This is a genomic window from Rothia sp. P7181, assembly GCF_048513015.1.
In the GTDB taxonomy this organism is placed as follows: Bacteria; Actinomycetota; Actinomycetes; order Actinomycetales; family Micrococcaceae; genus Rothia.
The window spans coordinates 115,343-173,013 of sequence record NZ_JBLXXZ010000003.1; the positions used below are offsets into that span (position 1 = coordinate 115,343).

49 protein-coding genes, 4 tRNA genes and 1 riboswitch (2 of these 54 running past the window's edge) are annotated in these 57,671 nt (G+C 47.8%); of the genes, 40 read left to right on the plus strand and 13 right to left on the minus strand.

The features are described from left to right. Positions 1-2,168: the 5' portion of a DNA gyrase/topoisomerase IV subunit A gene (locus ACN08Z_RS02600; RefSeq protein ID WP_419103047.1), read on the minus strand. It extends 436 nt beyond the left edge of the window; the window shows 2,168 of its 2,604 coding nt (coding positions 1-2,168); its start codon is at positions 2,166-2,168; its stop codon lies beyond the left edge, outside the window. Between the two features lie 206 nt (positions 2,169-2,374). Between ACN08Z_RS02600 and ACN08Z_RS02605 the strand changes: the two genes are divergently transcribed. Further along, on the plus strand, positions 2,375-2,953 hold the full coding sequence (locus ACN08Z_RS02605; RefSeq protein ID WP_419103048.1) for a DUF5998 family protein: 579 nt from the start codon (positions 2,375-2,377) through the stop codon (positions 2,951-2,953). 5 nt (positions 2,954-2,958) lie between these two features. Next, positions 2,959-4,185, plus strand: coding sequence for an alkaline phosphatase family protein (locus ACN08Z_RS02610; RefSeq protein WP_419103049.1), 1,227 nt, complete (start codon positions 2,959-2,961; stop codon positions 4,183-4,185). A gap of 48 nt (positions 4,186-4,233) precedes the next feature. On the opposite strand, the gene ACN08Z_RS02615 is transcribed toward ACN08Z_RS02610, so the two are convergent. The 3 genes from ACN08Z_RS02615 to sepH form a co-directional block, all read right to left on the minus strand. Then, a complete protein-coding gene (locus tag ACN08Z_RS02615; RefSeq protein ID WP_419103050.1) occupies positions 4,234-5,406 on the minus strand; it encodes a hypothetical protein in 1,173 nt (390 codons plus the stop codon). 188 nt (positions 5,407-5,594) lie between these two features. Continuing rightward, positions 5,595-6,377 (minus strand): hypothetical protein, encoded by a 783-nt coding sequence (locus ACN08Z_RS02620; RefSeq protein ID WP_419103051.1) that lies wholly within the window; start codon positions 6,375-6,377, stop codon positions 5,595-5,597. A 32-nt stretch (positions 6,378-6,409) separates the two neighbouring features. Continuing rightward, a complete protein-coding gene (gene sepH / locus ACN08Z_RS02625) occupies positions 6,410-7,612 on the minus strand; it encodes a septation protein SepH (RefSeq protein ID WP_419103052.1) in 1,203 nt (400 codons plus the stop codon). Between the two features lie 420 nt (positions 7,613-8,032). Here sepH and ACN08Z_RS02630 point away from each other — a divergent pair, with 420 nt between their 5' ends. Then, positions 8,033-8,332: a DUF4193 domain-containing protein gene (locus tag ACN08Z_RS02630; RefSeq protein WP_419101941.1), complete on the plus strand. Its 300-nt coding sequence runs from the start codon at positions 8,033-8,035 to the stop codon at positions 8,330-8,332. 73 nt (positions 8,333-8,405) lie between these two features. On the opposite strand, the gene ACN08Z_RS02635 is transcribed toward ACN08Z_RS02630, so the two are convergent. Continuing rightward, a complete protein-coding gene (locus tag ACN08Z_RS02635; protein ID WP_419103053.1) occupies positions 8,406-8,891 on the minus strand; it encodes a DUF3093 domain-containing protein in 486 nt (161 codons plus the stop codon). 180 nt (positions 8,892-9,071) lie between these two features. Here ACN08Z_RS02635 and dut point away from each other — a divergent pair, with 180 nt between their 5' ends. Genes dut through ACN08Z_RS02655 form a run of 4 tightly spaced genes read left to right on the plus strand, consistent with a single transcriptional unit; the run spans position 9,072 to position 11,627 of the window. After that, positions 9,072-9,518, plus strand: coding sequence for a dUTP diphosphatase (gene dut, locus ACN08Z_RS02640; RefSeq protein ID WP_419103054.1), 447 nt, complete (start codon positions 9,072-9,074; stop codon positions 9,516-9,518). Positions 9,519-9,567: 49 nt separating this feature from the next. Further along, complete coding sequence (locus ACN08Z_RS02645; protein ID WP_419103055.1) at positions 9,568-10,356, plus strand: DUF3710 domain-containing protein; 789 nt, start codon at positions 9,568-9,570, stop codon at positions 10,354-10,356. 3 nt (positions 10,357-10,359) lie between these two features. Next, on the plus strand, positions 10,360-10,929 hold the full coding sequence (locus ACN08Z_RS02650) for an asparaginase (RefSeq protein ID WP_419103056.1): 570 nt from the start codon (positions 10,360-10,362) through the stop codon (positions 10,927-10,929). Next, a complete protein-coding gene (locus tag ACN08Z_RS02655; RefSeq protein WP_419103057.1) occupies positions 10,926-11,627 on the plus strand; it encodes a DUF3159 domain-containing protein in 702 nt (233 codons plus the stop codon). Before ACN08Z_RS02650 ends, ACN08Z_RS02655 begins: the two co-directional genes overlap by 4 nt. 85 nt (positions 11,628-11,712) lie before the next feature. Here the strand turns inward: ACN08Z_RS02655 and ACN08Z_RS02660 are convergent, their stop codons facing one another. Then, the gene (locus tag ACN08Z_RS02660; protein ID WP_419103058.1) at positions 11,713-12,366 is read right to left on the minus strand and encodes a potassium channel family protein; all 654 of its coding nucleotides are present in this window, start codon (positions 12,364-12,366) and stop codon (positions 11,713-11,715) included. A 4-nt stretch (positions 12,367-12,370) separates the two neighbouring features. Further along, complete coding sequence (locus ACN08Z_RS02665; RefSeq protein ID WP_419103059.1) at positions 12,371-13,060, minus strand: potassium channel family protein; 690 nt, start codon at positions 13,058-13,060, stop codon at positions 12,371-12,373. A gap of 151 nt (positions 13,061-13,211) precedes the next feature. Between ACN08Z_RS02665 and ACN08Z_RS02670 the strand changes: the two genes are divergently transcribed. The 5 genes from ACN08Z_RS02670 (at position 13,212) to dxs (ending at position 23,044) form a co-directional block, all read left to right on the plus strand. Further along, on the plus strand, positions 13,212-15,179 hold the full coding sequence (locus ACN08Z_RS02670; RefSeq protein WP_419103060.1) for an APC family permease: 1,968 nt from the start codon (positions 13,212-13,214) through the stop codon (positions 15,177-15,179). Positions 15,180-15,257: 78 nt separating this feature from the next. Further along, the gene (locus ACN08Z_RS02675) at positions 15,258-16,706 is read left to right on the plus strand and encodes a class I SAM-dependent RNA methyltransferase (RefSeq protein WP_419103061.1); all 1,449 of its coding nucleotides are present in this window, start codon (positions 15,258-15,260) and stop codon (positions 16,704-16,706) included. Between the two features lie 359 nt (positions 16,707-17,065). Continuing rightward, positions 17,066-19,750: an aconitate hydratase AcnA gene (gene acnA / locus ACN08Z_RS02680; RefSeq protein ID WP_419103062.1), complete on the plus strand. Its 2,685-nt coding sequence runs from the start codon at positions 17,066-17,068 to the stop codon at positions 19,748-19,750. 197 nt (positions 19,751-19,947) lie between these two features. Beyond that, on the plus strand, positions 19,948-20,883 hold the full coding sequence (locus ACN08Z_RS02685; RefSeq protein ID WP_419103063.1) for a DNA-methyltransferase: 936 nt from the start codon (positions 19,948-19,950) through the stop codon (positions 20,881-20,883). Positions 20,884-21,064: 181 nt separating this feature from the next. Further along, on the plus strand, positions 21,065-23,044 hold the full coding sequence (gene dxs, locus ACN08Z_RS02690; RefSeq protein ID WP_419103064.1) for a 1-deoxy-D-xylulose-5-phosphate synthase: 1,980 nt from the start codon (positions 21,065-21,067) through the stop codon (positions 23,042-23,044). A 301-nt stretch (positions 23,045-23,345) separates the two neighbouring features. Here dxs and ACN08Z_RS02695 read toward each other — a convergent pair whose 3' ends face one another. From ACN08Z_RS02695 to msrB, 3 genes are all read right to left on the minus strand, one after another. Then, a complete protein-coding gene (locus ACN08Z_RS02695) occupies positions 23,346-23,771 on the minus strand; it encodes a Rieske (2Fe-2S) protein (protein WP_419103065.1) in 426 nt (141 codons plus the stop codon). 33 nt (positions 23,772-23,804) lie between these two features. Then, positions 23,805-25,070 (minus strand): HRDC domain-containing protein, encoded by a 1,266-nt coding sequence (locus tag ACN08Z_RS02700; RefSeq protein ID WP_419103066.1) that lies wholly within the window; start codon positions 25,068-25,070, stop codon positions 23,805-23,807. Positions 25,071-25,133: 63 nt separating this feature from the next. Continuing rightward, entirely contained in the window at positions 25,134-25,553 is a 420-nt protein-coding gene (msrB, locus tag ACN08Z_RS02705) for a peptide-methionine (R)-S-oxide reductase MsrB (protein WP_419103067.1), read from the minus strand. 215 nt (positions 25,554-25,768) lie between these two features. Here msrB and ACN08Z_RS02710 point away from each other — a divergent pair, with 215 nt between their 5' ends. After that, a complete protein-coding gene (locus ACN08Z_RS02710; RefSeq protein WP_419103068.1) occupies positions 25,769-27,055 on the plus strand; it encodes an alpha/beta hydrolase family protein in 1,287 nt (428 codons plus the stop codon). Between the two features lie 82 nt (positions 27,056-27,137). Here the strand turns inward: ACN08Z_RS02710 and ybaK are convergent, their stop codons facing one another. Next, positions 27,138-27,635 (minus strand): Cys-tRNA(Pro) deacylase, encoded by a 498-nt coding sequence (ybaK, locus tag ACN08Z_RS02715; RefSeq protein ID WP_419103069.1) that lies wholly within the window; start codon positions 27,633-27,635, stop codon positions 27,138-27,140. A 205-nt stretch (positions 27,636-27,840) separates the two neighbouring features. Here ybaK and zapE point away from each other — a divergent pair, with 205 nt between their 5' ends. The 25 genes from zapE (at position 27,841) to lgt (ending at position 48,247) form a co-directional block, all read left to right on the plus strand. Then, complete coding sequence (zapE, locus tag ACN08Z_RS02720) at positions 27,841-28,881, plus strand: cell division protein ZapE (protein WP_419103070.1); 1,041 nt, start codon at positions 27,841-27,843, stop codon at positions 28,879-28,881. Between the two features lie 209 nt (positions 28,882-29,090). Then, positions 29,091-29,163: transfer RNA gene (locus tag ACN08Z_RS02725), tRNA-Gly, on the plus strand. 47 nt (positions 29,164-29,210) lie between these two features. Further along, a tRNA-Cys gene (locus ACN08Z_RS02730) sits at positions 29,211-29,281 on the plus strand. A 25-nt stretch (positions 29,282-29,306) separates the two neighbouring features. Further along, positions 29,307-29,378: transfer RNA gene (locus ACN08Z_RS02735), tRNA-Val, on the plus strand. 119 nt (positions 29,379-29,497) lie between these two features. Then, positions 29,498-29,573 (plus strand) — tRNA-Gly (locus ACN08Z_RS02740). 192 nt (positions 29,574-29,765) lie between these two features. Beyond that, positions 29,766-30,644 (plus strand): cytochrome, encoded by an 879-nt coding sequence (locus ACN08Z_RS02745; protein WP_419103071.1) that lies wholly within the window; start codon positions 29,766-29,768, stop codon positions 30,642-30,644. A gap of 11 nt (positions 30,645-30,655) precedes the next feature. After that, entirely contained in the window at positions 30,656-31,255 is a 600-nt protein-coding gene (gene def / locus ACN08Z_RS02750; RefSeq protein WP_419103072.1) for a peptide deformylase, read from the plus strand. A 9-nt stretch (positions 31,256-31,264) separates the two neighbouring features. Beyond that, the gene (gene fmt / locus ACN08Z_RS02755; RefSeq protein ID WP_419103073.1) at positions 31,265-32,191 is read left to right on the plus strand and encodes a methionyl-tRNA formyltransferase; all 927 of its coding nucleotides are present in this window, start codon (positions 31,265-31,267) and stop codon (positions 32,189-32,191) included. Then, on the plus strand, positions 32,188-33,825 hold the full coding sequence (locus ACN08Z_RS02760) for an RsmB/NOP family class I SAM-dependent RNA methyltransferase (RefSeq protein ID WP_419103074.1): 1,638 nt from the start codon (positions 32,188-32,190) through the stop codon (positions 33,823-33,825). Before fmt ends, ACN08Z_RS02760 begins: the two co-directional genes overlap by 4 nt. A gap of 107 nt (positions 33,826-33,932) precedes the next feature. Continuing rightward, positions 33,933-35,321: an adenosylmethionine--8-amino-7-oxononanoate transaminase gene (bioA, locus tag ACN08Z_RS02765; protein WP_419103075.1), complete on the plus strand. Its 1,389-nt coding sequence runs from the start codon at positions 33,933-33,935 to the stop codon at positions 35,319-35,321. Positions 35,322-35,326: 5 nt separating this feature from the next. Next, entirely contained in the window at positions 35,327-36,115 is a 789-nt protein-coding gene (gene bioD / locus ACN08Z_RS02770; RefSeq protein WP_419103076.1) for a dethiobiotin synthase, read from the plus strand. Positions 36,116-36,170: 55 nt separating this feature from the next. Further along, positions 36,171-36,827: a ribulose-phosphate 3-epimerase gene (gene rpe, locus ACN08Z_RS02775; RefSeq protein WP_419103077.1), complete on the plus strand. Its 657-nt coding sequence runs from the start codon at positions 36,171-36,173 to the stop codon at positions 36,825-36,827. A gap of 192 nt (positions 36,828-37,019) precedes the next feature. Further along, on the plus strand, positions 37,020-37,877 hold the full coding sequence (locus tag ACN08Z_RS02780) for a hypothetical protein (protein WP_419103078.1): 858 nt from the start codon (positions 37,020-37,022) through the stop codon (positions 37,875-37,877). A 96-nt stretch (positions 37,878-37,973) separates the two neighbouring features. Continuing rightward, a riboswitch (FMN riboswitch) is annotated at positions 37,974-38,111 on the plus strand. Positions 38,112-38,252: 141 nt separating this feature from the next. Then, positions 38,253-38,954, plus strand: coding sequence for a nicotinamide riboside transporter PnuC (gene pnuC / locus ACN08Z_RS02785; protein ID WP_419103079.1), 702 nt, complete (start codon positions 38,253-38,255; stop codon positions 38,952-38,954). Positions 38,955-39,166: 212 nt separating this feature from the next. Beyond that, on the plus strand, positions 39,167-39,430 hold the full coding sequence (locus ACN08Z_RS02790; RefSeq protein ID WP_419103080.1) for a phosphoribosyl-ATP diphosphatase: 264 nt from the start codon (positions 39,167-39,169) through the stop codon (positions 39,428-39,430). A gap of 22 nt (positions 39,431-39,452) precedes the next feature. Continuing rightward, complete coding sequence (hisG, locus tag ACN08Z_RS02795) at positions 39,453-40,298, plus strand: ATP phosphoribosyltransferase (RefSeq protein ID WP_419103081.1); 846 nt, start codon at positions 39,453-39,455, stop codon at positions 40,296-40,298. Positions 40,299-40,388: 90 nt separating this feature from the next. Then, positions 40,389-41,150, plus strand: coding sequence for an imidazole glycerol phosphate synthase subunit HisF (hisF, locus tag ACN08Z_RS02800; RefSeq protein WP_419103082.1), 762 nt, complete (start codon positions 40,389-40,391; stop codon positions 41,148-41,150). 25 nt (positions 41,151-41,175) lie between these two features. After that, positions 41,176-41,568 carry a phosphoribosyl-AMP cyclohydrolase gene (gene hisI, locus ACN08Z_RS02805; protein ID WP_419103083.1) on the plus strand — a complete coding sequence of 131 codons (393 nt, stop codon included), beginning with the start codon at positions 41,176-41,178 and terminating at the stop codon, positions 41,566-41,568. A gap of 98 nt (positions 41,569-41,666) precedes the next feature. Continuing rightward, on the plus strand, positions 41,667-43,256 hold the full coding sequence (locus ACN08Z_RS02810; RefSeq protein WP_419103098.1) for an anthranilate synthase component I: 1,590 nt from the start codon (positions 41,667-41,669) through the stop codon (positions 43,254-43,256). Between the two features lie 10 nt (positions 43,257-43,266). After that, positions 43,267-43,845, plus strand: a complete 579-nt coding sequence (locus tag ACN08Z_RS02815; RefSeq protein ID WP_419103084.1) for a Trp biosynthesis-associated membrane protein — start codon at positions 43,267-43,269, stop codon at positions 43,843-43,845. A 124-nt stretch (positions 43,846-43,969) separates the two neighbouring features. After that, entirely contained in the window at positions 43,970-44,221 is a 252-nt protein-coding gene (locus tag ACN08Z_RS02820) for an HGxxPAAW family protein (protein ID WP_419103085.1), read from the plus strand. Between the two features lie 110 nt (positions 44,222-44,331). After that, on the plus strand, positions 44,332-45,162 hold the full coding sequence (trpC, locus tag ACN08Z_RS02825; protein ID WP_419103086.1) for an indole-3-glycerol phosphate synthase TrpC: 831 nt from the start codon (positions 44,332-44,334) through the stop codon (positions 45,160-45,162). Positions 45,163-45,208: 46 nt separating this feature from the next. Beyond that, complete coding sequence (gene trpB / locus ACN08Z_RS02830) at positions 45,209-46,543, plus strand: tryptophan synthase subunit beta (protein ID WP_419103087.1); 1,335 nt, start codon at positions 45,209-45,211, stop codon at positions 46,541-46,543. Then, positions 46,543-47,400, plus strand: coding sequence for a tryptophan synthase subunit alpha (trpA, locus tag ACN08Z_RS02835; protein ID WP_419103088.1), 858 nt, complete (start codon positions 46,543-46,545; stop codon positions 47,398-47,400). The genes trpB and trpA overlap by 1 nt, the downstream gene beginning before the upstream one ends. Next, positions 47,393-48,247: a prolipoprotein diacylglyceryl transferase gene (gene lgt, locus ACN08Z_RS02840; RefSeq protein WP_419103089.1), complete on the plus strand. Its 855-nt coding sequence runs from the start codon at positions 47,393-47,395 to the stop codon at positions 48,245-48,247. Before trpA ends, lgt begins: the two co-directional genes overlap by 8 nt. Positions 48,248-48,346: 99 nt before the next feature. Here the strand turns inward: lgt and ACN08Z_RS02845 are convergent, their stop codons facing one another. Together ACN08Z_RS02845 and ACN08Z_RS02850 are read right to left on the minus strand one after the other, a co-directional pair. Next, positions 48,347-48,991, minus strand: a complete 645-nt coding sequence (locus ACN08Z_RS02845; RefSeq protein ID WP_419103090.1) for an ABC transporter ATP-binding protein — start codon at positions 48,989-48,991, stop codon at positions 48,347-48,349. Between the two features lie 14 nt (positions 48,992-49,005). Then, on the minus strand, positions 49,006-51,018 hold the full coding sequence (locus tag ACN08Z_RS02850; protein ID WP_419103091.1) for a hypothetical protein: 2,013 nt from the start codon (positions 51,016-51,018) through the stop codon (positions 49,006-49,008). 581 nt (positions 51,019-51,599) lie between these two features. Here ACN08Z_RS02850 and gltB point away from each other — a divergent pair. Together gltB and ACN08Z_RS02860 are read left to right on the plus strand one after the other, a co-directional pair. Beyond that, a complete protein-coding gene (gltB, locus tag ACN08Z_RS02855; protein WP_419103092.1) occupies positions 51,600-56,276 on the plus strand; it encodes a glutamate synthase large subunit in 4,677 nt (1,558 codons plus the stop codon). Beyond that, positions 56,269-57,671: the 5' portion of a glutamate synthase subunit beta gene (locus tag ACN08Z_RS02860; RefSeq protein WP_419103093.1), read on the plus strand. It continues 58 nt past the right edge of the window; 1,403 of the gene's 1,461 nt are visible here — the first part of the coding sequence; the start codon lies at positions 56,269-56,271; the stop codon falls past the right edge of the window. The genes gltB and ACN08Z_RS02860 overlap by 8 nt, the downstream gene beginning before the upstream one ends.

The window sequence follows — 57,671 nt, forward strand, 5'->3', positions numbered from 1 at the left end:
ATAACACGGTCTTTTTCAGCGAGTTTAATGCCGGCAATACCACTACCACCTTTGCCCTGAGGACGTACCTTATCTGCAGTGAAACACAATAACTTTGCCTGCTCTGTCACGAATGTTAGAACGTCGCTGTCGTGCGCACATACTGACACCGAAACAACCTGATCTTTAGGTTTAAGGGCGATAATATCCCAGCTATCAGCATTGAGCGGGTAATCAGGATTAACTCGTTTAACAACACCTTGAGCGGTGCCTAAAGCAATAATCTGATGAAGCGGAGCCAACCCAACAATCTTTTCAGAACGCCCTAACGAAACAATCTCGTCTAAAGGAACGCCACTAGAAAGTATTGGTGTACCTTGAGAATTCTCAAGGACGACAAGGTCCATAACGTTTAACCGAACCATACGCCCTAAGGAAGTTACCGCTGCTATCTCAGAACGTGCGCTGGTTGCAACTGCTGACACTAACGCATCATGTTTGAGACGTTTTGTTGAATCTTCAAGTGCTACAAGACCATCAGGATACGGCGTACTTCTGCCAATACGCCCCGTTGTAGACAGAAGAACCCAACACGGGTCATTCGCAATTTCTAATGCTAAGCTGCCGCGTGTAACTTTCTGGTCAGAAGAATTTTTGGCCTGAGCGAGTTCATCAGCTAGACGATCTTTTGAAGTAAGAACGGTGCGTCGGTCTGTTCCATAGGTATCTGCTACCTCTTGTAACTCATCAGAAACAACCGTATGTAACCGTTTTTCGTGAGCTAAAATATCCTCTAAATCGGCAATAGAATGAAGTAGCTCATCACGTTCTTTCTCCAAGTCAAGCCGTGAATACTTTGTAAGCTGGCGGAGACGAACCTCCAAAATATAATGTGCCTGAACCTCACTTAAATCAAAGACCGTCATGAGGCGGGCTTTAGCCTGAGAGCTCTCATCCGAAGAACGAATAATCTGAATGACCTCATCAATATCAATAATCGCGATGAGAAGACCCTCAACTAAATGAAGACGTTTTTTCTTCTGTTCTAGACGGAACACGGTACGCCTGCGAACGACCTCAATACGATGATTAACGTAGACACGCAAAAGATCTAAAAGACCAAGGGTCTGAGGCTGTCCTTGTACAAGAGCAACATTATTAATGCCAAAAGAATCTTCTAAAGGCGTGTATTTGTATAACGAAGCTAGAACAGCTTGAGGATTAAAACCATTTTTAATCTCAATGACCATACGCAAACCATTTTTACGATCTGTCAGGTCTGCCACATCAGATATGCCTAGAAGCTTCTTCTTCTGAACACCATCTTTAATTTTCTCAATAACTTTTTCAGGGCCTACCATATACGGCAACTCGGTAATCACAATGCCTTGTTTCCGAGCAGACACCTGTTCAATGGTAGCTTTAGCACGAGTTTTAAAAATACCGCGACCATGAGCGTAGGCATCTTTAATGCCGTCAAGCCCAACAATTGTTCCGCCGGTAGGAAGATCTGGGCCTGGAATAAACTTCATGATTTGGGTGAGAGTAGCGTCAGGATTCTCAATTAAATACCGTGCCCCAGCAATAACTTCACGAAGATTATGCGGAGGCATATTTGTAGCCATACCTACCGCAATACCCGAAGAACCATTGACTAACAGATTAGGGAAAGCGGCCGGCAAAACAGAAGGCTGCATCAACTGGTTGTCATAATTGGGAACAAAATCGACAACATCCTCATCTAAATCTGCGGTGAGCGCCAAAGCAGAAGACGCCATACGCGCTTCGGTATATCGAGAGGCCGCAGGCCCATCATCTAAAGACCCAAAGTTTCCATGACCATCAACAAGAGGCATCCTCATAGCAAAAGGCTGAGCTAAACGCACCATTGCATCATAGATGGCACCATCACCATGAGGGTGAAGCTTGCCCATCACTTCACCAACAACACGAGCACTTTTCACATGACCTTTAGCAGGGGTCAAACCCATCTGCTGCATCATATACAAGATGCGTCGCTGTACCGGTTTGAGACCGTCTCTAGCATCAGGTAAAGCTCGGGAATAAATCACCGAATATGAGTACTCCAAAAAGCTGGTTTCCATTTCGGAGGATACATCAATATCGACAATATTTTCTACGATATCTTCAGGGTAATCATCCTGCAGAGTTGTGCCACGGCGGGCCATATAAACCTCTTCAATAGCTGACGGGGTAGGGTCTTAAACATTCTACCGTTCGGTTCTGAGAATGCTCTCCTTTGAAAGAACCAACACAACAGCAAATGCGCTCATGAGGATATCAAAGCCAAGAATGTCATAACAATGACCAACGAACTAGAACCTGTACGGTTTACAATAAATAAATATCTTATACACCTTGGAGGGATACCCATATGAGCAGTCCTCGTCTTAGATTGTTGGAAGAGTCCATTACCAGATTAGGATTTTACCCAGAACTGACAACAGACGCGGTAATAGATGGGTTAATAGGGCAAGAACCTCAATCCCACCTCGTTCATCTTGAAACCCACTTTGAACACGGTACCGTTCACCGCCACATTACAGTACTAGCGCTCACGCAACGCTATTTGCTGGTAGTACACCTCGATGATCACGAACACCACCAACCAGATGAAACTGCAACACACCTCAGCGTTGAGAGCTTTTCTTTAGAACATCTAAAATCCGTATCCGTGAACTACGTGTATATCGACTCCTCCGATTACCAACGAGGAACCCTCCCTTCTGAAGTGTCCCTTAACATTGCGTGGACAGGTTCCCAACGTCTTGACCTGCAACCAGCAGACTGCCCTGACCCGCAATGCCATGCTAACCACGGATATACTGGCCTAGCGATGTGCGAAGACATCTCTTTACGTATTAGCTCAACAGCTGACGGAGAAGAATCTGTGAGACAAGCGTGCAACTTTGTGCAAGCCTTAAGAAAAGCACAGCTAGAAGCAGGGAGATAACCTTAATGTTCACAGACTATTGCGGAACACCCCTGCCAGCACCCGCACCATACGGTAGTGGTACTATTGCTGATCTTTTCGAATCAGCCGGAACACTCGTAAAACAGCGCACCATCACACCTGACCCTCACCCTCTATGGGGGGAGGGCGCTCATGACGCCATCGGGTTAGCACAACGTTTAGAACAAGCTGGAATCAACCCCGACAAATTCCGTAGTGTGTGCGTTGTCATGGTAGACGGGCTCGGTGAAGACCTCCTCCAAAAATATGCCTCTTATGCCCCATTCCTTAAAAATTCCATTTCTTTAGGAACACTGCACTCTGCAATACCTTCGACCACGGCAGCATCCCTCACCTCTTTCGGCACCGCTTTACCACCAGGGATACACGGTGTTGCTGGATACGAAGTGCGCAACCCTGAAAATGACGCTGTCGTCAATCATCTTTCAGGCTGGGATTCATCCATCGACCCTCACCAATGGCAACCTTACCCTACCGTCTTTGAACGCTATGAAAACTATTGCAACGTCGCAACCGTATCCTTGAGCCGATACCAAAAATCAGGGCTAAGCCAATTTGGCTTACGAGGAGGAGAATTCTTCCACGCTCAAGCACCAACTGGAAGAATCACTCTTGGAACGAGTCTTCTGTCATCAAGGAAACCATCCCTTGTCTATATGTATTGGGGAGAAATCGACCAAGCTGGACACCGCTTCGGAACAGGATCCACCCAATGGATTCACCAACTAGAAGAATTGAATCTTTCTCTCAGAAAATTAGCAGAAAGAGTGCCCGCACAAACACTATTACTCTTATCTGCAGATCATGGGATGCTCGATATCGATCGTGAGCACCGATACGACTACTCTGCCGATGAACATCTCATTGAAAATGTCAGACTCACTGCAGGTGAACCACGTATGGTTCAGCTATACCTGAAAGACAATTCCAAGGAAGCAAAAGAAAAAACTCTCAACGATTGGGCTAAACGCTGGGGAGAGCAAGCATGGATTATCGACACCGAAGAAGCTTGCGAACAGGGACTTTTTGGTATTGAAGTGCGAGATCAAGCACGCGCTCGTATCGGTGATATTTTGATTGCTTGCCGTGAGCCTATTGCTCTCTACGATAAACGTCGAGCTAAACCGCAAGCTTTCGATATGGTTGGTCAGCACGGTTCTTTAACCGAAACAGAGACGACTATTCCGCTACGCGTATTACCTACAACATAAACTAAGGGAGGAGAACACCTCAGGTGTTCTCCTCCCTTAGTGAAACGGTTAGCCTTCTTGTACGGGAGCTGTCGTTGGCACGTCATGTGCTTCTTGAGGGCCTGCTGGAGTCGCAGGAGCAGTATTGCGTGCTTCACCTTGTGTTGCTGGCGGAACAGATGGACCAGAAGGAATTGGCTGAGGCTGAGCCGGCAAGGACGAGGCTGGCGGTGCCACAGTTGGTCCTTGTACGGTAGCTTCTGTTGGTTCCTGCGTGGGATCAGCTTCTTGTGTCGTTGGCTCTGGTGCAGAGCTACTCTCTACCGGTTCTTCAGAGGGGGTAGGTTCTGCTGTTGTGCTCTGAACAGTGGGCTCAGGTTCTTGAACAACAGGTGGTTGTGGTGCGATAACAGGTGGTGGTGCTTGTTCAACAGGAACTTCTGGTACGGGTGGATCTACATACTCAATAGTTCCTGGAGCTACAGGGGCAGGTGTCGGATTAAGATATTTAACTTCAGGCTCTTTGACAGTGTGAGTGGGAGCTGGGGCAGGAGAGAATGTTGCCCGAGGTGATTCTGTAGCGGTAGGACTTGTTGTAGCGCTTTCTTTGACGGTGTGAGCGTCGGTCGGGGTGATGTTATCTGAGCTGTGGTTAAAAGCGTAGACGGTGGCGATACCTGCAAGGAGAAGAGCACCCACGCCTAAAGCACCGAATACGATACCTTTACGGGAAGTTGCTTCGACTGTAGATTCTGCTGCGTGGGTAAGAACATCACGCTCATTGAGTGATCCTGTTGTGAGAGCGCGCTGTTGTGCTGCTTTTTGTGCAGTAAGCCCCGCAATAGCTGCCTGACGGGCACGGTATTCTGCTTCTTTTTGTTTACGAGCCTTTTCCTCTGCGTGTTGCTCGTTCCGTTCCCTGATTTTCTCGGCAAGGCTTTTTTTCTCAAAAACTGTGCCGTTTCTGAGCAGTTGGTGTGAGAGAGAATCGTCCTCAGCGCCTTGTTCTACTGCGTGGAGTGAATCCTCTGTGACATAGATATAGCCTGGCTGGGCGATAGTTGTGATAGGTTCCGTTTGAACTGATACATCGTCTGAACCTTGAGCCTGATGATTTTCTACATCAGATTCGTTCTGCTCAGGTTTGTGTACTTCTAACGGCGCAGTATCTTCCGATGTGTGGTCTATATGTTCAGAATCATCGGAGGCCGCTGAATCAGCGCGATGTTTAGGGTGGGTCATATACGTACCTATCTGCGTGGTTCTCTCTACGTGCTAGTGATTGAGACAAAGTCTAAAGACTTTACCGCTCATAGTACATTCTACGGATAACAGAGTGAAAATAGGAGTCTTTGTGTCCTGAGAACGTATGTTCTCTTACGAACAATCACGAGTAATGGCGAACCTGAACAACGAGAAGAGAGGAATGCCTATCCTTGTCCTGGGGCAGGATTTTGAATAGGTGCAGGCACAACATTGTTTGTCGGCGGGGCTGGTTGTACAGGCTGTGCTGGAGCAACCGGCGCTGGAGCAACAGGTTGAGCAGGCGCCACGGGTGCCGCGGGCGCTGGCTGTACAGGCTGTGCTGGAGCAACCGGCGCTGGAGCAACGGGCTGAGCAGGCACTACAGGCGCTGGCTGTACAGGCTGTGCTGGAGCAACAGGTTGAGCAGGCGCCACGGGTGCCGCGGGCGCTGGCTGTACAGGTTGAGCTGGAGCAACCGGCGCTGGAGCAACAGGCTGAGCAGGTATGACAGGGTCAGTCTCTACCTCGGGGACTTCTTCTACTGTCTCTGGAACAGCCGGCACAATAGGCTCAGCCGGAACAAATTCTTCAGTTACTTGGGGGACCTGCACTTCAGGTGCCGGTGAGAACGTTGGCGTCGGTGACAGAGATGGGCTAGAAGAAGATACAGGGGTTGGTGTTGCGGACGGTGTTGAGCTTGGGGTAGGAGTAGCGCTGACACTTGGTGAATCCGTCACCGCATGCGTTGCTTCTTCTGAGATAGGAGAGATAGGTGGGTCTGCTACGGGGAAGAACGTAAAAGCCGCCACAGATAGTCCCAAAAGAGAGACACCTAAAAGCCCAAGAAACATCGTTCTTGTATGTTTCTTGTGGGGGAGTTCAGTAACTTTAGGACCTGTCGGTAAATCAGGGATATGATCGGGTTCTTCAACATCCGAAAGATGCTTAGGGGAATAAGAATGACTCATAGGGGTATACCTAATATATTAACTGGCGACTGTTAACGACGCTGATTACCAAAAATAATGTCGTCCCAGCTTGGCACAGAAGTGCGTTTTGAACGAGACGAAGAACTTTCAGCCTTGGCAGGGGTTTCTGGACTTTCTGTACGAGAAGAATCTGCAGAAACCTCATCTGCAGAATCTTGCTGTTGCTCAATATCAGCCGAATCAGAGCTCATCGCTGATACATCTTGTGATTCAATATTTTTCTGAACAGATTGCTGCTCTGTGGTAGCTACCTCATCGTTAGCTTGTGGTTGATCCTGCACATTCTGAGGCACTGAATCAGTAGAAGAGACAACAGAATCTGCTACTACAGTGACCTTTTGAGCGCTACTATTACGGGCACGCTCCAATAATTCTGCAAGTTTACGTTCACTTGCAGATGCGAAGTCACGAGTTCCAGCACCTTCAACAGACTGTGGTTTTTCTGAAAGAGGAGCTACTTTTGGAGTTGATGCTGAAATCTCAGAAAGCTCTGCTACAGAATCCGTTGACGTCTGGACAGGCTCCTCTACCGAGGCAGGGGTATCTTCCTCATGTTGATGAGCATGAGACATCATCCCCGGAACAGGTGCATCTTCTTGATCTGCTCGTTCCATCAAAAAATAAGCCGCTTCATTGGAGGCATAGACACTCTGATTCGCAGGATTATACGTCCATCGTGCAGGGAAAACGACGGTCTGGGGAATACGCTGCTGAGCCTGTTCACTGAGCTCAATATCAGCGCTAATGCTCCACTGCCCAGATTCTTGCTGATAGGTGCTCCACTGAGCGTCTTCTAGAGGAAGATTGAACTTTTCGCCAACACGCTCCATGAGCTCATCTAATGAGAGAGCGGGAGCGTCGGAACGACCATGTGAAAGAACCGCCGGAGAAATACGCACCGCGCGTGCTGCAGCAATAATATGAGCACGTTCTGCAAGAATAGGCCACTCATAGCGGCGCACACGTTCTGCTTCCCAACCAGATTCCTCAACGATTTGTTCAACACTCGCTCCCTGACGGAAACGTGCCTGAATATCACGAGGACCAAAAACACCGTTGCCAGGGCGACCACGAAGAGGCTGAATACGACGAGCTTTAGCGATGCTCGTGCGTAGATTCTGATCAATAGGAAGAATATAACGTTCCCCTTGCGCAGATTCTAAAACGAGATGCTCACCGTCATCATGGATACCAGATAGTCGCAGCTCAAGCATGTTATCTCCTTGTTGGCAATAAAGTTCAAGAAAAGATTACCCCGAGACGCCCATAACGTGCAGGAAACAACCACTCAAAAAACTAAAAAATACGTTTTTAATATGGAGGTGTCACCTCAAAGGCCACCATAAGGTGTAAAAAAAGTCACATATTCTCAAGGGCGTATCCATGAAACCCGCGAAAAATAAGGGTTCTTCTCAGAAAATAATCATCAATAGAAAAAATAGATAGCTTCCACAGTAAAAAATAGCTGTTTCTTACTAGACAACAGCCAATATTTAGTGAAAAATGCTACGCGTTACCGGAAACTAAAGCATCACGTCTTTACTCACGTAAGGTAACACTGTCCCACAGACTGCAGAAACTTCCCTAACGTACGATGGAAGGTATGCCTAAACACACGGAGCGTGAAAAACACTTTGGCTACAGACTACGACACACCTCGTAAACAGGACGAAGAAAATAACGAAGAATCATTTGAAGAGCTCAATAACCACCGCTCAGAAATGCAATCAGGTGCTGTTGACGAAGACGAAAACGCAGCAGCTGAAAGTTTTGAGCTACCCGGTGCTGACTTGTCTAATGAAGAACTCAACGTCGTTGTTCTTCCTGCACAAGATGACGAATTCACCTGCGGTTCTTGCTTCCTCGTGCGTCACCGTTCACAAATCGCTCACGAAGACGGCGGAATGCAATACTGCATCGATTGCGAAGGCTAACACCAGCCAATACATGTGGGGAGGGGTGAGAAACCAAAAATGGTTTCTCACCCCTCCCCACATGCACACATAGTTATTCTTCAAGCGATGAATCCTCAGGGACTTCTTTACCCTCATTGAGAATCTCAACAATACGTTCAGGATGACGGCTAGAAGCTAACCAATAAGGAGTTGGATCGGCTGGATCAACAATATGAATCCGAACTTTTGGCTCAATCCAACCACGAAAACACATAAAAGCACGACCATCTAATGCAGGCCCCGCAACGACTCTCGCCGCATCACCATAAAAAGACTCGGCGTAGCCCACATATTCCCTCTCAATCTGTGCTCTACCAACACGCAACACTCGAGAAGTAATCTCAATCGTTGGCGAAGAAGCAAAGAGAACACCACTGACCAGAAGCATCATGAGAATACCCACGACAATACCGATAGGGATATTAATCGGAGCAGCAACAAGATAACTTGCACAACCCACCCCAATAGCTACTAACCAAGTACCAAAACCGGGGGAGAGACGCTCATAGTAAAGAACATCAGGGGAATCAGGAGACATACATAAACCTTTGAAAGATAGCGAACAAGCATAAGCCGTAGAACTATCTTAGCGATATTCAACCGCTGATACTGAGTTCTACTAGGCGATGTGAACTAAGATTCAAGAACTCTATAGAGAAAAGACTAAGACATCACACGAAGTACTCGAATGGGCATAATTCTAGTACAGTGAACTACTGTGACTGAATCTATCGATATACCCCTCAAAATGCTCGATGAAGGTATTCCTGCTCCAAGCTACGCACACGATGGTGACGCTGGCGCAGACCTTCGCTCAACCATTGATGCTGTCCTCGCACCCGGCGAACGCAAAATGATACCTACAGGTGTGTCTTTGGCACTACCTGACGGATATGTTGCACTTGTGCACCCCCGCTCAGGTCTTGCAGCACGACACGGCATCACCATCGTCAACGCACCCGGAACCGTAGACTCTGGATACCGTGGAGAAATTATCGTCTGCTTACTCAATACAGACCAACACGAAGCCTTTACCATCAACCGTGGCGACAGAATTGCTCAAATGGTGATTCAACGCTTTGAAAAAGCTCATTTTATGATGGTCAACGAATTGCCTTCCTCCGAACGAGCTGAAGCAGGGTTCGGTTCAACAGGTGTTCGCTAGAATAATTGAGAAAACATCATAGAACTGCTGTATACGTAAGGTAAAAGATATGTTTGGGTTTGGAAAAAAGAAAAAACGTGAAGACTCAGCTCAACAGAACCTAGAACAGGGCACAGAGCAAGAAGAACAACCAACAACAGAAGAGGCTACTGAGCCAGTAGAAGAAACGGCTGAAGAAAACCTCAACACCCCCTATGACTATGACCGTTCTTCTGGGCCATGGGACGTCTCCGAACAGCAAGAAACAGAAGGCTACATGGACTTTGGTGCAATGCGCATCAAAATGGTCAACGGGCTAAACATGCGTTTAGACATCGAACAAAAAAGTCAACAGCTCGTAGCGGTAACACTCACTAAAGGTCAAGGAAGCTTGCAAGTACAAGCTTTTGCTGCACCTAAATCACGTGGAATCTGGGACGATATCCGTCAAGAAATTGCACACTCAGTACGTGAACAGGGCGGAAGCGTTCAAATCCTTGACGGGTCTTTAGGGCGGCAGCTCGTCTCTCGTATTTCTGCGCAAACAGCAGACGGACGTAAAGGTTTTAGAGTAGCTCGCTTCGCCGGTGTAGATGGGCCTCGCTGGTTCCTTCGTGGTGTATTTGCCGGAGATGCTGCAGTTAAACCAGAAGCCGTAGCGGAAATGGAAGAAGTGTTCCGGTCAATTGTTGTTGTTCGTGGGCAAGACCCTCGTCCTCCTCGCGAACTATTGCCGATGACAGTTCCTGCCTCTATTCAAGAAGCACAGCAACAAGCACAACAACAGTCCACACCTCAGGGGAAAGAAGAACCCCTTAAAATGCCTCGTCGCGGACCAGAAATCACAGAAATAGGGTAGAAAATGGTGCCTACTGCGGCAGAGAATACTAGCCATGAGCAAGTTCTACGAAAACGCTTAGAACGTTACCCTGAGCGTTTTCGTGCACGTGTGGGTGGACGCGTTGTTCACGTAACACTATCTGCCCCAACCGATCCACCGAGATACACTGCAGTACTTGAAGTGCGCCGTTCTAAGCCGCTCGCACCCTCTAACTATCATCAGCTAACGGGTATTCCCATTATTGAGGTCCTTGAAGAAGACTCTGATGACGAAACTCAAGAAGTAATCGCCGACGATGACTCTTCTGAAGAAACTCTTAGCGATGAAGAACATAACATTCCTCAATATCGTGTGAGCAGCTACCCCAAAACACCTGCCCCACTATATCCAGAGTTTCCGCCCCTTGCTGAAGGTGACTATCTCGAACTCATCTGGCACGGTCAACGCAACGTTCCAGGGATTGTTGCAGGTACCTATATTCGCTGTAGTGGGATGCTCTCTCAACGAGTGACGCCTCATCGGATGTATAACCCACGCTATGAGATTGTTCCATCACATGTTGCCTATGAAGAGAAACATAAAACACCATGAACCAAGAACAGCCCTCAGACTTTCAAGACCAAACCACTGAAACGACTCAGGGAAAACCTGTAAGTATCAGTACCGCATTAGAGCAAGCCGGTACCCACTTACGGCGTAAAGACAACGGACACGTAGATATTCTTCACGCAGTGGGTGGCGTTCGAGGCATAGTTGAAGCAACCCTTCCAGGGGTAGCTTTTTTGATTCTTTTTACCACCACCAAAGAACTTTTTATTGCTTTAGCCTTTTCTTTAGGTGTGGCTGGTATCTTTGCGTTGCTTCGCCTGAGACAGCGGGGCACCTTGATTCAATCGTTATCTGGTTTCATCGGGGTTCTCATCTGCGCTGTTATATCGTATCGTTCAGGTAGTGCCACAGAGTTTTATGCCCCAGGACTGTACATTAATCTGGTGTATGGTCTTCTTGTGGGCGGATCTGTGGTGGTTCGTTGGCCTATTCTGGGACTTTTCTACAGCTATATTCGTGGTGAGCAAGGTCATTGGCGTCAACGTCCAGAACGTCTACGGGCTTATAATCGGGCAACTCTAATACTCTGCGCGATGTTTTTTGCGCGTCTTGCTGTGCAAGTTCCTCTGTACCAGATAGGCGATGTGACGGCTTTAGGTATTGCCCGTCTTCTGATGGGGATACCACTATACGCGGTGGTCTTATGGGCAAGCTGGATTATTTCTAAGCCTCAGCAATAAAGTGATTTCTTGTGATCATCACCGTCTTTGAGAGAATAAAAACTCGTGTACATCTACATCGTATAGTTGTACACGAGTTTTCTTTTTAGCTAAAGAGGGCTTTAATATCTTCTTCTCCGTCGGCAGTGGTGATGAAGAATAGTTCGTCTTCGCCTTCGATGGGTTCATCGGGGCTAGGGGGACGAGGTACACCATCACGTAGTATGGCGGTTAGCGTGGTATCTTCTGGCCAGTGAATCTGAGATACCGTGTGCCCAATGATGGGGTGGTCTGAAGGGACTGTATATTCTACGAGCATTGCACCACCGGCTTGAAGCTGGAGCAACCGGACAACGTCACCGACTTCTACTGCTTCTTCAACTAGCGCTGTCATGAGCCGTGGAGTTGAGACTGCAACATCAACACCCCATGATTCGTCGAAGAGCCATTCATTTTTGGGATTATTGACTCGTGCGATAGTGCGTGGCACACCATATTCTGAACGTGCTAGTAGGGAGACAACAAGGTTTGATTTGTCGTCGCCGGTGGCTGCAACAATAACGTCAGCGGTTTCGGGTTTGGCTCGACGAAAGACAGAAAGTTCACAGGCGTCACCGATAATCCATTGTGCATTGCGTAATTCGGAGCGCCCAATGACTTCGGGTTTTTTATCAATAATACGAACATTGTGTCCGTGTGCGGTGAGCTCTTTTGCAATGGAAGATCCGACGGAACCTGCACCAATAATGAGAACGTGCATTGTGTTATCTCCTGTCGTTTTCGTCGGTTGATTCTGCCGGTGGGGCAGCAAGAACTCGAGATATTTCACCAATATCTTCAGTGCGCATCATCGCGTGGACGACATCTCCATGCTGATAGCTAGAGTCTGCACGCGGGAGGATACCTTCCCCGAAACGGGTGATATAGGCAATGCGAACCTGTGCGGCAGCTTCAATATCTGTAAATGGGCGTCCTGCCCATTCTTCGTGGAGCTGTAGTTCTGCAAGAATAAGTCGACCTGAGGCTTCTCTGAAATCTCCTGTCATGGTTTGTTCTGGCAGGATACGTCGCAGCACTTGGTCTGTGGACCATCGCACTGCGGCGACGGTAGGGATTCCGAGTCGTTGGAAGAACTCTGCACGGTTCGGGTCATTAATACGGGCAACGACGTGGGAGACACGAAAAGTTTCTCGAGCGACTCGGGACGCAAGAATGTTCGAGTTATCCCCAGAGGAGACTGCAGCGAACGCATAGGCCTCTTCAATGCCAGCACGTTTGAGGGTTTCTCTGTCGAAACCTACTCCAGTAATTTTTTTACCAGAAAAGTCTTTACGTAATCGGCGGAAGGCTTGTTCGTCTTGGTCAATAACGGCAACAGTATGACCTGAATCTTCGAGGGTATGCGCAAGCATGACACCGACTCGACCTGCTCCCATAATCACAAAATGCGGCATATTTGTCTCCTCTAAAAGCCCTCGGCCATTTGCGTGCAACCTATAGCCTATTCTAGTTTTTGTGATGACGCTAAGCCTCTGAGGATGATTTTAGTGTTTTTTGGGCGGGGTAGCTGTTTTTTAATCTCTGAAATGGCTACTCTTAGAGGCTGTGAACAAAGTATGGGGACACATCAAACGTTCTATTTGGGGACGACCAACGCACCGAGCAAATGTGCGTTTTCTTGCGTTGCCTAAACGCCGTGCTTTTTCACTTTTTGGGGCAGATAGTGTTTCGTCGGTTGCTTACGCTCCAGACGAGATTATTCTTATGCTTTCTTTAACTGGTGCTGCGGGGCTTGTTTTTTCACCTCTTGTCGCTATTGGTATTGCTTTGACGTTGCTGATTGTGGTGGGAACATACCGTTATAACGTTAACCAGATTTCTGAGCATGGTGAATACGAGCTTGTCTTACACCGTTTAGGGCCGACTCCTGCTTTGGCACACGGCGCGTCTTCTATGGTGGATTATGTGCTGACTGTGGCTGTCGCAATATCCGCTGCTACTCACTATCTTTTGACGATTTTTCCTCATCTCGTGCCACACCAACACTATCTTGCAGCGTCGTTGGTTATTGCCGTGACTTGGTTGTGTATTCGAGGGCTTCGTTTTACAAGTAAAGCTTCAATGGTTCCAACCTACGCATTTTTGGGGATTCTTGCTTTTACCGGTGTGGTAGGCATCTACCAGTATTACACCGGTACGTTAGCGATGGCAGAAAGTAGCACCTATTATGTGATTCCTCGTGGTGGTTTAGAAAGCGTTGTGAGCGGTTTAGGGCTCGTTTTGTTATTGGCACGTGCCTTTTCCTCCGGTGCTGTTGCGTTGACTGGTGTGTCAACGATTAATAGTTCTGCGCAGTTTTTTGCGGCTCCCCAGAAACGTAACGTTGCTACTGTTTTGATGATTTCAGGGTTTGTCTCTTCAGCTCTTTTGCTGTTGGTGATGTTCCTTGTGCATGCTATTGGTGCGGTGGTTGTTCAAGAACCCGAAAAATATTTAATGGTTCAAGGACGTCTCGTTGGCGAGGGCTTCCGACAAAAACCGTTGTTGTATCAGGTCGCTGAAACGATTTTTTCGGGCTCTTTAGCACCTGTTCTTTTAGGGTATGCAACGGTGGGTATTTTGCTGACTGCCGCATGTACTGCTTTCGCTGGTTTTCCTTTGCTGACTTCTTCTATCGCCGAGAATAAGTATCTGCCGGTTCAAATGAGAGCGCTTCATTCTGCTCGTCTTCACGCGAATTCGGTACTTGTTTTGGGTGCTTTATCTGTGCTTTTGGTGTTTATTTTTGGTGCAGATATTAATGCGTTGATTCAGATGTATATTGTGGGGGTTTTTACTTCCATGTGTTTGACTCAGAGCGCTATTTTGAGGCATCGCTGGCAGCAGTTGCGTATTACTTTAGAGCGTTTTAAGCGGCGTAAGTTGATTCGTGATGTGTTGGTGACTTCTTTTGGTTTGGTCGTCACGGCAGTGTCGATGCTTGTGGTGCTTTTGACGAAACTGACTCAGGGCGCTTGGGTGAGCCTCATTCTTATTCTTTTGACGATGGGAATGATGACGTTGATTCGTCATCATTATGATTATGTAGATAAGGATTTAATGTTGTCTCAGGATGAAGAGTCATTAGAGCAGGCTCGTGCACTTCCTTCACGAGTGCACGCTGTGGTGTATATTCCTCGTTTGCGTAAGCCTGCTGCACGTGCTTTGGCGTATGCGCGTGCTTCTCGCGCTTCAACGATTAGCGCTGTTGCTATTAACGTCGCTGAGCAGAGCACGAAGGAGTTATTGAAGAAATGGGATACACTGGGTGTTCCTGTTCCGCTTACTATTTTAGATTCTCCATATCGTGATAGGGTCACTCCGTTGATTGAGTACATTCGGCAAAAGAAAGCTCAGTCTCCTCGCGATATTGTGGTGGTGTATTTACCGGAGTACGTGATTACTCGGTGGTGGGAGCGTTCTATTCATCGAAGAACGGTGCATAAACTTGCTCAACGTCTACGTCATGAGTCTGGTGTTGTTATCGCTCATGTTCCGTGGTCTGTCGGTCAAGAACAAGGAATCATTCAATAATGCTTGAGGCTAGGCACCTTTTATAGGGACAATACTTTAAAGTTGTTGGTGCTGGCTATTCATAAGACTAAGGACGCTATGAGCACAGTAGATTTTCATGTGGGTGCGATTTTTCGTGTACGACCGGAGCGAGTTGCTCACGGTGGGTTCTTTGTGGCGCGTCATCATGGGCGGGTTATTTTTGTTCGTCATGGTGTAGTCGGTGAGGAAGCAACGGTTCGGATCACGGGTATTGGACCGAAGGAGCGTTTTTTCTTTGCCGATGTTATCGCGGTTGAGTCGCCGGCGCCTGCCCGTCGTGATGGTGTGTGGGAGCCTGCAGATGCTCTAGTTGCTGCCCAAGAGGGCAGATTGCCGGTGGGCGGTATGGAGTATGCGCATTTATTACCTGCCGTACAGAGAGAATATAAACGTGAGATTGTTCGAGAACAGTTGATTCGCTTAGGTGCAATGGACGCTCAAAATCCTGTCCTTGAGAGCCTAATTGTGCAGGAGTTACCTGGGGGAGAGTACGGTACTCGTACGCGTATTCATTATTCGGTTACTGAGCAGGGGCGTATTGGGATGAGTCCTTATCGTTCTGCTGAGGTAGTAGCGGTGCAAGGATGCCCGCTAGAGGATGCTGCCATGGGGCAGTTACGTCTTCATGAGTTAGAGATTCCTGATGTTGCTCGGGTTGATGTTGCGGTGTCTTCAACGGATGAGCGGACGGTTCATTTTACTTTGCGTGATGGTGTATCTGTTGCCTCGGTGAAAGATGATCTTCTTGCGCAGTGCCAGATGTTGTGGTCAGATCTTTCTGGGGTGAAGCCTTCTATTCTTTGTTCTGCTGTTAACCGTTCTGGGGGGCCTTCGCAACCTGTGATTTTATATGGCCAAGAGACTTTGCATGAGTCGTTTGAGCTGTCGGGTCGTACTTATAAGTGGGAAGTTTCTTCTCGCGGTTTTTGGCAGAATCATCGTTGGGCGGCTCAGACTTTAGGTGCTGCTGTGTTAGAGGCTTTGCCGAGTTCTCTTAAAGGCGGCACGATTTACGATATTTATGCTGGCGCTGGTTTGTTTACCGCTCTTGCTGCTGATGTCGTGGGTGCTAAGGGAACTGTTTTGAGTGTTGAGGGGTCTGCGATAACTCATAAGAACGCTCGATATAATTTTGCTGTTCCAGATGGTTTTTCTCGTACTGATCGTTCTGCTAAAACTCATATTGAGGTGCGTCGTGGTGACGCTCGGAAGGTTTTGGAATCTACGGTACGTCAGGTGAAAGCGGGGGAGTTTAAGGCTCCTGATGTTGTTATTCTTGATCCATCTCGTGAAGGTGCTGGTCGTGGTGTCATCCGTCAGATTGATATCTTGGCCCCTGCGCGCGTTATATATATTGCGTGTGATCCTGCGTCTTTGGGGCGTGATACAGGGTATTTACGCGCTTTGGGTTGGCAGATGGTTCAGCTGAGTGCCTTTGACATGTATCCGAATACTCATCATGTGGAGTCTATTGCAGTCTTCGAAAAGGCACATAAGGGTGAATAGTATCACATTTTGTGTATTTCTTTGATATTTTTATTCTAAAAGTCGCTCTATTAAATAATCAGAAGCTTTCGCACCCCTCGAAAACCGCTAGTTTTCAGGGGTGCGATTTTTTGTCTTGAAAAATATTTTTTGAAAAAAGACGTTCTATTTAGTCACGTTTCTTTTGCGAAAAACAACTTTGAGTGTGACACGGTACACTAGTCAATGATAAGAGTTAGTGTCAATGTGTCTCTAAGAATCGCATCACACCAGCACGCAAACCACAGGTAGCGTCCACACACGCACTATCTGAAGGTAGAGAACGAACATAGAGACCACACCACACAAACTTTCCATAACAGTGTCGAGAGGAGTCCCACATGAGCACTGTGGATAGCTTTAGTTCCAAAGGCGCACTAGAAGTCAAAGGAACAACCTACGAAATCTATCGGCTCAACGCCGTCAAAGGTGCAGAAAAACTTCCATACTCACTGAAAGTTTTACTCGAAAACCTCCTGCGCACCGAAGACGGTGCAAACATCACAGCAGAGCACATCCAAGCTCTCGCCCAATGGAACCCCAACGCAGAACCTAACACCGAAATCCAATTCACTCCTGCACGAGTCATCATGCAAGACTTCACCGGTGTTCCCTGCGTTGTAGACCTTGCCACCATGCGAGAAGCCGTTAAAGACCTCGGCGGCGACCCCAGCAAAATCAACCCACTAGCACCAGCAGAACTGGTAATCGACCACTCCGTACAAATTGACAACTTCGGAACATCCGAAGCTATCACCCGCAACATGGACATCGAATACCAGCGCAACAGCGAACGCTACAAATTCCTCCGCTGGGGACAAGGCGCCTTTGACGACTTCAAAGTTGTCCCACCAGGAATGGGCATCGTCCACCAAGTCAACATTGAATATCTGGCACGTACCGTCATGGCACGAGAAGTCAACGGCACCCTACGCGCATACCCCGACACCCTCGTCGGAACCGACTCGCACACCACCATGGTCAACGGTCTTGGCGTGCTCGGATGGGGCGTCGGCGGTATCGAAGCAGAAGCCGCCATGCTCGGACAGCCCGTATCCATGCTGATTCCACGCGTCGTCGGATTCAAACTCACCGGCTCCATCCCCTCCGGCGCAACCGCAACAGACGTGGTACTCACCATCACACAAATGCTTAGAGAACACGGCGTCGTCGGAAAATTCGTAGAATTCTACGGTGAAGGCGTCAGCCAAGTTCCACTAGCTAACCGTGCAACTATCGGAAACATGAGCCCAGAATTTGGCTCCACCGCAGCAATGTTCCCCATCGACGAGGTAACACTAGACTACCTACGTCTAACCGGACGCACTGAAGAACACATCGCATTGGTCGAAGCCTACACCAAAGAACAAGGACTCTGGCACGACCCACGTCAAGAAGTTCAATACTCCGAGTACCTCGAACTCGATCTTTCTACGGTCGTACCCTCTATTGCCGGCCCCAAACGTCCACAAGACCGTATCGAACTCTCTTCCGCACGCGAACAATTCAGCAAAGACATCCACAACTACACCCAACCTGGCAAAGAACACCAAGAAGTTGAAGTGTCCATGGCTGACGGGCGTCACTTCACCCTTAAAAACGGTGCCGTCTGCATAGCCTCCATCACCTCTTGCACTAATACATCTAACCCCTCAGTGATGATGGCAGCCGGTGTCCTTGCACGTAACGCGGCAGCAAAAGGCCTCACCGCCAAACCTTGGGTCAAAACCTCTATCGCCCCAGGCTCTAAAGTTGTGACCGACTACTACGAAAAAGCTGGACTACTACCGGACTTAGAAGCACTAGGCTTCTATGTTGTCGGTTACGGCTGCGCCACCTGTATCGGAAACTCCGGTCCACTCGAACCAGAAATCTCCGAAGCCATCCAAGAGAACGACCTCTCTGTCACCGCCGTACTCTCCGGCAACCGAAACTTTGAAGGCCGTATCTCTCCAGATGTGAAAATGAATTACCTCGCTTCACCGCCGCTGGTTATTGCCTACGCGCTGGCAGGAAGCATGGAATTCGACTTCGAGAACGACCCACTCGGCCAAGACCACGACGGAAATCCCGTCTACCTCAAAGACATCTGGCCACACCCTGCCGAAGTCGAAAAAATCATTGCAGAAGCAGTCGATACCGAGATGTACACCAAAGAATACGGAACCATCTTTGACGGCGACGAACGCTGGCAATCTCTTGAAACACCCACCGGAAACACCTTCGACTGGGACGAAGACTCCACCTATGTGCGCAAACCCCCATATTTTGAGGGTATGAGCATGGACATCGAACCGGCTCAAGATATTATTGGTGCTCGCGTGCTCCTCAAATTGGGGGACTCCGTCACCACTGACCATATTTCTCCTGCTGGTTCTTTCGCCGCTGATACTCCTGCCGGGCAATACCTCATCAAAAATGGAGTAGAACGTAAAGACTTCAACTCTTATGGTTCTCGTCGCGGTAACCATGAGGTAATGATTCGAGGAACCTTCGCTAATATTCGTATCAAGAATCAGCTACTGGACGGCGTTGAAGGTGGATTCACCCGAGACTTCACTCGTGATGGTGTGCAAAGTACCGTTTATGATGCTGCACAGAACTACCAGCAAGCAGGTATTCCATTGGTTGTCTTAGGCGGTAAAGAATACGGTACCGGTTCTTCTCGTGACTGGGCGGCTAAAGGTACAACTCTTCTAGGAGTTAAAGCTGTGATTGCTGAATCCTTCGAGCGTATTCACCGTTCAAACCTTATTGGTATGGGCGTTCTTCCGTTGCAATTCCCTGACGGAGAATCACATGAGTCACTGGGCTTGGACGGAACAGAAACTTTCACAATTTCTGGTGTTGAAGCACTCAATGACGGAGTAACTCCACGAACTCTGACTGTTACGGCTACTGCTGAAGACGGTACCGATACCGTCTTCGACGCTGTTTTGCGTATTGATACCCCCGGTGAAGCAGACTATTACCGCCACGGTGGTATTTTGCAATATGTGCTACGTAACCTTGTGAGAGAAAGCTAAAGAACCTGATTCTTTTATCGCATTCTTGAGTGTTGCGTTTCTATAAGAGAAATCGCCAGCTCATGGTTTCTGTATCTCTCGGTATGAGATGGTGCTAAACCGTGAGCTGGCGATTTTTATTCCAAATTATATATTTTTTAGATGAGCATTTGAGAGGAAAGAAAACGTCCTGCTCAAAACCTGTTAAGATAGTTTTTATGCTAAAACAACCCATCTGGAGCGCGGACTCACCGAATCTGGTGATACACGGGGATAACCTTAAAGTCATTGAACATCTGCCAGATGAGTCGTTTCAGCTCATCTACATCGACCCTCCCTTTAACACTGGAAAAGTTCAGAAGCGTCAGAGCCTGAAAACTGTGCGTTCTGAGGGCGGCAATAGAGTGGGGTATCAGGGGCAACGGTATCAAACCATTAAAGGAGATATCGCCAGTTACGATGACTCTTTTGCAGACTTTTGGTCTTTTCTTGAGCCTCGTCTGCAAGAAGCTTGGCGTCTACTTAAACCAGAGGGAACTCTTTACCTGCACCTTGATTATCGAGAAGTTCACTATGCAAAAGTTCTTTTAGACGGACTATTTGGCAGAGAATGTTTTTTGAACGAGATTATTTGGGCTTATGACTACGGTGCTCGGACTAAACGACGTTGGCCCACAAAACATGACAATATTTTGGTGTACGTCAAAGACCCTAAAAAATATTATTTTAATAACCAAGAAGTTGACCGTGAACCCTACATGGCCCCAGGGCTGGTCACTCCCGAAAAAGTTGCCAAAGGTAAATTACCTACTGACGTGTGGTGGCATACGATTGTTTCTCCCTCAGGGAGAGAAAAAACCGGTTACCCCACTCAAAAACCTTTAGGCGTTCTACGTCGGATTATTCAAGCCAGTAGCGCGGAGCACGACTGGGTTCTTGACTTCTTTGGGGGAAGCGGAACGACTGGTGCCGCCGCATGGGAACTGAACCGTCGTTTTGTTCTCATCGACCAGAATAAACAAGCAATTGACGTAATGCAGAAACGTTTTGAAAACTCTCCACCTGCTGAACCGTCATCGCAAGAGGCTGTGCCTGCTCCTGTGCGTTTTACGGTATTTCGGCAACGGCCAGTTCGCTTAGTAGACCGAGCATAGAAGAACGGTGCTTGAGCATGGTAAGCAAATAACGAACTATTTGGTGGCTTTAGTGTTCATAAATCGATGTAGCCTTACCACAACGGGTATCCTTGTATAATTATTGTTTCTATTTCGGGCCTCGTCTAAGGCACTGTGAACTAGTGCAGATACGACCTATCGGTGTTTAAAGGAGAGCAAGATGGGACTACTAGAGAATATCTCTTCCCCTGAAGATTTGCGGAGCCTATCACAGGATCAGATGAATACACTGGCTCAAGAAATTCGTGAATTCTTAATTAAACACGTTGCCCAAACTGGTGGACATCTTGGACCTAATCTTGGTGTCGTCGAATTGACACTTGGCATTCATCGGGTCTTCAACTCTCCTGAAGACTCCATTATTTTTGATACAGGGCACCAATCTTATGTTCATAAGCTCGTTACAGGACGTCAAGACTTTCAGACTTTACGCCAAAAAGGCGGTTTAGCCGGATACCCCGACCGTTCCGAATCTATTCACGATATTGTTGAGTCTTCTCATGCCTCATCTTCTTTGAGCTGGGCAGACGGTATTTCTCGGGCTCACGCACTCCAAGGAAAATCAGAACACTATACAGTAGCTCTTATTGGCGATGGTGCTCTCACCGGTGGTATGGCGTGGGAAGCCGTGAATAATATTGCGGCCGATAAAAACCGCCGTGTAGTCATCATTGTCAACGACAACGGACGTTCTTACGCGCCTACTGTTGGTGGCTTCGCTAACCATATGGCAGAGCTACAGCAAGAATTTCAAAAACATCTAGATTCTGTTCGACTAGATCGCCGCTATGACCGTACTCTCGATAAAATGCGTCGCGGGCTGCAATCTACAGGCCCTCTAGGTCAGATGCTCTACCGTGGTTTACACGGAATGAAAGCCGGACTAAAAGACATCGTTGTTCCTAACGGACTCTTTGAAGACCTCGGCATGAAATACGTTGGTCCCATTGACGGACACGACCAAGAAGCTGTTGAACAAGCACTCAAATCTGCTAAAAACTTTGCTGGTCCGGTCATCGTCCACGCGATTACCGAAAAAGGTCACGGTTACGCTCCTGCTCGTGCCCATGAAGATGACCAATTCCATGCTGTTGGAAAAATTGACCCGAACACTGGTATGCCGTTATCTTCTTCTGGCGGTCAGTCTTGGACCAGCGTTTTCGCTCAAGAAATTAAAGATATTGCAGACGAACGTGAAGACATCGTAGGCATTACGGGAGCGATGCTCATTCCTGTCGGACTCAAACCGATGGCACAAGCACACCCTGAGCGTGTAATTGACGTTGGTATTGCTGAGCAACACGCTGTTGCAATGAGTGCGGGGCTAGCCTATGGCGGTTTACACCCGGTGATTGCACTTTATGCGACATTCCTGAACCGCGGTTTCGACCAGCTTCTCATGGACGTTGCTTTGCATAAAGCGGGCGTAACCATTGTGCTCGACCGCTCTGGGATTACCGGTCCTGACGGTCCAAGCCATCACGGCATGTGGGATTTAGCATTATTACAGTTTATTCCTGGTTTGTATTTGGCTGCTCCTCGAGATGAACTTACTTTACGAGAAGAACTACGTGAAGCTGTCAATATTAATAATGCACCGACAGTGATTCGCTACCCTAAAGGTAATGTGGGAGAGCCCATTGCTGCGATCGAACGTTGTGAAGACGGTGTAGACGTGCTGGCACGTAACGGTGACCGTGATGAGAGAACTGGACAACGCGACGTACTGATTGTTTCAGTAGGTGCGTTAGCTCCATTAGCTTTGGAAGTATCTGAAGCATTGGCTCAAGCGCAGGTGACAAGCACCGTAATCGATCCTCGATGGGTCATGCCTGTTGCTGATTCTGTTGTAGAAGCGGCTCGGGAACACCGCATTGTGGTAGTGCTTGAAGACGGTGTTCGAGCTGGTGGTGTGGGCGCAAGAATCCGCCAGGTGATGCGCTCGCATGGAGTGGATACTGCCCTCAATGAGGTTGGTTTGCCGGTTGAGTTTATTGCTCATGCTTCGCGTGGAGAAATTTTTGAAGACGTCGGTTTAACCGTTGAGAAAATTACTGCCGATACTTTAGCTCAGCTTGCTGGGCAGATGGTTCCTTATGCTCGAACTAAGGGTGAGAAACCTAACCACGCAAAGAAATAAAATGAAGATACGGTGTTAAAAGCTCTTGGGGTGTTGGGGTACCAAAAAAATTTTTTGGTACCCCAACACCCCAAGAACGTTAAACGCTACGAGAAATTATCCGAAGATGTTGACGATGTCGCCAATGAATTTGAGGATAAGGGTAGCTACCTGAATAATCTGGTTGAAAATCTCCATGAGGGTGACCTTTCCGAAAATAATATGTTGTCGGCAATGAGAACAGGTGTGAGATGAAATACGTCACTCACAGAACCGAATATATCATTAGAAAGTGTCTCTGGCTAGAGGTAATAATAATTTATTAACTGACGAAGATTCTTCCGTCCTTGACCTCTGTCTTATATTCAGGAAGAGGTGTAGGGGCTGGACCACCAGTGACAGAGCCATCTTTAATGGAAAAATGTGACGCATGGCAGGGGCAGGCAATAATGGTTGTTTGGACGTTCAGCTGGCAACCTTGGTGGGTGCACGCTGAACTAAACGCCTTAAAAACACCTTCTTTCGGTTGGGTGAGCATCACTGTTATACCCTCGGCTGTTGCTTTATATGCACCGCCGAGAGGAACATCAGATACTGCAGCCATATCGGTTGGTTTTTGAGGGCCTTCTGCCACCTGAGGTTGTGCATCTTCTTGAGAGCATCCGCTCAATGCTAAACCTGCACTGCCGACGCTCAGACCGCCGAGTACGGTACGGCGGTTCATCCCTTTGTGGGGTACACCTGACATGATTTCTTCCTAAAATAGTGTGAATAACGGGTTTTATGGTGTGTGAAACTTTTCAAATAACGGTAGTAAGACTGGCATAGTGAGCTGAACCTGCCACGGGCGGGCATCAAGTGCGATGAGTCCGTCTTTGAGAGATTCTGCTGAAATCTCACGCGGCATATCCCAACAAATTTTACGTAGTGTATTGGGAGCCAAAATATTATTGTGCGGAATATTTACATCTTCAGAGAGCTGGTTAATAGCAGTTTTCGCTTCTTGAATGAGCTCTAAAGACAGCGGGCGACGACATTCCCATGACTTTAGTGGGGGTGGACCTTGCGAGGGAATGGTGAAAGGAACATAGTCTTTTTCTTGATGTGTTCGAGCGATAGCGCGTATCCAGCGTGGTGCTTCACGTGCTAACGCTCGTGTTTGGAATCCTGCAATTTTGAGTAATTGGGGGACGGTTCTAGGCATCTGTCGCGCTGCCTGAACTAGTGAAGCATCAGGAAGAAGACGCTTAGGTGCGATGTCTTTACACTTTGCAAGGTGCTCTCGTTCGTACCAGAGGTTACGTAGAACTGTTAGTTGGCTTTTGGTTGAAAGCTCGTGAATACCCTTCGTTTTACGCCACGGGTCACGTGGTTTTTGAGGGTGGTTAGTACGGACAATATAGTCGAATTCTTCGAGAGCATATTGAAGTTTCCCTTGAGAGATGAGTACCTCTTCGAGAGCATCTCGTAAATCGACCAAAATTTCAACATCTAAGGCGGCGTAGACTAACCATTCCTTAGGTAATGGGCGAGAAGACCAATTTACTGAGGAGTACTCTTTTTTGAGGGTATAGCCTAAAAGTTGTTCAACCATAGATGCTAAACCGACTTTTTGGTATCCAGCTAGGCGTGAAGCGAGTTCAGTATCAAAAATACGTTGGGGGATTAGCTCTAGTTCTCTAAGGCAAGGGAGGTCTTGAGTGGCGGCATGAAGTACCCATTCTTGCGGTGCAAGGAATTGATAGAGAGGTTCTAAATCTATGGGGGCTATGGGGTCGATAAGAACCGGTGCTGTTCCTGCACGTTTGAGCTGTATGAGGTATGCACGTTGACCGTATCGAATACCTGAAGCTCGTTCAGTGTCGATAGCGACGGGTCCTGTGAGTGCGTCGAGTCGTTCGATGGCGCGTTGTAACGCAAGTTGTGTGGTGATTACAGGAGGAACGCCGCTTACTGGGGCTTCTAATAAGGTAGGTGTCGTTGATGAGGGGGATGAACTTTCTGCACAGCTATTTGCTGTGGTGTGTGTGCAAAACTCATCTAACAAAAAATCACTACCTTGTGTATGTTCGCTCAGGTGCGGGGTGTCGTTTATAGATTATTGTCTATTCTAATCTGTTGTTGTGGGTGCAAACGATAAACAGAGGGAGTTAATGCAGTATCGTTGGTCTGTTGGAGTGTTGTATCCCTCACCTTCAAAGACGTGTCCAAGGTGTGAATCGCATGCTGCGCATCGTACTTCAATGCGTTCCATTCCGAGAGAATAATCTTTGATGTAGCGGATTCGATCTTCTGCTAAAGGGCTGAAAAATGAGGGCCAACCACAGTGCGTCTCAAACTTTTCATTGCTGCGAAAGAGCTCTGTCTTACATGCTTTGCACGAATAGATGCCCTCATCTGTGTGATTCCAATATTCTCCGCTGAAAGGGCGTTCTGTTCCGCCTTGACGTAATATTCTGTACTCTTCGGGGTGTAGTACTGTTTTCCAGTCTTTGACGATTTTTCCGACTTCAGGGTGTTCAGTGTTCATGATGTCCTTGTTTATTTGTTGTTGTACGGTGGTAGTCACCTGAATTTTACTCGTTCTACCTGCTCAAATGTGGTGGCTTATGTTGGTCTTGTCGAACAAAAAGAATAGAACACTGTGAGAAAGATAACCTAAAGTGGATTGATGTTCGGGTTTGTCACTTATGATTAACACGGTAATTAGTTGAACCAGCGAAACCAACTAAGAGCGGAGGAAATATGACCGACTCTCAAAAACAAGAACTAGCCATATCAGATAGCTCACTACTACTTATCAGTGGTGTTGCGCGCAAAGCAGCACGAACGGGTGCGTTAGCAGGTGCTGCTATTACCGCTACCGGTATGTTGTCAGCTGCTGCATTGTCTACCTACTTTGCACGACAAGTGGTGGTGCCGCCTACCAGACCGGAAGAGAACCTTAAAGTTTTTTCTGTTGGTTATCCTGTAGAACCACGACGAGAAGACGAACATCCTACTACTATCACTCTTAACGCGACACCAGCTACACGAGCACCCGGTGAATACGGCCTCTATTTCGACGGTGGTACACATTTTGCTCATCTTGGTGAAGTGCTTTCTTACCAACCATATGAAGAAAAAGTGGTTCGTCGTGTCATCTCCGTTGAATCTGGTGATTTATCAAAAATTGTTCGAGGGCGACTTTCTGGCGTTATTGCCCGAACACCAGAAACTGCGGGGTATCGTGCTGAAGAAATTACCCTCAACTTACCGGTAGGTGAAGCTCCTGCTTGGTTGGTTCACCCTCAAGCAAGTTATCGCGATTATCCTCAAGAGTCGACCCCTAAACCTTCTACGACATGGGCTATTATGGTTCATGGTATGGGTGTAACTCGTGCAGAGACTTTACGCGCGCTTGAGGCAACTCAAAGTCTAGGGCTTACCTCTTTGCATATCTCATATCGTAATGACCGTGACGCTCCGCCTTCAGACGATGGCCGCTATGGTTTAGGGTTCACCGAATGGCAAGATGTTGATACTGCCATTGAATATGCTCTAGAACATGGTGCTCAAGACGTTGTCCTCTTCGGATGGTCTATGGGTGGTGCAATTAGTTTGCAGACTATGGATAGAGCACGCCATCGTCGTGCAATTAAGGCTCTTGTCTTAGACGGACCGGCTATTGATTGGCTTCAACTCATCGAGTACCAAACAAAATATAACCGTCTGCCATTGCGTATCGGAGAGCTAGGTGTCTCGATGATTTCTAAACCTGCTCTAAATATCTTTACCGGACTTAAACGCCCAATTGAGCTATCGAAGATGTCGTGGACTCGCCGCCCCGGTGATATTCGAGTCCCAACTCTGATTTTGCATTCTTTGGACGACACATATGTTCCAGCATCTAGCTCTCAAGAGATTGCCATGAAATCTCCGTTAGTGGACTTTATCCCGTTCTTTGGAGCAACGCATACGCGTGAGTGGAATGTTGATCCTCAGAAATGGACGAATACTGTTATTGATTGGCTAAAAATTCGTCTCGGATAGTTGTTCCTCTGCGTCGCTGTTATCGAAGGTGGGTGTTTGCTAGGAGGGCAAACACCCACCTTTTTGTTGCATTGCGGGGATATTAGGAGAGAGCAATTTTGGCGTAGGTGCCGTTTGTAATAGCTAATAAGTCTTGTGGGCTTAGCTCAACGTCTAGACCGCGTTTACCGCCAGAGACAAGTACTGTTGCAAAATCTTCAGCACTGCTATCGAGTAATGTGGGATGCGCTATTTTTTGCCCGATAGGGGAGATTCCACCAACAACATATCCGCTACGACGTTCTGCAATTTTTGGGTCTGCCATAGTCGCATTTTTCCAGCTGAGAGCTGCTGCTGCCGCTTTAAGATTGAGTTTTCCGGCAACGGGTACGATACAGACGGCATAGTTGTTATCGTGGGCAATCATGAGGGTTTTAAAAACTTGTTGTTCGCTTCGACCTAAGGCTGTAGCAGCTTCTAAACCGAACGAGGTCTCACCCTCACGATGTTCATATTCTCGTGGCTCAAAAATAATTCCAGCTTGGCTAAGTGCTTGTAACGCTGCGGTAGCTGTTGCTACGTTTTTCTTTTTCTTTGCCATGATTTCCGTACTATGACTTTCTGTGTTGTGGTGCTTACTTGGTATCTACCCTAGAAATGAGAGAGTGCTTTATCAAGAGCGCTATGAAGTAATGCGGGTCATAGTTGGGTTTTTAATGAGGTAAGGAATTACACTGGTTGAGAACTTAAAACAGCATGACAACGATGTTGCTGTTTCCAAGCCAAGTTTTCAAGGAAGATACCCCATGGCTTCATATACGCACCTGATAGAACGTCGCCCAAATGTTTCGGCACAAGAACTACTTGCAGGATTTCGCCCTTCAGAGCGTTTTGGTGAGGTGTCTTTTGACACGTACCGCCCAGATCCCAGTCAACCAAGTCAGGCTCAGGCAGTAGAGACCTTGCGTGCTTTTGGTGCTACGGTAGCACCTACTCAAAAGAGCGGAGGATTTTTCTCGCGGCTTTTTGGGTCTTCCTCCTCGTCTTCACAGAAGAAAACTGGCATATATCTTGATGGTGGTTTTGGTGTCGGTAAGACCCACCTTTTAGCCTCTTTGTGGCACAGTGTTGAAGGCCCAAAGGCTTTTGGCACTTTTGTGGAGTATACGAACTTAGTAGGGGCTTTGGGGTTTCGTTCTACAGTGGATGCGCTGAGTTCTTATCGTCTGGTGTGTATTGACGAATTTGAGCTTGATGACCCGGGCGATACGGTGTTGATGTCTCGTTTGATGCGTGAACTATCTGATGCTGGTGTTCGTTTGGCGGCAACATCGAACACTTTGCCTGGAGCTTTGGGGCAAGGGCGTTTTGCTGCGGCTGATTTTAAGCGGGAGATTCAGGTTCTTGCTGAACAATTTGATGTGTTACGGGTAGATGGTGAGGATTATCGTCATCGTGGTTTACCTCAGGCGCCTGAGCCTGTTGTGTTGGGTGCTGAAGAGTCTTGTGCTCAGCAACGTTTTAGCGGGAGCGATGTAGTTGCCTGTGATGATTTTTCTGCGGTTATTGAGCATCTATCGGTGGTTCATCCTTCGCGGTATCGTCAATTATTAGATGGTCTTAGCGGTATTGTGTGGAAGAATGTTCAGACGATTACGGAACAGTCAGTAGCTCTTCGTTTTGTTGTTCTTGCTGACCGTCTTTATGACAAGGATTTGCCGATTATCTCTTCGGGTGTTCCTTTTGACCAGGTGTTTACGGAGGAGATGATGAATGGCGGATATCAGAAGAAGTATTTTCGTGCGGTGTCACGTTTAACGGCGTTGGCTCGTGAAGGAAATGGTTAAGGTCGCTACCGCATACACCCAAAATGTGATGTATTGCACGATATGAAATATGGGGGTATTTGTGGTGTAAAAACTCTAAATACCCCTGTTTTCCCTTGAAAACACGGGGAACGTGGCGTGTTGTGTGGCGATTTGGCAAGAGCGAAAAAAGTGTGTAAAGTATTTACCTGTCAAGCCGAACACAAGATGTTTTGTTGAGGTGTTGATATGCGGTTGTAGCTCAGTTGGTAGAGCACCACCTTGCCAAGGTGGATGTCGCGAGTTCAAGTCTCGTCAACCGCTCGCATGATGCTTATAAAGAGCACACGCCCTAGCTTCTAGCAAGGCTCGGTGAGGTGGTCGAGTGGTTAGGCAGCGGCCTGCAAAGCCGTGTACGCGGGTTCAAATCCCGTCCTCACCTCGCAGACATTATTTATAATGTTTAAGCGCGATTAGCGCAGCGGTAGCGCGTTTCCCTGACACGGAAGAGGTCACTGGTTCGATCCCAGTATCGCGCACAAAATAACCCCAGTTCTTAAAGGAACTGGGGTTTTGTGCTACCTGTAAGAAATACTCAGAAGTTGCAAAAAACAGTTTGCACAATACGTTTTTTGTGTGTATAGTATTTACTCGTTGCGCGGTTGTAGCTCAGTTGGTAGAGCACCACCTTGCCAAGGTGGATGTCGCGAGTTCAAGTCTCGTCAACCGCTCCAAAGCAGATAAGACCTCCAGAAACATCTGGAGGTCTTATCTTTTATTCACCATCAAAAATTTGACCACTTCAACTCCAAAAGAGTAGAGTTTTGCAGGGTAATCTGAGTAATTGAACCTACAGAAAATACCCCTCTCAAGTCTTGCAACTTGCACCATGAGCTATCAAATCACTTGAACACCTAAGGTATAACGTGACATCGCCGAAACTAGCATCTGACACCGACCACGGCAGAATGTATGCACGAACTGAAGGCGGAACTCTCGAAGTTCCTTCCATTACCACTATCATCGGACAACAAGCTACAGATTTGAGCGGATGGCACGGATACATGGCAGCAAAAGCAGCCCTAGAAGACCGCCGTTCCTATCGAGTATCACAATCCTCAGGACTAAAATTCGCCATCATACGCGACGCCGCACAAGCTTCAGAAAGATATAGAGACGAAGCCGCCGCCCGCGGAGACCGCGTCCACAACTACGCCGAAAATGTTGCACTAGCAAAAATGGGCAAAGAACACCGCGCCGAAGAATGCCGTGAAATACTTGTGAGCAACGGAGAACAAGCCTACGCAGACCGTTTCGATGAATGGTGGGATATATACAACCCCCGCCCACTAGCAACTGAAGTAACTATTTGGAACCATAGCGTCGGATACGCCGGAACACTCGACCTCGTCGCTGAAATCGCCGGACACGTATGTATCATCGACTACAAAACTAAAGGAACCGATCGCAAAGGACGCGTCAAAGCTCTCGACCCTAAAGTCGTCATGCAACTCGTAGCAGGACTCAAAGCTGAAGAATACATCAGCGATGAAACAGATAACCTCTGGAAGCCGTGGGAATACTCAAAAGCACCTATCCTCATGGGAGTTGCCCTGGGGCAAACACAAGTCGTTCCACAACAAGCGAATCCGGTAATCTTAGAAAAAAACTGGTATAGATTCTGCGCTCTCAAACGCGTCTGGGACTGCACTCGCGATCTGGCAGAAAACGGGGCAGAAGCTCTAATGCCCGTTGTGCCACCACCTGCCACACCAACCACTACACCTATAACACACCTAGGCTAGAAAGAAGACACATGCCGATTCTTAGCATCCGCACCGTTGGAGACCCCGTACTACGTACCGTTTGTGACCCTGTAACAGTTTTTGACAAAGACCTCAAAACTTTAATTCACTCGATGCTAGATACCATGTACGAAGTCAACGGAGTGGGGCTTGCCGCACCACAAATTGGCAACACCAAACGTCTCTTCACCTACGGAAATATCGATGGACAAGAAGGGCACATCATCAACCCCATCCTCGAACGAGGAGAAGGACCTCAAGAAGGGTCAGAAGGATGCCTCTCCGTACCTGGTCTTTCTTCACCAACACCACGCACCAACTGGGCGCGTGTAACAGGCGTGGATTACAATAACCGCCCAATCGTCTTAGAAGGCGAAGGATTGTTCGCCAGAATGTTGCAACACGAAACAGACCACCTCGACGGACATCTTTATATCGATCGACTCGTTGGAGAAGAACGTAAAACCGTGATGCGTGCAATTCGTAGTTCTAACTTTGACAACGTGACTGAACGCACCCAACGAGAACGAGCCACACGAGTTTCCTCCGGATTCGGCACTAACACCCAATCTAGCAGTAGTGCCTTTGGCAGTTCTTTCCTGAAAAAATAAGGTATGAGTATGAAAGTTTTATTCGCTGGAACACCAGAGACTGCGGTAACAGCCTTAGAAGGGCTTTTGACATCACCGCACGAAATCGTTGGAGTGCTGACCAGAGAAGACGCTCCGCAAGGACGTAAACGTGTGCTAACTCCATCACCTGTTGCCCGCCGTGCCGAAGAGCTAGGGCTTCCCATTATCAAGGCAAATCGTTGGAGTCTAGAGGTTCAAGAACAAGTGCAAGCACTTAAACCTCAGGTTGCCGCAGTAGTAGCTTATGGAACAATACTTCCTCAATCTGCATTAGATACACTCGAACATGGGTGGGTTAACCTTCACTTTTCGAATCTTCCTTTGTGGCGCGGTGCTGCGCCTGTTCAACGTGCCTTGATGGCGGGAGAAGATGAAATTTTCTCGTGTACTTTCCTGATTGAAGCAGGCTTAGATACAGGCCCCGTGTTTATGCAAGAATCTACCCGTGTTCAAGGAGATGACACCGCAGCAGATATTCTGCATCGTCTTGCGTTGAGCGGTGGAGCCTTACTCTCTCAGACCTTTGAAAAAATTGAGCAGAAAATAGCTCCTCAACCCCAGCATGGGCGGCCCACTCACGCAGCAAAATTAGATGTGAGTGACGGAAAAATTACGTGGTCAGATACCACAGCAGAGATTATTTCCCGCTGTCGAGGTGTTATCCCTGAGCCGGGAGCTTGGTGCATGCTAGAACAGAACCGTATTAAAATAGCTATGGTTCGACCTAGCCTTGAATCACCAGCAGGCGAATACGGGACGGTACGTGTCCTTGCTAAAAAAGTTGTTGTTAGTTGTTCTGATGGTTGTGTAGAACTGACTCAAGTGCAGCCGGCAGGAAAGAAAATGATGAACGCTGCCGATTGGGCACGTGGACTTGGAAAAGCTCTCAACGAACAGAAAGTAGTGCTGTCATGAGCGCAGAAAAACCCCGCCAGAAAAAATACTCAACTCGTTCTTCCCGTCAAGGAGAAAATACTGAATTAAAACGTGGCGGGGGCGGTCAAACCCGCCGCAACGCGCAGGGACGTGAACGTAACCGACGTGCTCAGCACGAACGTGCTTTCTCCGCTAGCGTGCCAAGGGCTCGCCGTCGCACCTCAGACCCCGCACGAAAAACAGCATTTGAGGTCATTAATTCCGTGGCGCTTTCAGATTCTTACGCTAACCTTGTGCTACCTCAAGCCATCCGTAAACATCGCCTAGACCAACGTGATGCTGGGTTTGCCACAGAGCTCACCTACGGAACGTTGCGTTATCAGGGTCGTTATGACGTAATTTTAACTCATTGTGTAGACCGCCCTTTAGAAAAAACAGGCGCTCAGATTCTGACGTGTTTGCGTATGGGCGTGCACCAGCTATTAGCGATGCGTGTTCCAGCACATGCGGCGTTGAACTCTACCGTGGCGTTAGCCCGTGCTGAAATTGGTAGTGGACCTGCACACTTCATTAATGCGGTACTCCGTCGAGTCTCTGAAAGAACCCCCGAACAATGGGAAGAACTTTTAGTTTCAGAAGCAAAGGACGAACTGCATCAATTATCGGTGAGTTATTCGCATCCGACGTGGATTGTGCGAGCTTTCCGTCAAGCGTTAGTCGCTCATGGGCGTGACGTTCACGAGATTGCCAAACTTCTAGAAGCTGATAATCTCGCTCCTATTGTGAATCTTGTTGCTTTACCACAGCTAGGTTCTTTAGACGAAGCCTTAGCAAAAGGTGCTCAAAAAGGTGAACTTGTTGAGGGTTCTGCTCTTTACTCTCAAGGCGATTTAGGGCGTTTAGAGAGTGTTCGACAAGGTACAGTGCGTGCTCAAGACGTTGGTTCTCAGCTTGTTGCTCGTGCTTTAGCGCAGGCTCCATTATCGGGAAAAGATGAGGTATGGTTAGACCTTTGTGCAGGGCCGGGCGGTAAAGCGGCTCTGCTGGGTGCTTTGGTTCAAGAACGTGGTGGTGTCCTGATTGCTAATGAATCAGCACCACATCGAGCATCTCTTGTTGAAAAATCTCTTAAACCGCTTGATTCTCAACGGTATCGAGTGCTGACGGGAGATGGGCGCACGATTGATCAGACTCTTAAAGCACAGTCGAGTTTGCCGAAACAGCTACGTTCTACCATGCTTTTTGACCGTGTGATGGTAGACGTGCCCTGTTCAGGGCTTGGCGCTTTACGTCGTCGCCCTGAAGCTCGTTGGCGTAAAAGTCCCCGTGATATAGCAGAACTTTTGACATTACAGAAACAACTTTTTGATGCTGCCGTGCAACAGACACGCTCTGGTGGGCTGATTGCGTATGTGACGTGTTCTCCTCATATGGCAGAAACTCGCAATATCGTTCAGGATATTTTGCGAACTCACGATGTACAGCTTCTTGATTCGGCTCAGGCTTTAGCTGAGGTTGCGTTAACCGATGATCAAGGACAATCCTTGCTTTCGGGTGAACGTGCTGTTGGCTGTGCTGTAGATGAGAAAAATATGAACGCAACAACAGCTCAACTATGGCCTCATGTGCATGGAACAGATGCGATGTTCTTTGCTCTCTTTCAGAAGAAATAGATTTTTGTTTCTCTGACTTAAGCTGGCAGGGTTCTCTCAGGGGTATCTTGGGTATCTTTTCGGTTGTCGTGCTTGTTTTGGGTGTGCTATCAAGGCAGAATTGAACAGTGTTCAATAATACTTCTGATGCCGAGAACAATCCCCATAACCTGAAAAATATTCTGGCTCATCGCGATCGTGGAATGCTTTGGCACCCTTACGCCCCGTTAGAGACTAAACCTCTCTACGGAGTGTTATCTGCCCAAGGTACTCAACTGCAACTACAAGACGAAGACGGGGCTACCTATACCGTTCTTGACGCAATGAGCTCATGGTGGTGTCAAGTTCACGGGTATTCTCACCCCGCATTAAATCAAGCGTTGAGAGAGCAAACAGAAAAATTTTCTCATGTGATGTTTGGTGGGTTAACACACGAGCCTGCAATCAATCTTGCAGAACGTCTTGTTCGTCTTGCACCAGGGGAACTCAACCACGTGTTCTTAGCTGACTCAGGGTCTGTCTCGGTAGAAGTGACGCTCAAACTTGCTGTGCAATATCAGCGTGCGTTAGGACGCCCCACCAAAAACCGTTTTCTTGCTCTAGAAGGCGGATACCACGGGGACACTATTGGTGCAATGAGCGTATGCGACCCTATTGGAGGTATGCACAGTGAGTTCAGAGGGTTTATCCCAGAACAGCTCTTTGCGCCACGACCTCCTAGCGCAACTTACGATAACGCGCAGCAACAATGGTCCGTCAACGAACAAGCTCAGCATCATTGGCAGAAAACGACGGAAACTATCATCGCCAAAGAACATGATTCTTTAGCAGCTATTGTGGTTGAACCTATTGTTCAAGGGGCAGGTGGCATGCACTTTTACCACCCCCATACGTTGAATACTTTGCGTGAGCTTGCCGACCGTTATGAGCTCCTTCTTATTTTTGATGAGATTGCAACAGGTTTTGGACGCACTGGAAAATTTTTCGCTACCGAATGGAGCGACATTGTTCCCGATGTTATGACCGTCGGCAAAGCACTCACCGGAGGGTACCTGACTCAAGCAGCAGTGCTCGTGAGCACTAACGTCGCTTCAACAATTAGTGATTCTGAACATCGTGCCCTTTTACATGGGCCAACCTTTATGGGCAACCCGTTAGCAAGTGCCGCTTCGTGTACTTCCTTGGATTTATTAACCGGCGCTCTTGACGGGTACCCGCTGTCGCGCTGGGAACAGAGCGTACCCCGTTTAGAGCGGGCTTTGAAAGATTCTTTAGAGCCTGCACAATCTTTAACGTCTGTGCGTGATGTGAGAGTTCTTGGAGGTATTGGAGTTATTGAACTCTATGAGGATGTTCGTATTTTTGAGCTTACACAGGCAGCTCTTCGGAGAGGCGTGTGGGTACGACCTTTCCGTAATTTGGTCTACACAATGCCACCCTATATTGCTACGGAAGAAGAGATACAACATATTGGTCGTGCACTTGTTGAATCTGTTGCAGAGGTGCACGGAGAGTAAGAATAATGTTTGAGCTACTAGAACATGTGAATGATGAACGACACCAACCTTGGTATGAGTGTTCTGTCGTGCATATTGTGGGTACTGATACAGATGTTGGTAAGACTATCGCTACAGCAGCTTGCGCGGCTGCGCTCATTGCTCACGATAAAACTGTAGCAGTCTATAAGCCTGCTCAAACGGGGGTTCAACCCAATATGCCGGCAGACGCTCAACTAGCAGCGTATCTTAGTGGCGCTGATTCCTATGAGGGGGTGCGTCTACCTGATGCGATGGCTCCTGTGGCGGCAGCAGAAAAAAATGGTTGCACTTTACCTTCTCTAGAAGATTACGCAAAAACAATTCATCAACTGCGAGATAGCTATGATGTGGTGATTGTTGAGGGTTCTGGGGGAGTAAGTGTTGATATTGGCACTGCCGTGAATTTGAGAGGGTGGGGGCATCAAGCTGATTTAATGTCCTTGATAGCTGAAAATGTTCATGATTCTTGTGCCGTGATTGTGGCACGTATTGGGCTGGGAACTCTTAACCACACACTTTTGACCTATGAGTATCTTCGTATTCGTTCGCTTAACGTGGCGGGGGTTTTGATTGGGGCTATGCCGTCATCTCCAACAGAGATACATCGAAGTAACCTTGACTTTTTGGTGCGTTTAGGGTGCCCCGTGCTCGGCGCTATTCCTGAAGGTGCTGGAAAATCTTTTGTGGTGGGAGAAGACACCGAGTTTGTGCATTGCTTCGATGAGCTACAGGAGTTTCGGAAAAATGCTTCTCGCTGGTGTGGGATAGAGTAGTGTTGAAGGTGTTTTTCAGAGAACGCTCAGAGCTTTTGGAACGGAAGAAAGAACCATGGACTGTCATATTCACCCCTCTATTTTGAGTGCAGATTTTGCGAACTTTGAACGTGACTTACAGCGTATTAGCTCAGCAGACGCTGTTCACGTTGATGTGATGGATAATCATTTTGTTCCGAACCTTAGCTGGGGTCCTGCTGTGGTGAAGCGTTTGCGTGAGGTGTCGCCACTGCCATTTGATGTACACCTCATGATTGAAGACGCTGATCGGTGGGCGCCAGAATACGCACAGATGGGTTGTGAATCTGTTACTTTCCACGCTGAAGCCGCTCAAGCGCCTATCCGTTTGGCTCGCTCTTTGCACGCTGAAGGGGCACAAGCGGGTATGGCGTTACGTCCGGCTACCGCAGTCGAACCGTATCTGGATATGTTGAGCGAGCTCGATATGTTGCTGATTATGACGGTTGAACCTGGTTTTGGTGGGCAAGCATTCTTAGATGTTACGCTCCCTAAAATTCGTCGAGCGGCAGAAGCGATTGCTGGCTCTGGCGCACAACTGCGTTTACAGGTTGATGGTGGCATTACTGAAGAAACTATTGTGCGCGCAGCAGAAGCTGGTGCTGATACTTTTGTTGCGGGTTCTTCTGTCTTTGGGGCAGAGGATCTTTCTGCGGCTATTAGTGCTCTGAGAGAGCGTGCTCGTAGCGTATAGTTCATGTTCGCTCTGATGTTGCTGTAAGGCTTTTGTTCTCGCGCATCTTAGAGGTAAGAGGGGGTGTCAAAGGACGTTGACACCCCTCGCATCTTGAAAATAGGTTATCCTAACCATAAAATATGGGTATCCTTATTTCTTAAGGGTGCTAGGAACCAGCTCAGAGATGACAACAGAGGCAGGAGTTCTCCAATGGGAAAACGCGGCGCACGACGAGCAGCACATACCCCTTTAGGTTACGCCTGGGAAAAATACCATAACGGACAAAAATTCTTCCGCATACAAGACTACCCAAGAGCAACTCTCTGCTTCGAAAATGCCTTGAACGCCTTCATTCAACTATCTGACAAAGAAGGTGAAGCAACCTGTTGTTCAGCCTTAGCTGCCGCCTACGGCAACAACAACATGTATGAATTTGCTCTTCCCTTCGCGCAAAAAGCTATTAACCTCTTTGAATCACTCGGCCGTCAAGAAAAAGTCGCCTCTCAACGGCAAAGCCTCGCGCTAATCTACCTAGGCTGTGAACAAACAGAACAAGCCGAACAATGCTACCAGCAGGTCATTGACGAGTTTGAAAACATCAAATACTTTGAAGAAGCCGGACGTAACGCGCATACTCTGGCTAACATGCTGGCACATCGTCAAGAACTTGACCAAGCGAGACGTCATTTTCATCGAGCAATCGGGTTATATTACCAAGTGCCACGTGAAGAGGTGGAATACACCCAAGCTGTCGCTTTGATGCAGCTTGCTTTCCTTGAAAAACTGAGTGGAGACTATGACGCCTCAAAGCTGCTCTACACGGAAGCCCTCGAAATCTTTGAACGACACCAATCATACTGGGAAGTCGGCAGCTGCTACGAAGGGCTAGCTATCGCAGAATATAGCACTGGAGCTCCTCACGTTGCTGTTGTTCACGCAAAAACAGCACTTGATGTTTTTCAACAACACGGCTTCAGAGAGGACGCATTACGGGCCCGCATTAACTACCAAGCCGTACAAATCGCCATTGAAGATTGGTGTGCACAACACCAAAATGACGATACATAAACGAACATGACGGCAGATAACAAATATCTAACATCGTGTGAGTTGTGGGTGTTTTCCCTAGCGAAACTGTGCAATAATCAAAAGCGCAATAACAACATCGTGCTCCGGGACCCGGTGAAAATCCGAACCGGCGGTGATAGTCCGCTAACTTACCTCAAAGATTACTCTTTGCGATAAGCCTGATTGGTGAAATTCCAATACCGACAGTACAGTCTGGATGGAAGGTAGCACGAGCAAAACGGCGTAGAGACACTCCTATATCCAAAGTGCCTCTACAAGAACTCTATGTAAATACGCCCCATCACATCAAGGGCGTATTCGACACGAGATAAACCCCGCTTTGTTCTTCCCGGAGCCTCCGCGAAAGGGAAAAACATGGATTTTCTGCGGTGGCTCTTCGACGCACAACTTCACATTGGCGATCAAACGCTTTTGGTGCGCGAAGTCCTCGGTAACATTTTTGGTCTAGCCTCAGCATTGGGCGGTATGCGCCGTAAAGTCTGGGCATGGCCGGTTGGAATAGCGGGTAATCTCCTCCTCTTTACCGTATTCCTTGGAACATTCTTCGGCTCCATCAACACTATCAACATGCTAGGACAAGCCGGACGACAAGTCATGTTTATCATTGTCTCTGTCTGGGGATGGTACCGGTGGAAAACCTCAAAAGACAACGGCTCTTCTGCTGTCATCCCTACATGGGCAACAGCAAAAGAACGCATTTTTCTCATCGTCGGCATGCTGGCAGGAACAGCAGTCCTAACCCCTATCTTTAGGGCACTAGGCTCATACGAACCAGTCTGGTCTGACGCATGGATTTTCACAGGCTCCCTCCTTGCCACCTACGGCATGGCCAAAGGATGGGTTGAATTCTGGCTCATCTGGGTAGCTGTAGACATCGTCGGTGTTCCACTTCTCTGGTCTGCCGGATACTACGCAACAGCACTCATGTATGTCTTTTACGGTGGGTTCACTCTCGTGGGATTCTTCGTCTGGTGGCGCGCTCGCAACCGTGAAGCAGCTCAGGTTGCGTTGGAAACACAATTCCCCGACCCAACCGTCGATAGGATTCACACATAAAGTCAAGGACTCACTAGCAACACTCTCGTGGAGTCCTTGAGGGCGGTAGCTTCACCTTGCGAAGGTGAAGCTACCGCCCTCATATCTTAAAGAAGGGATGTTAATCTAAGGAAGCACTTACTTCTGATGTGAATAAAAGAGTAATGGTCATCATGCTATTCTGCAGACGAGGGTGCACATCTTCTGAGACAAACTGCCTTAGAGTGGAAAAGGTGAAAAACTTTGAATCTCTCTTTGCTGAACTCACCGAAAAAGCTCGCACCCGCCCCGAAGGCTCTAAAACCGTTGAAGAACTAGACCGTGGCGTACATGGTATTGGCAAAAAAATTGTTGAAGAAGCTGCCGAAGTGTGGATGGCTGCCGAATATCAAAGCGATGAAGAATTTGCAGAAGAAGCATCTCAGTTGATATACCACCTTCAAGTGATGATGATTGCTAAAGGCCTCACACCCGAAGATATTTATAAATACCTCTAAACTCATTCATGAAGGATGTTCCATGTTACGTGTAGCTGTACCCAACAAAGGATCTTTATCTGAAGCGGCGAGCCGTATGCTCAAAGAAGCCGGCTACCTGCAACGTCGTGACAGTAGAGAACTCGTCATCGTTGACCAAGAACATCACATCGAATTTTTCTACCTACGACCTCGAGACATTGCAGTGTACGTTGGTAAAGGGACCCTTGACGTCGGTATTACTGGACGTGACCTACTACAAGACTCTCAAGCACCAGCGGTTGAGAGTCTTGCCCTTGACTTTGCAAAATCAACGTTCCGTTTTGCTGGGCCACAAGGCCAATTCCAAAATATTCAAGAGCTTAACGGCAAACGTATCGCAACATCCTACGCCCAACTCGTCCGCCAATATCTACAAGAACAAGGTGTTGAAGCCAGTGTGACACGGTTGGACGGGGCTATTGAATCTTCAATTCGTTTAGGTGTAGCTGACGCTATCGCCGATGTTGTTGAAACAGGAAACACTATGAGAGCTGCGGGGCTTGAACCGTTTGGCGAACCACTCATGCACAGTGAAGCTCTCCTGATTCGACGCAAAGAAGTTGAAGATACACACGGTCTTGAACGGCTCATTAGTCGCCTTCGCGGAGTGCTCATCGCACGTCAATACGCTCTCGTTGACTACGACATTCCTGAAGCCTTACTGCCACAAGCGTCTGCACTCACACCAGGTTTAGAAGCACCGACGATTTCTCCTCTTGAAAGAGAAGGATGGGTTGCTGTGCGCTCTATGGTGTTACGTCAAGAAACCAACAACATTATGGACCAGTTATACGATATTGGTGCGCGTGCTATTCTCGTCTCTCCGGTACAGGCTGCACGTCTTTAAAGAGCCCTACAACATCGAGGTGCTTTCTTTGACGGGAAGCACCAACACGTCATAGTAGGTAACAGAACAAGGTAAAGGACTAAATAATCTATGGGCGTTGCTATCCGAGTGATTCCATGCCTTGATGTCGATCAAGGACGAGTGGTTAAAGGGGTTAACTTTGAGGGGCTACGCGATGCTGGAGACCCCGTCGAACTAGGAGCTCAATATAACCAAGCTGGTGCTGACGAGCTCACGTTCTTAGACGTTACCGCCTCAACTGCTAACCGAGAAACAACTTTTGAAGTCGTCCAAAAAACAGCAGAAACTGTGTTTATTCCCTTAACCGTTGGTGGGGGAGTACGTAGCGTCGATGACGTGGACAAACTTCTACGCACCGGTGCAGATAAAGCATCTATCAACACTGCAGCTATCAAAAACCCTCAACTCATTAACGACATCACAGAACGTTTTGGTTCTCAGGTGCTTGTCTTATCAGTGGATGCTAAACGATCCGAAAACACTCCTTCAGGGTACGAAATTACTACTCATGGCGGTAAAAAAAGTACCGGAATTGATGCGCTAGAGTGGATTGCCGAAGCCGAGAAACGCGGTGTTGGAGAAATCTTATTGAACTCTATTGACGCTGACGGAACAAAAACAGGTTTTGACCTCCCGATGATTCAAGCCGTTCGAGCTATCACAAAGCTTCCACTGATTGCTTCTGGAGGGGCTGGAGCACCGGAACATTTCCCGCCCGCCATTGAAGCTGGGGCAAACGCGGTTCTTGCGGCGTCCATCTTCCATTTTGGTGAGGTGAGCATCGCTGAAGTTAAAGATGCTATTCGAGACGCCGGATATGACGTCCGCTAAAAACTAAGAATAGGACAACCGAACGATGAATAGCGCATCCTCATCTGAAAAATCTTTACGTGAAGAACGTATCGCTCACTTAAGTTATAACGAGCAAGGCCTCATCGCCGCAATTATTCAACAGTACGATACTGGCGAAGTGCTGATGTTGGGGTGGATGGACCAAGAAGCTTTACGACGGACACTGAACGAAGGACGGGTCACGTTCTGGTCTCGTTCTCGCCAAGAATACTGGCGTAAAGGCGATACTTCAGGACATTACCAATATGTTAAGTCAGTATCAGTAGACTGCGATAAAGATGCTCTGCTTCTACAAGTTGACCAGATAGAAGCAGCCTGCCATACAGGACAACGGACCTGTTTTTTAACAGGGGGAGAACTTCCTGCAACCGTCCTGCCAACACCTGCCACACAATAATAAGCTATGTTGAAGGGTTCTGCTAAGACCTTCAAAAGACTTACAATAGCGATACACCATCTTCCAGCTAGATACCAATGCAGAGGACTTCACCGCATATGCAAGATATGGGCATTATTTCCCCCAGCTTTGAACAATTTCAAACATTAGCGAAGACTCGTCGTGTCATCCCCGTCTACACCAAAATTTTGGCAGATTCGCTGACTCCTATCGGACTTTACCGTGCTTTGGTGCTACGTGACGGGACAGCACAAGCTGGAACATTCTTACTTGAATCAGCAGCAGAAAATGCTCAATGGTCACGCTACTCATTTATTGGTGCACACTCTCGCGCAACTTTAACCACCTCTGCAGGAAAAGTCTTTTGGCAAGGAGAAACACCGGTTGGTGCACCCACTGACGGCGATCCTGTCGAGGCCATCCAAAAAACTCTCAAAACATTACACACCGAACGTTTTGACCATCTTCCCCCACTCACCAGCGGACTGGTCGGCTATCTTGGGTGGGACGTCGTACGACACTGGGAAAATCTTCCACATCAGCCACAGGACGATATCCAGCTACCGGAATTCGCGCTTAACCTTGTCTCAGACATGGCAATACACGATAACACTGACGGTACCGTAACCCTGATTGCCAACGCCATTAACTTCAACGGTACCGACGATAACGTTGAACAAGCCTACGAAGACGCTGTCGAACGCGTCCACTGTATGCTTGATAAACTTTCACAACCTTTAGAACGTTCAACCGTATCTGAACTACACGGCACCAATAACGTTGAACATGCGCTTGCCCAAGCTCAATGTTCTATGACAGAGAAAGAATTCCTCAACGTCGTAGAACAATCCCGCCAAAACATTATCGACGGTGATGTATTCCAACTCGTTCTTTCACGTCGATTCACCATCGAGAACCACGCAGAACCACTAGACGTCTACCGGATGTTACGCCAATCTAACCCCTCTGCTTACATGTACCTATTCAACTTTGAAGACACCGAAGGGCAACCCTTCCATATTGTTGGTTCATCACCAGAAGCGCTAGTAACTCTCAAAGACGGTGTTGTGTCCACACACCCCATCGCCGGTTCACGTCCGCGTGGTGCTACCCGCGAAGAAGACCTCAAACTCAGTGAAGAACTCCTTGCAGATGATAAAGAACGCTCAGAACACCTCATGCTTGTTGATTTAGCCCGCAACGACTTATCACGTATCGCGGTGCCTGGCTCTGTAGCTGTAGAGCAGTTCATGGAAATTGAACGTTTCAGCCACATTATGCATATCTCCTCTACCGTCACTGCACAAAAAGGTGAAGATTACGACGCCTATGATGTTCTTCGCGCGACCTTCCCCGCCGGAACACTTTCAGGTGCACCTAAACCACGTGCTATGCAACTGATTGACCAATACGAACCTCAAAGCCGTGGAATGTATGGGGGAGTGTGCGGATATTTTGATTTTGCTGGCAACATGGACATGGCCATTGCTATTCGCACCGCTTTACTCAAAGGCACACACGCCTATATACAAGCAGGAGCAGGTCTTGTCTTAGATTCTGACCCATCATCTGAAGAACAAGAAACCTGTCACAAAGCAGCAGCACCTTTACGTGCTGTAGCGTTAGCTGCTGGTATCAAAAGACTCTCCACTGGCACTCAACAGCACCCAACAGAGCTAGAAAACTGAGTGATTACTGATGCCGACATCTTTCTACACTCGTCTAAACGCCCCTAAAACAACGTTCCTGACCCTCTTATGTGCAGCAATAACATTTGGCTCAACACTACCTAGCTGGATTGACGTTCGAGTTAACACCTCACTCCTTGACTCCACCTTGCATGTTGCCGGTTCAGAGGCAGCCCCCGCCGTAAGTTCCCTCTCCCTCGTAGCTTTAGCAGGCATGCTCGTCATTCGTTTAGCCTCTACACGAATTGCGCGTATCGTCGCCCTACTACTATCGCTGACCGGAGTCGGAATGTGCGCATCCGTCATATCGGTATTAACAAACCCCGTTTCAGCTTCAACAACGCCCGTAGGAAAAGCTACTGGACTGTCACAAGTCTCAGCAGACTACACCATTACCTTCTGGCCGTGGGCATCATTTTGTGGTGCCATACTCATCATCATTCTAGGAATATACATGTTCCTAGCGGTGACGCACTGGCCCAAGAAAAGAAAATACGACAGAACAACCCACCGCATAGACGATGAAATAGACGACATCGATACTTGGGATTCTCTCAGCGCAGGGGTCGATCCCACCGCAAGAAGCTAAGAGCCGGCGAGTAAAACCACGCAACATAGCGCATAAATCTGAGCTGTTCATGACGCTATCGACTAGAATCATCAATAGATTTATTTCCTTCACCTAGAGGAATACACACATACAAGGAGAAACAATGGCTAAAGAGCAGGTCGTGCTTTCACCAGAGATTCCATACCCAAACCACGGAAACACCGTTGCTTCATGGGGCATGTTCTCTGTGATGATTCTTGGTGCACTCATCTCCGCACTAGGCTTTGATTTTGGCCGTCCCTTCTTTTTCTGGCTCGGCCTTGGCGTGATGGTCCTCGGCGCATTCGTCGGTTGGGCTCTTAAAGCTGCAGGCTACGGCCAAGGTGGGGCAAAGACTAAATACACCGGACACTAAAAATTCCGTATATGACCTCTTATATAAGCGTCTCGCCCTCGGCGGGACGCTTATTTCATAGGAATTATTATCACCAACCAACAACTATTTTCTGATGAAGGAACACTGGCATGGCAACAGTCCTAGAAAACATCATCACAGGTGTACGTGAAGACCTCACCGAACGCATCAACAACACCCCCCTTGAAGAAATACAACGCCAAGCCCAGAACCAAAAACCTGCACTCGAAGTACTCAACTACCTAAGAACTCAGAACGCCAATACCTTTAGCGTTATCGCAGAAGTTAAAAGAGCCTCCCCGTCCAAGGGCGAACTCGGAGAAATACACGACCCCGCCGCCCTCGCACAAGCCTATGAACGCGGGGGAGCCAGCGTCATCTCCGTTCTTACCGAACAACGACGATTCAAAGGGACACTCAACGACCTCAAAACAGTACGCGAACACGTCAACATCCCCATACTGCGCAAAGACTTCATCATCGACGAATACCAGATTTGGGAAGCACGAGCCTACGGCGCTGACCTCATCCTCCTCATTGTCGCAGCACTGGATGACCAAACACTCAAAGAATTTCTAGAACTCACCCATAAACTAGGGATGAGAGCACTCATTGAAACGCACACACCAGAAGAAATTGAGCGCGCCAAAACACTAGGCGCCCACATCATTGGCGTTAACGTACGCAACCTCAAAACTTTGGACGTTAACAACGCACACTTTGCAGAACTAGCCCAACTACTTCCTCAAGACGCTGTCATCATCGCAGAATCCGGTGTCTCCACAGCTCAAGACGTCACAGACTACTCACTACACGGGGCACAAGCCGTCCTCGTTGGAGAAGCACTCGTTCGTTCCGGAGAACCCGAAAACACTGTCCGAGAATTCAAACAAGCCGGATACACCGGACGCACACAATACCTCCAACAACAAAACGCCTAAGACCCAACTCACTCAACAGCTCTATAACAGAAAACGAGGCATAACGGTGACAAACCAACTCGCAGATAACTTTTTGAAAGGGAACTCTTCTTCCCTCAAAAATGCCCCCGGCCCTTACTTCGGTCAATACGGTGGTCAATGGATGCCCGAATCTTTAATGATGGCAATGACCGAGCTAGAAGAAACCTTCGAATCTGCAAAAAATGATCCAGCATTTATGGCAGAATTCCAACGCCTCAGCCACGAATACTCCAACCGCCCATCACTACTGACCGAAGTACCACACTTCTCAGAACACGCCAACGGGGTACGTTTCTTCCTCAAACGAGAAGACCTCAACCACACCGGTTCACACAAGATTAACAACGTTATTGGCCAAGCACTCCTTGCACGACGCATGGGCAAAACCCGTCTCATCGCAGAAACAGGAGCCGGGCAACACGGCGTAGCAACAGCAACAGCCGCCGCATTATTCGGCATGGAATGCGTCATCTACATGGGCGAAGAAGACACCGAACGTCAATCCCTCAACGTGGCACGCATGCAACTTCTTGGGGCACAAGTTATCGCCGTTCAAAACGGTTCACGAACCCTCAAAGACGCCATCAACGAAGCACTACGCGACTGGGTAGCAAACGTCGACAACACCCATTACCTCCTAGGAACAGCAGCAGGAGCGCACCCTTTCCCCGCCATGGTGCGTTTCTTCCACGACGCCATCGGCACCGAAGCCCGAGAACAAATCCTCGAAGCCACCGGAAAACTTCCCGACGGTATAGCAGCATGCGTTGGAGGAGGCTCTAACGCTATTGGAATGTTCCACGCTTTCCTTGACGACCCCGATGTCAAAATCTATGGCTTTGAAGCAGGCGGTGACGGCATAGAAACAGACCGTCACGCAGCAACCATCAACCTCGGAAAACCTGGTATGCTTCACGGCGCGATAACATACCTGATGCAAAATGAAGACGGACAAATCATCGAATCCCACTCAATTTCTGCTGGACTCGACTACCCCGGGGTTGGCCCCGAACACTCCTACCTCAACGACATCGGCAGAGTCAGCTACCAGCCCGTTACCGACACCGAAGCCATGGATGCATTACAGCTACTATGCCGTACCGAAGGTATCATTCCTGCTATCGAATCTGCCCATGCGCTCGCTGGCGCTTTGCGCGTTGCACGCGAATGGGCTGCCAACGACCCTGAAACTGCTTCCGACAAAGTGATGGTGGTATGTCTTTCAGGTCGTGGCGATAAAGACATGGGAACAGCCCTAGAATGGTTCGGCCTAGGTAAAGCCATCCCTTCATCATCTTTAGTCACTGGAAATAAAGAAGCTATGCATGAAGCTCAGAGCGTAGAGAGCGAGAACAACTAATGACGTATCGTGATTATCTATCAGAAGGCGTTCGGTATTCTGTACGTCATAATTCTTTTCCGCCGGCTCCAGCTGGGTCGGCGTTGAAACGACGCCTTGAAGAATGCCGTGAACAAGGACGTGCTGCCCTCATCGGTTACTTACCGGTAGGCTACCCCACCGTTGACGAATCCGTTCAGGCTGCTATTGCATTAGGACGTAACGGTGCAGACATTATTGAACTAGGTGTCCCTTATTCTGATCCAGTGATGGACGGCCCTGTTATTCAAAAGGCAACAGCACACGCCATAGAGAACGGATTCCGTCTAAAAGATGTGTTTCGTGCCGTACGCGAAATTACTGAGGCCACCTCTGCTGTTGTCGTTGTAATGACCTATTGGAACCCCGTGTTAAGTTATGGCGTCGATGAGTTCGCTCGTGATCTTTCAGCAGCCGGAGGGGCTGGAATCATTACACCAGATCTCGTCCCTGACGAAGCCTCCGCATGGTTTGAGGCCTCCGAAAAGTATCAGTTAGATCGTATTTTCTTAGCTGCTATTTCTTCTTCTGACGAGCGTTTAGCGATGATTTCTCGTGCTTCTAGTGGCTTCGTATACGCGGTATCGGTCATGGGTGTGACGGGTATGCGCCAGTCCGTGAACAATGCTGCTTCTGAACTGGTGCAGCATTTACGTGAAGCGGACGCTCCAGCAGTTTGTGTTGGTTTGGGTGTTTCTCGCCGTGAACACGTTGAAGAAATCGGGCAATATGCTGATGGTGTGATTGTGGGGACTGCTCTTGTGAAAGCTCTAGAATCTGATGGCGTTGAAGGAGTCGCAGTTTTGACGCGTCAGTTAGCAGGTAAGAACGATGAATAATACGGTGTTAGAGGCTTCTATTCCGTCCCCATCCATTAACAGCTTTCATGTAGGCGGTCTAACCATTCACTTTTATGCTTTATGCATTTTGGTGGGTATTTTCTTGTGCTTGAAACTTACAGCCTACCGTTGGAAGTCATGGGGGCAAGATCCTGAACGTATCTGGGATATTGCGTTATGGTCTTTCCCCTTCGGCATTGTGGGCGCTCGAGCTTACCACGTGCTCATTACTGACCCTGCAAGTTATTTTGGTGCAGGTGTTGATCCTCTCAACGTCTTTAAGATATGGGAGGGCGGAATCGGCATTATGGGTGCTATTTCTTTAGGCTCTCTAGGTGCTTGGATTGCTTGTCGTCGTTATGGTATTTCTTTTGCGCTCTTTGCTGACGCTGTTGCCCCCGGTATTCTTTTAGCTCAGGCCTGCGGACGTTGGGGTAACTGGTTCAATCAGGAGCTGTTCGGCAAACCGACTACTTTGCCGTGGGGCTTAGAAATTTCTTCTCATTCTCCAAATTTTCCGCACCAATACCCTGCCGGTACGCTCTTTCACCCAACTTTCCTATACGAATCGTTATGGAATCTTTGCGGTGTCATGCTCTTATTGTATTTAGGTCGTAAGTCGGTGCTTGTTTTAGGTCAGACTTTTTGGCTCTATGTGTTGTACTACGGTGTGGGACGTATCATCATCGAGATATTCTGGCGTATTGATACTCCTCATTATGTGTTGGGTCTTCGTGTTCATGTGTGGACTGCTGGCTTGCTGATTGTTCTTGGTCTATGCGGTTTGATTGTTGCTAAGATGCGGGCTCGTCAGCGTGCTCTTATAGACGCGGCTCAAGGGGCCTAAACTTGTAGCTCCGTAATATTGTTTTGGAAGAAAACCAGACGATGTCTTGCCCACAATATATGTTGTGGGCAAGACATCGTCTTTTAAGGTATAGAAGTTTTATGATGCGGTGAGGTGTACTCTGCTATTGGTCTGTTCAATGACCCGATAATCATGGGTCACGACAATAGCAATCCCTCCGTTACGGCAATGTTCTTGAAGAAAGTCGAGAACACATTGCGCGTGGTAATCGTCTAATGCTGCTGTTGGTTCGTCAAGAAGGATTAAAGGAGTCTCGCGGACTGCTGCTCGTATAATCCCGATACGTTGTTGCTCACCACCGCTTAGCTGATAGGCAGGAGTATCTAAGAGCTGCGTGTTGAGCCCGAAACGTTCACAGGCACGATAGACTTGTTCTTGATGCTCCTCAACTTTAAAACCTCCGAACTCAAGGTTTTTTCTGACGTTCCATGAGGGGACTAAACCTGAATTTTGGAATACAAAACTTACATGGTTGCGAAGAAAGCTTCGTTGTTCTTTTCCTTTGAGAGCAGATACCTCAACGTCGTTGTAGAAGATTCTTCCAGATGTGGGTTTCTCGAGACTTCCAAGGCACTGTAAAAGAGTAGTTTTCCCTGAACCGCTCTCTCCTGTGATAACAACATATTCTTGAGACCTTGCTGTAAATGAGAGGTCGTTCCATAACGTTCGACCGGGAAAGGAAAAGGAGAGGTCTTGAACTGTTAAGAGAGGGAAAATAGCCATATTTTCTATACCCCTTACGATATTTCTAAAGCATGTTGAGTGATATTTTTCTCTAAAGCTCTGAGCATCAACATGCTGGATGTACAGACAACAAAAAAGATGCCTAGTCCAAGAGCGAAAGAAACTCCTGAATTTTTACCATAGAGGGCAACAAACATGCTGATCGGTATTGTCGAGGCAAAAATGAGCTGATATAAAAAGTTTCCGTGTCTTTCTAACCATGTAGCGCCTGTCGTTTTATGAAGGAAGAGAGCTGTCGTATGACGAGCGTAGTAAGTGATAGCAAGAAGAGTGCTTCCTACGGCGAGAGATAATAATGATAAAACAGCGCCGGCTACAGACATAACTAACGTTGCCTGACGATTAGCATGTTCGAGCTGAGCTTCTTCTTGTACTGACCTATAAGCAATAACAAAATCTGATAAATGATGGTTCTCTATAGCTGCTTTGAACGGCTTATAACTATACGTAAGGTCTGCTGTGCCAAGGTTTATGACAGGTATTGTCTTTGACGAGAATTGACTGACAACGAGGACAGGATTTTCCCGATAGGTTATGTCAGTAGGCGCTTTACCTAAAAGAGGCAGTATTCCTGTATCTGGTATTGAATACTGTAATACTTTTATGGTGTGGTGATGACGAGCAGTTTCTTCTTGGAAAGATACCCAACCTTCAATCTGATGTTTAATATTTTCAGATTGATGCTCTAAATCCTGTGGAATAACTAAAACAACATTATCTGACGAAGAAATGTCGTTGGCAATGGTATCGACCAGCTCCTGTGAGAGAGACGAAAAATATCGAAGATAGGGAAGATTAACCAAGAGGAAATTGCTGTTATCTTCCTGCTCTCCAAATTGCAGTGGAGAGGAAAGAAATACGTGGTTTTGCTTTTCAAAATCATCATAGATTTTTTGTATCTGCTGCATCTTTTCTTCTCCAACTCGTGTAAGAGTCAGATAACTAAATAATGGTTGAACGAGGTCTTTGCCATGTGCTCGAACACTATTGGCACGTTCTTCTTTTGTATAGGTAGAAAAATGATGAACCGTTGCATCGAGGCTAGCTATTGTGCAGTACGAACCTGTGATAACAAGAGAAAGAGATAGAGTTGCTAGCAAGCGGAGAGGCTTCTTCCCCTTGGTAAGAGCTCCTAAAGAATACTGTCGGGTTGCTACATAGACCGTGGCACATGAACATACCCATAGACAGAGTAATATCGCCAAAATTTGCAAACTGACCCAGAAAATTGTTTGTAAACGGTACCCGTTAGCAACAAAGAAGCTATAACCAGATAACGCTAAGAAACTTATGAGAGTTGGAATCAGAAGAGGAAACCCTAATACCAGATATTCTTGAAAAACAACACGTCGTGGGTTTTCTCCGACGGTACGTCGAATAGCTTGTATTGATAGTCGGAGGCTGTACATCTGAACCATCATGAGGATGAGAGTACAAGAGAGCACTACAATACCAGCAGCCCAAGTGCTAAAAATGAGAGAAAAAGCCCAAGAAAATTCAGCTGGTTGAAGTTGTTGAACTTGACCGTTTGAACCTAAATTTTGGAGATGAGTAAAAATATTCTGTGCACTGCGAACATCGCCTTGCACAAAGTACGTTCCAAGAAAGTGGTCTCGTTGAAGAGAATCTCCGGGTAATAGTTTTGGCGTATAAAGTTTGCTAAAACTTGGAAAATATTCTTGATCAATATTTCCGATAACAGTATCTGGCTGACCAGAGAAAAGATAATAGGTGGTGGATAGCTTATCGAACTGTGCTGATGGAACAGTTTTATAGATATTGACGTGCTCAATCTGAGCTTGTTCTGTGAGCTGTTGTATCAAGTCCTGTTCAGTGATGTCGTGAGGTGTTTCTACAAGAGAGAACGAAGATGATATTCCCTCTGGAATTCCATAACGGTCTTGGTCAATCACAAAGAATACTGTTGTGACGCTCAGAGCTATAGCCCATAGAGATGAAACAACCCATAGAACACCATGCGTCAGACCAAGCCTGCTGTTTAACATCTCAATAACCTTTTAGCTACAAACTTTTCATGTGATACATGCTCCGCGGAGGAAGCTAAGAACAATTAAGCTCCACAAAATCATACAATTTTGAGACGCCTTTATTTCACTGTGTACGTCTTGTCGCTAAAAATAAAAATATCCGAGACATCCAACTATTTAACTATCAGATACTAAGCCGTCTCACTATCTGGTGCATTAACGCGAAGAATTACCCCTTTTGAAACAAAACAAGGCACAATAACTACCAGAAGATAGATAGAACACACCCAAAAAACTAGCGTCTTCTACCGGTGAACGTGAAAACGTAACAACATTGACTCCACCACACACAGGAATCAACTGCACCACAACAAATCCACCACTGATAACACCTATTGCCTATCAGTAAACGGAACATACCCCATCGCTGCAATGGCGCGGCTCAAAGACCTTTAACTCTTATCCCACACCCAAGAGTTAGAGCCTATGCGCATACACGATGCGGATATATCAAACTTTGTGCCGTACCACCACCGAAACCTCGCTCACACACGTACCCTAACGCATGTGAACGACCCGCCGTGGAGAGGAAAAGGCCTTTGAAAAACCCAACATCACACACCCCAACACAGAGCAAACACAACTCCACCACACCACCGTCACCCTTCCAAACATTTGCCGCAATACCTCAAGCGCAAGGGCTATACCACCCCGACAACGAAAAAGACGCCTGCGGACTAGCGATGGTTGCAACGATCAACGGTCAAGCCAGCCACGATATCGTTGACCACGCACTCACCGCACTGCGTCGGCTCGAACACCGAGGAGCCGTCGGAGCAGACGAAGGCACCGGCGACGGCGCAGGAATCCTCCTACAACTGCCCGACACATTCTTCCGCGCCGTACTAGACTTCTGCCTACCAGAAACCGGAAAATACGCAGCTGGAACAGCGTTCCTCCCCGCTGACGAAGAAAACATCAGCGAATACAAACAATCACTAGAAGACATCGCCCACGCAGAAGGACTCAAAGTCCTCGGCTGGCGAGACGTGCCCACCAACCCAGAACTTGTCGGAAAATCAGCACGCGCCGTCATGCCTCACTTTGTACAGATGTTCATCGCCGAAGCAGAACCCGAAGAACACGACGCCGTTGCCGCACCCTTCACCGGACATATCCCTATCATCGACCTCGACACAACATCCGCACAACAACAACTAGACCAAAAAGCTTTTCGTCTACGTAAACGCGCACAGCACAAGCTCGGAGTATATTTTCCGTCCTTCTCTACACGAACCATCGTGTACAAAGGAATGCTAACCACCGCACAACTAGAACCCTTTTATCCTGACCTCTCAGACCCCAGATTTCAGACAAAACTTGCTATCGTCCACTCACGATTCTCAACGAACACCTTTCCCTCATGGCCGTTAGCGCAACCCTTTAGAACCATCGCACATAACGGCGAAATCAATACCGTCAAAGGTAACCGTAACTGGATGCGAGCGCGCCAATCACAGCTCAAATCACCATTGTTAGGACGAAACCCCGAAGAATTATTTCCCATCTGTTCGGCGGGTGCTTCAGATTCTCAGTCTTTTGACGAGGTTGCAGAACTGCTGTTGCTCTCTGGGCGTAGCGCGCCACAAGTGATGATGATGATGATTCCTGAGGCATGGGAAAAACACGAGGATATGGACGAAGACCTCCGAGCCTTCTACCAATATCATTCAACGTTAATGGAACCATGGGACGGCCCAGCAGCAGTAGCTTTTACTGATGGTACACGGGTTGGTTCTGTCCTTGACCGTAACGGGTTACGACCAGCACGCTACTGGGTGACTGATGAAGGTCTTGTTGTTCTTGCATCTGAAGTAGGCGTTATCGATATTGACGAGAAGAATATCGTTCAGAAAGGTCGAGTTAGCCCAGGAAAGATGTTCTTCGTCGATACAGAACAACAACGTATCATCTCAGATGAAGAAGTTAAAAAGAGCGTAGCGAATAGTCACCCATGGAAAAAATGGGCGTCAGAGTCCATTATCAATCTTGCCGATTTACCTGAACGTGAACATATTCGTTACCCTCGTTCATCGATGACTCTGCGCCAACAGACTTTTGGATACACTACTGAAGAACTTAAAAAGATTCTTGCCCCCATGGCACAACATGGTGCAGAGCCTATTTACGCGATGGGAACGGATACTCCTATTGCGGTTCTTTCGTCACGTTCACGATTACTTTTTGACTATTTTGTGCAGTCTTTTGCTCAGGTAACGAATCCTCCTCTTGACTCTATTCGTGAAGAGCTTGTTACGTCCTTGAAGACGTCGGTGGGTCCTAATGGGAATATTCTTCGTAATGGGCGTGTACATACTCGTCATATTGGTTTAGATTTTCCCGTTATCAATAATGATGAGTTGGAAAAGATTGCTCACCTCACTGATGAGGATGGTATGGGTATTGCCCTGAAAGTTCGGGGTCTTTATAACCCTGCTGGGGGAGAAGACGCTTTACGTGCTCGGCTGAGTGAAATTTGTGAAAAGGTGTCTGCCGCTGTTAATCGCGGTGTGGAGCATATTATTCTTTCTGATCGTCATTCTAATGCGCAGTGGGCGCCTATTCCGTCGTTGTTGTTGACGGCGGCGGTTCATCATCACCTTTTGCGTTCTGCAACTCGTACGAAGGCGTCTTTTGTGGTTGAAGCTGGTGATGTTCGCGAAGTGCATCATATTGCTACTTTGGTTGGTTATGGTGCTTCAGCGGTGAACCCGTATCTTGCCATGGAGTCGGTGGAACAGCTGGTTCGAGATGGTGAGATTGAGTCAGTTTCTGAGGACGAAGCTGTTAAGAACTTGATTAAGGCTTTGGGTAAAGGTCTGCAGAAGATTATGTCGAAGATGGGTATTTCTACGGTGTCTTCGTATTGTGGTGCTCAGACTTTTGAAGCGTTGGGTTTGTCTGAGCGTCTTGTGAGCGAGTATTTTCCAGGTACTCATTCGCAGATGGATGGTGTGGGTCTTGATGTTATTGCTGCTGAGGTGAAAGCCCGTCATGACCGTGCCTATCCTCAAGATGGGGTAGCTGTTCCACACCGTACGTTAGAAACTGGTGGTGAATATGATTGGCGTCGTGATGGTGCCTCCCACCTGTTTAACCCTGAGACTGTTTTCCGTTTGCAGCATGCAACCAAAACGGGGCGCTACGATATTTTCAAGTCTTATACAGAACGTGTAAATGATCAGTCTAAAGAGCTGATGACAATACGTGGGTTATTGTCTTTGAAGCAGGATCGCCCTCCGATTGATATTTCTGAGGTAGAGCCGGTGAGCTCTATTGTGAAGCGTTTTTCGACGGGTGCGATGTCGTATGGGTCTATCTCTCAGGAGGCTCATGAGACTTTGGCTATTGCGATGAATGCTTTGGGTGCAAAGTCGAATACTGGTGAGGGCGGTGAAGATGTTGAACGGCTTCTTGACCCGCAACGGTGTTCAGCTATTAAGCAGGTTGCTTCTGGTCGTTTTGGTGTGACGTCTTTATACCTAACACACGCCCAAGATATTCAGATTAAGATGGCTCAAGGCGCTAAACCTGGTGAAGGTGGGCAGCTCATGAGTCAGAAAGTGTACCCGTGGGTGGCGAAGACCCGTCACGCGACAGCTGGGGTGACCTTGATTTCGCCACCTCCTCATCATGATATTTATTCTATTGAGGATTTGGCACAGCTGATTTATGACCTCAAACGTGCCAACCCGCAGGCTCGTATTCATGTCAAGTTGGTGTCTGAGGTGGGTGTTGGAACGGTTGCTGCCGGTGCAACGAAAGCTAAAGCCGATGTCGTGCTTATTTCTGGTCACGATGGTGGTACTGGTGCTGCTCCTTTGAACTCCTTGAAACATGCTGGAGCACCATGGGAGTTAGGTCTTGCTGAGGCTCAACAGACTTTGATGATTAACGGTTTACGTGACCGCGTGGTTGTGCAAGCTGACGGGCAACTAAAAACCGGTCGTGACGTGATGATTGCTGCTCTATTGGGTGCAGAAGAGTTCGGTTTTGCAACAGCTCCACTCGTGGTGGAGGGCTGCATTATGATGCGTAAATGCCATTTGGATACCTGCCCAGTGGGGGTTGCGACACAGAACCCGACGCTTCGCGAACGGTACACCGGTAAAGCTGAGCATGTTATGAACTTCTTTAAATTTATTGCTGAAGAAGTTCGTGAATATTTAGCGCAGCTGGGGTTGAGAAGCCTTGACGAGGCTATTGGGCGTGCAGAACTTTTGGATACTTCTGCTGCTATCGAACATTGGAAAGCTGACGGTTTAGACTTATCGCCTATTCTGCGTTCAACGTTTGAAGAGTACGCGGGTCGGGGAGTGCGTCATAGCCGTGAACAAGACCATGAACTGGATGCTCATATCGATCACCATTTTATTCGTGCGGCTTCTGCCACTTTTGAGCACCGTCAGAAGACTCAAATCACTCGTGATGTGGTGAATACTGATCGTTCTATCGGCACAATGCTAGGACATTATGTGACGAAAACGTTTGGTACTGACTTATTAGAACCAGATACGATTGATCTTCATCTGAAAGGACATGCTGGTCAGTCTTTGGGTGCGTTTATTCCTCAAGGAATGACTATTCGACTAGTTGGTGACACCAACGATTACGCCGGTAAAGGCTTATCTGGTGGACGAATTATTATCCGCCCAGATGAGAACGCTCCTCTTATCGCTCATGAAAATGTTGTGGCAGGGAACGTTATCGGTTATGGAGCTACCAGCGGTGAACTGTTTATCCGCGGTGTTGTAGGTGAACGTTTCTTAGTGCGTAATTCTGGTGCTACTGCTGTTGTTGAAGGAATCGGCGACCACGGTTGTGAATATATGACAGGTGGCAGAACCCTGATTTTGGGTGAGACAGGACGTAACTTTGGTGCTGGTATGAGTGGCGGTTATGCATATGTACTAGATCTCAACATGAAGAATGTGAATAAAGATTCTCGTGAGCAGGGTGAACTATTGTTTTCTGCTTTATCTGAAACAGATTGTTCAGAGGTTCGCCAACTTTTAGAAGAGCACGTACAACACACTGGGTCATATCTGGGCCAACAGCTTTTAGCAGATGAAGAAGCCACTATGGGGCGTATCACGAAGGTTGTGCCGCGTGATTATGCGGCAGTTTTGAGTGTTCGTCAGGACGCTCAAGCTCAAGGTGAAGACCCTAACTCGATGGCTGTGTGGAAGAAGATTTTGGAGGTAACCCGTGGCTAATCCTCGTGGTTTTCTAGAAGTAACAACTCGTCAAGACCGACCGAAACGGCCTGTGCCTGTGCGTATTATGGATTACCGTGAGGTGCAGGTTCGCCCAAATGAGGCTGTTATCCGTCAACAGACATCGCGTTGCATGGATTGTGGTGTGCCGTTTTGTCACGCTGGGTGTCCTTTGGGGAATCTTATTCCTGAGTGGAACGATTTGGTGTGGCGTGGTCGTACCCGTGAAGCGGTGGAGCGTATGCACGCAACAAACAATTTTCCGGAATTTACGGGACGCGTGTGCCCAGCTCCGTGTGAGTCTTCTTGTGTGCTAGGTATTAATCAGCCGGCGGTCACTATTAAACAAGCTGAGTATTCTATTGGTGAAGCTGGGTTTGCTGAGAACCTGATTGAGCCTATTCTTCCTGCACGTATGTTAGATAAGACGGTTGCTGTGGTGGGATCTGGGCCAGCTGGGTTAGCGGCTGCTCAACAATTAACGCAGGCTGGTTTTACGGTTGCTGTTTTTGAACGTGACTCTAAAATTGGTGGTTTGTTGCGCTATGGTATCCCTGATTTTAAATTAGAGAAATCTGTGGTGGAGCGTCGTCTTGCAGTGATGGAAGAAGAAGGCACTCGTTTCCGTCCCGGCATTAATATTGGTACTGATATTACGTGGGATGAGTTACGACGACGATATGACGCTGTTATTGTTGCGACAGGGGCAACAGCTCCTCGTTTACTGGATATTCCGGGCGCTGAGTTATCTGGTATTTATCCGGCAATGGATTATCTCAAGGACACGAATCGTTTTGTCTCAGGGGAGAGCTCTTCACTGAGCATTGACGTTACCGGTAAGAACGTGATTGTTTTGGGCGGTGGAGACACTGGATCTGACTGTATCGGTACGGCTGTACGCCAAGGAGCAGCATCTATTACGACTCTTGCGATTGGTGAACAGCCACCGCTTGAACGCTCTGATAGTGAACCATGGCCGATGTTTCCAAAAGTATTTGAGGTGTCTTCTTCTCATGAGGAGGGTGGAGAGCTTCGCTATTTAGCGTCAACCGTGGAGTTCGTTGGTGAGAATGGTGCTTTGACAGGTCTTAAAGTTGCTAAGACGCAGTACCTATCTGATGGTCGTCGTGTCCCTGAACCGGGTACCGAACATGTTATCCCTGCTGATGTCGTGTTTTTGGCGTTAGGTTTTACGGGGCAAGATTCTCGAACTTTAGAAGAACAAATTGGTGCGTGCTATGACAAACGGTCAAATGTTGCACGAGATGAGAACTATATGACGAATGTTCCTGGCGTGTTTTCTTGTGGTGACGCTGGGCGCGGACAGTCTCTGGTGGTGTGGGCTATCGCTGAGGGGCGTGCAACAGCTGCCGCAGTTGAGCGGTATCTTACCGG

Bases quoted from the DNA above. Each gene is read 5' to 3' on its own strand.
- ACN08Z_RS02605 (WP_419103048.1), top strand. From the start codon at position 2,375: ATGAGCAGTCCTCGTCTTAGATTGTTGGAAGAGTCCATTACCAGATTA.
- ACN08Z_RS02610 (WP_419103049.1), top strand. From the start codon at position 2,959: ATGTTCACAGACTATTGCGGAACACCCCTGCCAGCACCCGCACCATAC.
- ACN08Z_RS02615 (WP_419103050.1), bottom strand. From the start codon at position 5,406: ATGACCCACCCTAAACATCGCGCTGATTCAGCGGCCTCCGATGATTCT.
- ACN08Z_RS02620 (WP_419103051.1), bottom strand. From the start codon at position 6,377: ATGAGTCATTCTTATTCCCCTAAGCATCTTTCGGATGTTGAAGAACCC.
- sepH (WP_419103052.1), bottom strand. From the start codon at position 7,612: ATGCTTGAGCTGCGACTATCTGGTATCCATGATGACGGTGAGCATCTC.
- ACN08Z_RS02635 (WP_419103053.1), bottom strand. From the start codon at position 8,891: ATGTCTCCTGATTCCCCTGATGTTCTTTACTATGAGCGTCTCTCCCCC.
- ACN08Z_RS02645 (WP_419103055.1), top strand. From the start codon at position 9,568: ATGTTTGGGTTTGGAAAAAAGAAAAAACGTGAAGACTCAGCTCAACAG.
- ACN08Z_RS02650 (WP_419103056.1), top strand. From the start codon at position 10,360: ATGGTGCCTACTGCGGCAGAGAATACTAGCCATGAGCAAGTTCTACGA.
- ACN08Z_RS02655 (WP_419103057.1), top strand. From the start codon at position 10,926: ATGAACCAAGAACAGCCCTCAGACTTTCAAGACCAAACCACTGAAACG.
- ACN08Z_RS02660 (WP_419103058.1), bottom strand. From the start codon at position 12,366: ATGCACGTTCTCATTATTGGTGCAGGTTCCGTCGGATCTTCCATTGCA.
- ACN08Z_RS02665 (WP_419103059.1), bottom strand. From the start codon at position 13,060: ATGCCGCATTTTGTGATTATGGGAGCAGGTCGAGTCGGTGTCATGCTT.
- ACN08Z_RS02675 (WP_419103061.1), top strand. From the start codon at position 15,258: ATGAGCACAGTAGATTTTCATGTGGGTGCGATTTTTCGTGTACGACCG.
- acnA (WP_419103062.1), top strand. From the start codon at position 17,066: ATGAGCACTGTGGATAGCTTTAGTTCCAAAGGCGCACTAGAAGTCAAA.
- ACN08Z_RS02685 (WP_419103063.1), top strand. From the start codon at position 19,948: ATGCTAAAACAACCCATCTGGAGCGCGGACTCACCGAATCTGGTGATA.
- dxs (WP_419103064.1), top strand. From the start codon at position 21,065: ATGGGACTACTAGAGAATATCTCTTCCCCTGAAGATTTGCGGAGCCTA.
- ACN08Z_RS02695 (WP_419103065.1), bottom strand. From the start codon at position 23,771: ATGTCAGGTGTACCCCACAAAGGGATGAACCGCCGTACCGTACTCGGC.
- msrB (WP_419103067.1), bottom strand. From the start codon at position 25,553: ATGAACACTGAACACCCTGAAGTCGGAAAAATCGTCAAAGACTGGAAA.
- ACN08Z_RS02710 (WP_419103068.1), top strand. From the start codon at position 25,769: ATGACCGACTCTCAAAAACAAGAACTAGCCATATCAGATAGCTCACTA.
- ybaK (WP_419103069.1), bottom strand. From the start codon at position 27,635: ATGGCAAAGAAAAAGAAAAACGTAGCAACAGCTACCGCAGCGTTACAA.
- zapE (WP_419103070.1), top strand. From the start codon at position 27,841: ATGGCTTCATATACGCACCTGATAGAACGTCGCCCAAATGTTTCGGCA.
- def (WP_419103072.1), top strand. From the start codon at position 30,656: ATGCCGATTCTTAGCATCCGCACCGTTGGAGACCCCGTACTACGTACC.
- fmt (WP_419103073.1), top strand. From the start codon at position 31,265: ATGAAAGTTTTATTCGCTGGAACACCAGAGACTGCGGTAACAGCCTTA.
- ACN08Z_RS02760 (WP_419103074.1), top strand. From the start codon at position 32,188: ATGAGCGCAGAAAAACCCCGCCAGAAAAAATACTCAACTCGTTCTTCC.
- bioD (WP_419103076.1), top strand. From the start codon at position 35,327: ATGTTTGAGCTACTAGAACATGTGAATGATGAACGACACCAACCTTGG.
- rpe (WP_419103077.1), top strand. From the start codon at position 36,171: ATGGACTGTCATATTCACCCCTCTATTTTGAGTGCAGATTTTGCGAAC.
- ACN08Z_RS02780 (WP_419103078.1), top strand. From the start codon at position 37,020: ATGGGAAAACGCGGCGCACGACGAGCAGCACATACCCCTTTAGGTTAC.
- pnuC (WP_419103079.1), top strand. From the start codon at position 38,253: ATGGATTTTCTGCGGTGGCTCTTCGACGCACAACTTCACATTGGCGAT.
- hisG (WP_419103081.1), top strand. From the start codon at position 39,453: ATGTTACGTGTAGCTGTACCCAACAAAGGATCTTTATCTGAAGCGGCG.
- hisF (WP_419103082.1), top strand. From the start codon at position 40,389: ATGGGCGTTGCTATCCGAGTGATTCCATGCCTTGATGTCGATCAAGGA.
- hisI (WP_419103083.1), top strand. From the start codon at position 41,176: ATGAATAGCGCATCCTCATCTGAAAAATCTTTACGTGAAGAACGTATC.
- ACN08Z_RS02810 (WP_419103098.1), top strand. From the start codon at position 41,667: ATGCAAGATATGGGCATTATTTCCCCCAGCTTTGAACAATTTCAAACA.
- ACN08Z_RS02815 (WP_419103084.1), top strand. From the start codon at position 43,267: ATGCCGACATCTTTCTACACTCGTCTAAACGCCCCTAAAACAACGTTC.
- ACN08Z_RS02820 (WP_419103085.1), top strand. From the start codon at position 43,970: ATGGCTAAAGAGCAGGTCGTGCTTTCACCAGAGATTCCATACCCAAAC.
- trpC (WP_419103086.1), top strand. From the start codon at position 44,332: ATGGCAACAGTCCTAGAAAACATCATCACAGGTGTACGTGAAGACCTC.
- trpA (WP_419103088.1), top strand. From the start codon at position 46,543: ATGACGTATCGTGATTATCTATCAGAAGGCGTTCGGTATTCTGTACGT.
- lgt (WP_419103089.1), top strand. From the start codon at position 47,393: ATGAATAATACGGTGTTAGAGGCTTCTATTCCGTCCCCATCCATTAAC.
- ACN08Z_RS02845 (WP_419103090.1), bottom strand. From the start codon at position 48,991: ATGGCTATTTTCCCTCTCTTAACAGTTCAAGACCTCTCCTTTTCCTTT.
- ACN08Z_RS02850 (WP_419103091.1), bottom strand. From the start codon at position 51,018: ATGTTAAACAGCAGGCTTGGTCTGACGCATGGTGTTCTATGGGTTGTT.